Source organism: Bradyrhizobium archetypum (genome assembly GCF_013114835.1).
GTDB classification, from domain to species: domain Bacteria; phylum Pseudomonadota; class Alphaproteobacteria; order Rhizobiales; family Xanthobacteraceae; genus Bradyrhizobium; species Bradyrhizobium archetypum.
Genome location: NZ_JAAVLW010000004.1, coordinates 393,613 through 450,358, shown reverse-complemented (window position 1 = coordinate 450,358; position 56,746 = coordinate 393,613). Strand labels below are relative to the sequence as shown.

The 56,746-nt window shown below is 63.5% G+C and carries 53 protein-coding genes and 1 other RNA gene (1 of these 54 cut by a window edge); 24 read left to right on the top strand and 30 right to left on the bottom strand.

What is annotated here, in order from left to right; translation table 11 throughout:
* Positions 1-85 precede the first annotated feature (85 nt).
* Complete coding sequence (locus HCN50_RS14880; RefSeq protein WP_171710404.1) at positions 86-937, bottom strand: SDR family oxidoreductase; 852 nt, start codon at positions 935-937, stop codon at positions 86-88.
* A 455-nt stretch (positions 938-1,392) separates the two neighbouring features.
* Here HCN50_RS14880 and HCN50_RS14875 point away from each other — a divergent pair, with 455 nt between their 5' ends.
* A complete protein-coding gene (locus HCN50_RS14875) occupies positions 1,393-2,496 on the top strand; it encodes a DUF2336 domain-containing protein (RefSeq protein WP_171710403.1) in 1,104 nt (367 codons plus the stop codon).
* 481 nt (positions 2,497-2,977) lie between these two features.
* Here the strand turns inward: HCN50_RS14875 and HCN50_RS14865 are convergent, their stop codons facing one another.
* Positions 2,978-3,814 carry a LysR family transcriptional regulator gene (locus HCN50_RS14865; RefSeq protein ID WP_171710402.1) on the bottom strand — a complete coding sequence of 279 codons (837 nt, stop codon included), beginning with the start codon at positions 3,812-3,814 and terminating at the stop codon, positions 2,978-2,980.
* A gap of 100 nt (positions 3,815-3,914) precedes the next feature.
* Between HCN50_RS14865 and HCN50_RS14860 the strand changes: the two genes are divergently transcribed.
* Positions 3,915-4,364 (top strand): PaaI family thioesterase, encoded by a 450-nt coding sequence (locus tag HCN50_RS14860; protein WP_171710401.1) that lies wholly within the window; start codon positions 3,915-3,917, stop codon positions 4,362-4,364.
* Between the two features lie 529 nt (positions 4,365-4,893).
* On the opposite strand, the gene ilvC is transcribed toward HCN50_RS14860, so the two are convergent.
* From ilvC to miaA, 8 genes are all read right to left on the bottom strand, one after another.
* The gene (gene ilvC, locus HCN50_RS14855; RefSeq protein WP_171710400.1) at positions 4,894-5,913 is read right to left on the bottom strand and encodes a ketol-acid reductoisomerase; all 1,020 of its coding nucleotides are present in this window, start codon (positions 5,911-5,913) and stop codon (positions 4,894-4,896) included.
* A 146-nt stretch (positions 5,914-6,059) separates the two neighbouring features.
* Complete coding sequence (locus tag HCN50_RS14850) at positions 6,060-6,665, bottom strand: LysE family translocator (RefSeq protein ID WP_171710399.1); 606 nt, start codon at positions 6,663-6,665, stop codon at positions 6,060-6,062.
* Between the two features lie 7 nt (positions 6,666-6,672).
* The gene (locus tag HCN50_RS14845; protein WP_171710398.1) at positions 6,673-7,581 is read right to left on the bottom strand and encodes an EamA family transporter; all 909 of its coding nucleotides are present in this window, start codon (positions 7,579-7,581) and stop codon (positions 6,673-6,675) included.
* Between the two features lie 5 nt (positions 7,582-7,586).
* Entirely contained in the window at positions 7,587-8,282 is a 696-nt protein-coding gene (locus HCN50_RS14840; protein ID WP_171710397.1) for a class I SAM-dependent methyltransferase, read from the bottom strand.
* A gap of 2 nt (positions 8,283-8,284) precedes the next feature.
* Entirely contained in the window at positions 8,285-8,827 is a 543-nt protein-coding gene (ilvN, locus tag HCN50_RS14835) for an acetolactate synthase small subunit (protein ID WP_171710396.1), read from the bottom strand.
* Between the two features lie 154 nt (positions 8,828-8,981).
* Positions 8,982-9,965, bottom strand: a complete 984-nt coding sequence (locus HCN50_RS14830; protein ID WP_171710395.1) for a threonine dehydratase — start codon at positions 9,963-9,965, stop codon at positions 8,982-8,984.
* Between the two features lie 150 nt (positions 9,966-10,115).
* Positions 10,116-11,891 carry an acetolactate synthase 3 large subunit gene (locus HCN50_RS14825; RefSeq protein WP_171710394.1) on the bottom strand — a complete coding sequence of 592 codons (1,776 nt, stop codon included), beginning with the start codon at positions 11,889-11,891 and terminating at the stop codon, positions 10,116-10,118.
* A gap of 430 nt (positions 11,892-12,321) precedes the next feature.
* Positions 12,322-13,275 carry a tRNA (adenosine(37)-N6)-dimethylallyltransferase MiaA gene (gene miaA, locus HCN50_RS14820; RefSeq protein ID WP_171710393.1) on the bottom strand — a complete coding sequence of 318 codons (954 nt, stop codon included), beginning with the start codon at positions 13,273-13,275 and terminating at the stop codon, positions 12,322-12,324.
* On the opposite strand from miaA, the gene serB reads away from it, so the two are divergent.
* Positions 13,274-14,176, top strand: coding sequence for a phosphoserine phosphatase SerB (serB, locus tag HCN50_RS14815; RefSeq protein ID WP_171710392.1), 903 nt, complete (start codon positions 13,274-13,276; stop codon positions 14,174-14,176). The genes miaA and serB overlap by 2 nt on opposite strands.
* 124 nt (positions 14,177-14,300) lie before the next feature.
* On the opposite strand, the gene HCN50_RS14810 is transcribed toward serB, so the two are convergent.
* The 10 genes from HCN50_RS14810 to HCN50_RS14765 form a co-directional block, all read right to left on the bottom strand.
* Positions 14,301-15,803, bottom strand: a complete 1,503-nt coding sequence (locus HCN50_RS14810; protein WP_171710391.1) for a Do family serine endopeptidase — start codon at positions 15,801-15,803, stop codon at positions 14,301-14,303.
* Between the two features lie 202 nt (positions 15,804-16,005).
* A complete protein-coding gene (locus HCN50_RS14805) occupies positions 16,006-16,206 on the bottom strand; it encodes a DUF2065 domain-containing protein (protein WP_171710390.1) in 201 nt (66 codons plus the stop codon).
* A gap of 98 nt (positions 16,207-16,304) precedes the next feature.
* Positions 16,305-17,204: a protease modulator HflC gene (gene hflC / locus HCN50_RS14800; protein ID WP_171710389.1), complete on the bottom strand. Its 900-nt coding sequence runs from the start codon at positions 17,202-17,204 to the stop codon at positions 16,305-16,307.
* On the bottom strand, positions 17,201-18,337 hold the full coding sequence (gene hflK, locus HCN50_RS14795; protein ID WP_171710388.1) for an FtsH protease activity modulator HflK: 1,137 nt from the start codon (positions 18,335-18,337) through the stop codon (positions 17,201-17,203). The genes hflC and hflK overlap by 4 nt, the downstream gene beginning before the upstream one ends.
* Before the next feature lie 188 nt (positions 18,338-18,525).
* Positions 18,526-19,032, bottom strand: a complete 507-nt coding sequence (locus HCN50_RS14790) for a dihydrofolate reductase (RefSeq protein ID WP_171710387.1) — start codon at positions 19,030-19,032, stop codon at positions 18,526-18,528.
* The gene (locus HCN50_RS14785) at positions 19,032-19,517 is read right to left on the bottom strand and encodes a GNAT family N-acetyltransferase (RefSeq protein WP_171710386.1); all 486 of its coding nucleotides are present in this window, start codon (positions 19,515-19,517) and stop codon (positions 19,032-19,034) included. Before HCN50_RS14785 ends, HCN50_RS14790 begins: the two co-directional genes overlap by 1 nt.
* Positions 19,518-19,536: 19 nt before the next feature.
* Positions 19,537-20,331, bottom strand: coding sequence for a thymidylate synthase (locus HCN50_RS14780; protein WP_171710385.1), 795 nt, complete (start codon positions 20,329-20,331; stop codon positions 19,537-19,539).
* A gap of 173 nt (positions 20,332-20,504) precedes the next feature.
* Positions 20,505-21,488 carry a tripartite tricarboxylate transporter substrate binding protein BugD gene (locus tag HCN50_RS14775; RefSeq protein WP_171710384.1) on the bottom strand — a complete coding sequence of 328 codons (984 nt, stop codon included), beginning with the start codon at positions 21,486-21,488 and terminating at the stop codon, positions 20,505-20,507.
* A 112-nt stretch (positions 21,489-21,600) separates the two neighbouring features.
* Entirely contained in the window at positions 21,601-23,166 is a 1,566-nt protein-coding gene (locus HCN50_RS14770) for a tripartite tricarboxylate transporter permease (protein ID WP_171710383.1), read from the bottom strand.
* Positions 23,167-23,173: 7 nt separating this feature from the next.
* The gene (locus HCN50_RS14765; protein WP_171710382.1) at positions 23,174-23,674 is read right to left on the bottom strand and encodes a tripartite tricarboxylate transporter TctB family protein; all 501 of its coding nucleotides are present in this window, start codon (positions 23,672-23,674) and stop codon (positions 23,174-23,176) included.
* 373 nt (positions 23,675-24,047) lie between these two features.
* On the opposite strand from HCN50_RS14765, the gene ssrA reads away from it, so the two are divergent.
* From ssrA to HCN50_RS14740, 5 genes are all read left to right on the top strand, one after another.
* Positions 24,048-24,404, top strand: a transfer-messenger RNA (tmRNA) gene (ssrA, locus tag HCN50_RS14760).
* A 145-nt stretch (positions 24,405-24,549) separates the two neighbouring features.
* Complete coding sequence (locus tag HCN50_RS14755; protein ID WP_171710381.1) at positions 24,550-25,065, top strand: SspB family protein; 516 nt, start codon at positions 24,550-24,552, stop codon at positions 25,063-25,065.
* A gap of 71 nt (positions 25,066-25,136) precedes the next feature.
* Entirely contained in the window at positions 25,137-26,552 is a 1,416-nt protein-coding gene (fumC, locus tag HCN50_RS14750) for a class II fumarate hydratase (protein WP_171710380.1), read from the top strand.
* Between the two features lie 269 nt (positions 26,553-26,821).
* Positions 26,822-27,010 carry a DUF4169 family protein gene (locus HCN50_RS14745; protein WP_171710379.1) on the top strand — a complete coding sequence of 63 codons (189 nt, stop codon included), beginning with the start codon at positions 26,822-26,824 and terminating at the stop codon, positions 27,008-27,010.
* Complete coding sequence (locus HCN50_RS14740) at positions 27,007-27,267, top strand: ribbon-helix-helix domain-containing protein (RefSeq protein ID WP_171710378.1); 261 nt, start codon at positions 27,007-27,009, stop codon at positions 27,265-27,267. The genes HCN50_RS14745 and HCN50_RS14740 overlap by 4 nt, the downstream gene beginning before the upstream one ends.
* 55 nt (positions 27,268-27,322) lie before the next feature.
* Here the strand turns inward: HCN50_RS14740 and HCN50_RS14735 are convergent, their stop codons facing one another.
* A complete protein-coding gene (locus HCN50_RS14735) occupies positions 27,323-27,901 on the bottom strand; it encodes a tetratricopeptide repeat protein (protein WP_171710377.1) in 579 nt (192 codons plus the stop codon).
* A gap of 264 nt (positions 27,902-28,165) precedes the next feature.
* Here HCN50_RS14735 and HCN50_RS14730 point away from each other — a divergent pair, with 264 nt between their 5' ends.
* On the top strand, positions 28,166-29,758 hold the full coding sequence (locus HCN50_RS14730; protein ID WP_171710376.1) for an ABC-F family ATP-binding cassette domain-containing protein: 1,593 nt from the start codon (positions 28,166-28,168) through the stop codon (positions 29,756-29,758).
* A gap of 204 nt (positions 29,759-29,962) precedes the next feature.
* Complete coding sequence (locus HCN50_RS14725; protein WP_057842937.1) at positions 29,963-30,340, top strand: PRC-barrel domain-containing protein; 378 nt, start codon at positions 29,963-29,965, stop codon at positions 30,338-30,340.
* A 122-nt stretch (positions 30,341-30,462) separates the two neighbouring features.
* Here the strand turns inward: HCN50_RS14725 and HCN50_RS14720 are convergent, their stop codons facing one another.
* The gene (locus HCN50_RS14720) at positions 30,463-34,110 is read right to left on the bottom strand and encodes an AsmA family protein (protein WP_171710375.1); all 3,648 of its coding nucleotides are present in this window, start codon (positions 34,108-34,110) and stop codon (positions 30,463-30,465) included.
* A gap of 168 nt (positions 34,111-34,278) precedes the next feature.
* On the bottom strand, positions 34,279-35,511 hold the full coding sequence (locus HCN50_RS14715; RefSeq protein WP_171710374.1) for a cytochrome P450: 1,233 nt from the start codon (positions 35,509-35,511) through the stop codon (positions 34,279-34,281).
* 107 nt (positions 35,512-35,618) lie between these two features.
* Here HCN50_RS14715 and HCN50_RS14710 point away from each other — a divergent pair, with 107 nt between their 5' ends.
* Positions 35,619-36,230 carry a TetR/AcrR family transcriptional regulator gene (locus tag HCN50_RS14710; protein WP_171710373.1) on the top strand — a complete coding sequence of 204 codons (612 nt, stop codon included), beginning with the start codon at positions 35,619-35,621 and terminating at the stop codon, positions 36,228-36,230.
* Between the two features lie 81 nt (positions 36,231-36,311).
* Here HCN50_RS14710 and HCN50_RS14705 read toward each other — a convergent pair whose 3' ends face one another.
* From HCN50_RS14705 to HCN50_RS14695, 3 genes are all read right to left on the bottom strand, one after another.
* Entirely contained in the window at positions 36,312-37,607 is a 1,296-nt protein-coding gene (locus HCN50_RS14705) for an MFS transporter (protein ID WP_171710372.1), read from the bottom strand.
* Between the two features lie 80 nt (positions 37,608-37,687).
* Entirely contained in the window at positions 37,688-38,665 is a 978-nt protein-coding gene (locus HCN50_RS14700; RefSeq protein WP_171710371.1) for a hydroxyacid dehydrogenase, read from the bottom strand.
* A 96-nt stretch (positions 38,666-38,761) separates the two neighbouring features.
* Complete coding sequence (locus HCN50_RS14695; protein ID WP_171710370.1) at positions 38,762-40,807, bottom strand: adenylate/guanylate cyclase domain-containing protein; 2,046 nt, start codon at positions 40,805-40,807, stop codon at positions 38,762-38,764.
* A gap of 198 nt (positions 40,808-41,005) precedes the next feature.
* Here HCN50_RS14695 and HCN50_RS14690 point away from each other — a divergent pair, with 198 nt between their 5' ends.
* The 9 genes from HCN50_RS14690 to HCN50_RS14650 all read left to right on the top strand — a co-directional run bounded on the left by HCN50_RS14690 (position 41,006) and on the right by HCN50_RS14650 (position 48,913).
* Entirely contained in the window at positions 41,006-41,737 is a 732-nt protein-coding gene (locus HCN50_RS14690; RefSeq protein WP_171710369.1) for a cytochrome c biogenesis CcdA family protein, read from the top strand.
* Positions 41,738-41,880: 143 nt separating this feature from the next.
* Complete coding sequence (locus HCN50_RS14685) at positions 41,881-42,345, top strand: DoxX family protein (RefSeq protein ID WP_171710368.1); 465 nt, start codon at positions 41,881-41,883, stop codon at positions 42,343-42,345.
* 99 nt (positions 42,346-42,444) lie between these two features.
* Positions 42,445-44,238: a thioredoxin domain-containing protein gene (locus HCN50_RS14680; RefSeq protein ID WP_171710367.1), complete on the top strand. Its 1,794-nt coding sequence runs from the start codon at positions 42,445-42,447 to the stop codon at positions 44,236-44,238.
* A 368-nt stretch (positions 44,239-44,606) separates the two neighbouring features.
* Positions 44,607-44,870, top strand: a complete 264-nt coding sequence (bufA2, locus tag HCN50_RS14675; RefSeq protein ID WP_171710366.1) for a BufA2 family periplasmic bufferin-type metallophore — start codon at positions 44,607-44,609, stop codon at positions 44,868-44,870.
* A gap of 191 nt (positions 44,871-45,061) precedes the next feature.
* The gene (gene bufA2 / locus HCN50_RS14670; RefSeq protein ID WP_210264923.1) at positions 45,062-45,319 is read left to right on the top strand and encodes a BufA2 family periplasmic bufferin-type metallophore; all 258 of its coding nucleotides are present in this window, start codon (positions 45,062-45,064) and stop codon (positions 45,317-45,319) included.
* Positions 45,320-45,430: 111 nt separating this feature from the next.
* Positions 45,431-46,336: an MNIO family bufferin maturase gene (gene bufB, locus HCN50_RS14665; protein ID WP_171710364.1), complete on the top strand. Its 906-nt coding sequence runs from the start codon at positions 45,431-45,433 to the stop codon at positions 46,334-46,336.
* Complete coding sequence (locus HCN50_RS14660; protein ID WP_171710363.1) at positions 46,333-47,118, top strand: HvfC/BufC N-terminal domain-containing protein; 786 nt, start codon at positions 46,333-46,335, stop codon at positions 47,116-47,118. The genes bufB and HCN50_RS14660 overlap by 4 nt, the downstream gene beginning before the upstream one ends.
* A gap of 17 nt (positions 47,119-47,135) precedes the next feature.
* Positions 47,136-47,921 carry a creatininase family protein gene (locus HCN50_RS14655; RefSeq protein ID WP_171710362.1) on the top strand — a complete coding sequence of 262 codons (786 nt, stop codon included), beginning with the start codon at positions 47,136-47,138 and terminating at the stop codon, positions 47,919-47,921.
* Complete coding sequence (locus HCN50_RS14650; protein WP_235976973.1) at positions 47,921-48,913, top strand: M1 aminopeptidase family protein; 993 nt, start codon at positions 47,921-47,923, stop codon at positions 48,911-48,913. The genes HCN50_RS14655 and HCN50_RS14650 overlap by 1 nt, the downstream gene beginning before the upstream one ends.
* Positions 48,914-48,970: 57 nt before the next feature.
* Here the strand turns inward: HCN50_RS14650 and HCN50_RS14645 are convergent, their stop codons facing one another.
* Positions 48,971-50,350, bottom strand: a complete 1,380-nt coding sequence (locus HCN50_RS14645) for an MFS transporter (RefSeq protein ID WP_171710361.1) — start codon at positions 50,348-50,350, stop codon at positions 48,971-48,973.
* 36 nt (positions 50,351-50,386) lie between these two features.
* On the opposite strand from HCN50_RS14645, the gene HCN50_RS14640 reads away from it, so the two are divergent.
* Positions 50,387-51,376: a LysR substrate-binding domain-containing protein gene (locus tag HCN50_RS14640; protein WP_235976971.1), complete on the top strand. Its 990-nt coding sequence runs from the start codon at positions 50,387-50,389 to the stop codon at positions 51,374-51,376.
* A 32-nt stretch (positions 51,377-51,408) separates the two neighbouring features.
* Here the strand turns inward: HCN50_RS14640 and HCN50_RS14635 are convergent, their stop codons facing one another.
* Positions 51,409-52,827: an FAD-binding oxidoreductase gene (locus tag HCN50_RS14635; RefSeq protein ID WP_171710360.1), complete on the bottom strand. Its 1,419-nt coding sequence runs from the start codon at positions 52,825-52,827 to the stop codon at positions 51,409-51,411.
* 83 nt (positions 52,828-52,910) lie between these two features.
* Between HCN50_RS14635 and HCN50_RS14630 the strand changes: the two genes are divergently transcribed.
* The gene (locus tag HCN50_RS14630) at positions 52,911-53,435 is read left to right on the top strand and encodes a thioesterase family protein (protein ID WP_235976970.1); all 525 of its coding nucleotides are present in this window, start codon (positions 52,911-52,913) and stop codon (positions 53,433-53,435) included.
* Positions 53,436-53,443: 8 nt separating this feature from the next.
* Here HCN50_RS14630 and HCN50_RS14625 read toward each other — a convergent pair whose 3' ends face one another.
* On the bottom strand, positions 53,444-54,979 hold the full coding sequence (locus tag HCN50_RS14625; protein WP_171710359.1) for a helix-turn-helix domain-containing protein: 1,536 nt from the start codon (positions 54,977-54,979) through the stop codon (positions 53,444-53,446).
* Between the two features lie 159 nt (positions 54,980-55,138).
* Here HCN50_RS14625 and HCN50_RS14620 point away from each other — a divergent pair, with 159 nt between their 5' ends.
* Complete coding sequence (locus tag HCN50_RS14620; RefSeq protein ID WP_171710358.1) at positions 55,139-55,981, top strand: class I SAM-dependent methyltransferase; 843 nt, start codon at positions 55,139-55,141, stop codon at positions 55,979-55,981.
* 85 nt (positions 55,982-56,066) lie between these two features.
* Here the strand turns inward: HCN50_RS14620 and HCN50_RS14615 are convergent, their stop codons facing one another.
* A complete protein-coding gene (locus HCN50_RS14615) occupies positions 56,067-56,240 on the bottom strand; it encodes a DUF1328 domain-containing protein (RefSeq protein WP_065749588.1) in 174 nt (57 codons plus the stop codon).
* 288 nt (positions 56,241-56,528) lie between these two features.
* Between HCN50_RS14615 and HCN50_RS14610 the strand changes: the two genes are divergently transcribed.
* Positions 56,529-56,746: the 5' end (the start) of an ATP-dependent helicase gene (locus HCN50_RS14610; protein ID WP_171710357.1), read on the top strand. The gene runs 2,404 nt beyond the window's last position; only the first 218 of its 2,622 coding nucleotides appear in the window; its start codon is at positions 56,529-56,531; its stop codon lies off the right edge, out of view.

Below are 56,746 nucleotides of genomic sequence, written 5' to 3'. Positions count from 1 at the left end.
CGGTTGGCTGCGAAGCGCCGCGTCGGCGATTTGCGTCAGCTCGGTTCTGCTCTTTCCTGTTGTCACTGCTGGCCGATGCTTTTGCTCACGCCTGCGGCATCAGGCCGAGGCGCTTGGCGATGATCCGGTCGAGCATGCGCTTGGGCAAAATCGCCGCCATGAACTGCCGCATCGGATCGGGCGCGATCATGTAGCGGACCTGGGGATTCGGCAGCGTCAGGGCCTCGAACACCTTCTCGGCGATCATCGCGGGCGGCAATCCGGTCTCGCCAAGCTGCAGCATAAAGGCTCGGATTTTCTCCAGCGCCGGAAAATACGGCGAGTTCTTGTAGGCGGAAATATCGACCTCCTCGGCCTTGCTCCAGATCGGCGTCTTCACCGCGCCCGGCGCAATGATGATGACGTCGATTCCGAACAGCATCAATTCGCGGCGCAGGCTCTCCGACAGCCCCTCGATCGCGTGCTTGGAGGCGGAATAGGCCGAGGTCATCGGATTGCCGTTCCTGCCGGCGACCGAGGACATCATGACAATCCGCCCCCTCGGTCCCTTCAGGTGCGGATCGGAGCCGAGCAGCGGCCCGAACGCCTGGGTCGCGATAACAGGGCCGATGAAATTGACCTCCATCTGGCGGCGAAACTCGTCGGCCGCAAGCTCCAGCACCGGGCCCGAGACCGCAACTCCGGCATTGTTGACGAGGCCGGCTAGCGTTTCGCCATTGAGGGCGCCCCGGACCTCGCGCGCGGCGGCCAGCACCGCCGCCTCGTCGGTGACGTCGAACATCAATGGCGTGAAGTTCGCCCCGAACTCAGTTTTGAGACGCTCGGCATCGGCCTGCTTGCGCACGCTGCCGAACACGCGGAAGCCGCGGTCGAGCAAGAGCTTCGCACAGGCGAAGCCGATGCCAGTGGACGCGCCGGTGATGACAACAGATCTCATGACCCAAGCCCTTGTGAGAGGTTTAATGAAGTTCGTCGTGAAGGAATGCTTAAGCGCTAGCTCCGCGCGCTTCCTCCGCGGGTGTGCCCAGCCTTGACGGCATCTTGTTCGGCAGATTGCTTTTCGATTTGTTCCGGGAACGGTTTGGTGAGGATAGCAGCCGGACCGGGATACCGGAAGCGGCGGCAAACGGCCGATCCGGCTCGACATGGCGGATTTATCGCAAGAAATCGCGACATGCGCCGCCGGAGCGTTGGTAAAGCAATTCGGAACGCGGCGTATGTAATGCGCGGCGTGCTCTCACGCCGGCATCTCCGCAGCGTCCGCGGTGAGCTGGCTTGCCCGTTTCGGATGCAGCCGTTCTGTATCTCGACCGGCTCGCGCCTTTAACGCCGTGTAAGGCTCGGCTCGTCATTGTGCGCCCCACCCCTTCAACAACCAACAGGCTGCCCACAATGGTGCAACAGCCGGCGCACTCGATCATTGCCGAACTTGAAGACGCTGTCAGGGGCGGTTCATCCGCCAAGCGGGTGGAAACCCTGCGGCAGGTCACCGATCTCTTTCTCCACGACGGCGAACGCCTCAGCGACGACCAGGTCAAGGTCTTCGATGACGTGCTCTGCCTCCTGATCGCGCGCGTCGAAACGCGGGCCAAGGCCGAGCTGTCCAAGCGGCTGGCGCCGTTCGACTACGCGCCGTTCGAGGTGATCCAGCATCTCGCCTGGGACGACGAGATCGAGGTCGCCGGCAATGTGCTGACCCATTCCAGCCGGCTCGGGACCGACGTTCTGGTCGAGATCGCCAGCAGCAAGGGACAGGATCACCTGCTCGCGATTTCCGGCCGGGCCAGCCTGCCTGCCGCCTTGACAGATGTCATTGTCGATCGCGGCGAAGGCCCGGTGATCCGAAAGCTCGCCAACAATGCCGGCGCGCAGTTTTCCGAGGAGGGTTATTCCAACATCGTCGCCCGCGCCTCGGCCGACGACGAACTGGTTGAAATTCTCGGCCTGCGCAGCGATCTGCCGCCGAACTGCATGCGTGATCTCTTGCGCCGCGCCAAGCAGGCGGTCCGCGCCCGCCTGCTTGCCATCGCGCCGCCCGCGCTCCAGGAAGAGATCAAGCAGGTTCTCAACACGATCGCGCGCGAAACGCCGCCACCGAGCCGCAGCTTCGGCGTCGCCGAACAGCTGGTGAAGCTGATGAAGGGCTTGAACGAGCTGGACGACGCGGCGGTGTACAAGTTCGCGGAATCCAAGAAGTTCGACGAAGTGACCGTCGCGCTCGCGGTCCTCAACGATATGCCGGTCGAGATGACGGCCAAGCTGATGGAGGGCCCTCGCGCCGACCTGATCCTGATTCCCTGCCGCGCGGCGCGGCTGAACTGGCCAACGGTCGAGTCGATCCTGCGCAACCGGCCGGTGCATCCCATCAACGAGCAGACGCTGGAAATCGCGCAACGCGATTTCCGCAAGCTGTCGATGGAGACGGCGCAGCGCACCGTGCGCTTCTGGCAGTTGCACAACAAAATCGAGAAGGAGCCGATCATCCGGACGAACTGAGCGGCGCGGACTCATTAGCACGCAGCCAAATTCGGATTGATGCGAGCTTGATGAACGCCAGATAGTTGGCTGCGAGCTTGTCATATCGTGTCGCGATACGCCGACATTGCTTAATCTTGTTGAAGAACCGTAACGCATGATTCGAGGCTCCAGTTTCGGAGCTTGAGTCACGTGCCCGACCGTATCGCCAACCTGGCACGGCCGTAGCGGGCCGCTATGCTCTGAATTCACTTCCACTTTCAGCGGAATAACGGACATGGCCGGACCCGCTGCCGGCTTGGCCCGGTCGCGAATGTGCACGTAGCAGACATTCAGGCAGTGTCGGCTAATTACCCCGAGCGGAATTTGGATCTCAGCACTGAGCGTCGAAATATGATCAATAGAGAACGTTGCTCGACAACGAGCTTGCGCGCTTTTCCGCGCCGAGCATGCCAACGTTCAGCCTCTGTCCGGGTCGCCGATGAACCAGGCCGCCGGCCGATCACGCCGCGTCCAGCGCGCGATCCAACCAGCCGTCCCCGCCGCCTCTAACCCATTCAAAGCCGAGCCGCCGGGTCAGATCGACACCCTCGGGGCGGAGCATCCGCACGTCCGGGTGCTCGAAACTGTCCGGCATCAGACAGAATCCGATGCCAGCCGCCACCATCGCGAGCGCCCGCGCGTCGCTGTCGGTCTGTGCGACAACGCGCGGCCGCACCTTCCACGCGTCGAGAACCCGGGATGCCGACTGCAATTGCTCGCAGTGCACGCGCACGATCAAAGGTTGGCCCGCCAATATTTCCGGGGACACCGGCCCGCGGGGAAATGCGCGGGCGGAAACGGCCAGTGCCTGCCGGTCTGCCGCCAGCTCCAGTTGCCGGTGGCCGCGCGTCGCCAATCCCAGCGCGGTCAGGATGACATCGTAGCGGCCGTTGGCGAGCCGCTCTTGCAGTTTGGCAAGCGGCGCATCCTCGGTGCGCCATGACCGTCCAGGCTCCAGTGCTTGCAACCGACCGATGCATTGAGTCACGAAGGGCGGCGAAATCGTCGGCAGGAGTCCAAGCCGCAGCGGCCGGCCCGAGGGCTTGCCGCCGGACGCAGCCTTGAGCCGTTCGGCATGGCGCAAAATCGAGCGCGAGGTCTCCAGCACCTCTTCGCCCCTTGGGGTGAGTCTGACACCGCGCGCATGGCGCTCCAGCAAGGCGAAGCCCAGCTCGGCCTCGAGGGACGCGATCGCTGCCGACAGCGTCGGCTGCGTGACAAACGCCCGCCGCGCGCCGTCGCTGAAGCTGCCCGCTTCAGCGACGGCCACGAAATACCTGATCTGCTTGAGATCCATCCATACAAGATATCTATGGCTCGGTATCGGAGCAATCGGGATTGCCTAAGCCTCTGCCGAGCCCGAGCATGACGTTTCGTCAAGCTGCCGCGAGAGCCCGATGGATCATCCGAAACTGAAGACATCCGATGCGATCCGTGACCTTGTCGAACGGGTCACCTATGCCCCCGGCTATACCAAGGCCGTCGGCACGAAGGTCGAGAGTGCGGAAGCGGGCTATGTCGTGATGGCGCTCGTGAAGGACGACAATCTCCTGCAGGCCAACGGCTTCTTTCATGGCGGCGTCATCGCCGGGCTGGCGGACCATGCTGCCGGCGGCGCGGTGACCACGGCGATGCAGCCCGGCCGGTTTGCGGTAACGGTCAGCCTCAACGTCAGCTTCCTCGCCCCGGCGAAGGGAGAGAAGCTGATCGCCCGCGCCCGCGCAATCCAGGTCGGCGGAACGATCGGCGTGGCGCATGTCGACGTGGCGTCGCTCGCCGACGGGATGGAGACGCCATGCGCGGTGGCGATCGTGACGCTTCGCGGCGTCGATTTCCCGGCCAAATAAAAGCCACGCCAGGCTGGAGAGTGTGCTTTGCGCGGCGATGCGAGGCTTGGTGATCCGGCACATGAAGTGCTCGGAATGGCGAAGATCGATTGCTGGTCTGCTAGCTAGCGAATCTGGACCTCGTTTGAGGAACGAGAATGCACATTCAGCAACCGAGCTTTGACTCGGTAAATGCTCATCTTTCTGTCGCTAGTGTAATTGTTGAACTGCTTCGCACCCAAGATGTGCATGAAGCATCAGCCCTTCGTTTCGGCGCTGGCGCATTTCAATCGGCGGGCTGAAGAATGTGCTTGAAGCAGCAATCCTTCAAGGAAATGGCGAGACCGCTTGCGTGATCTCGCCGGATAGTGGCGGGCAAGACTTAAGATTTGGTGTTTCAATACCGGCCCCTCATTCTGAGGAGCGGCGTCTTTCGCCGCGCCTCGAAGGATGAAGGCCCGTCTGTGGCCTCATGGTTCGCCCGGCGATGCGGAGCATCGTCCGGAGACGGCGCTTGCGCGCCTGCTCACCATGCATGACGGCCCGACACTCAGTTCTTGCTCTTGTCGACCAGCGCGCCCTTCTTGATCCACGGCATCATGTCGCGAAGCTTGGCGCCGACTTCCTCGATCGGATGCTGGGCGAGCTTGGCGCGGGTCGCTTTGAACGAGGTCTGGTTGACCTTGTTCTCCAGCATCCAGTCGCGGGCGAACTTGCCGGACTGGATGTCGTTGAGCACCCGCTTCATCTCCTTCTTGGTCTCGTCGGTGACGATCCGCGGGCCGGTGACGTATTCGCCGTACTCGGCGGTGTTGGAGATCGAGTAGTTCATGTTGGCGATGCCGCCTTCGTAGATCAGGTCGACGATCAGTTTCACCTCATGCAGGCATTCGAAATAGGCCATCTCGGGAGCGTAGCCGGCTTCGACCAGCGTCTCGTAGCCGCCCTTGATCAGCTCGACCAGCCCGCCGCAGAGCACCACCTGCTCGCCGAACAGGTCGGTCTCGCACTCTTCCTTGAAGGTGGTCTCGATGATGCCGGCGCGGCCGCCGCCGATCGCGGAAGCGTAGGAGAGGCCGAGGTCGTGGGCGTTGCCGGAGACATCCTTGGCGATCGCGATCAGGCAGGGCACGCCGCCGCCGCGCTGGTATTCGGAACGGACGGTGTGGCCGGGGCCCTTCGGGGCGATCATCAGCACGTCGAGGTCGGCGCGCGGATCGAGCAGGTTGAAATGGACGTTGAGGCCGTGGGCGAACACCAGCGCCGCGCCGTTCTTCATGTTGTCGTGCAGGTGCTCGCGGTAGATGTCGCCCTGCAGCTCGTCGGGGGTGAGCATCATCACGAGGTCGGCCCATTTGGCGGCCTCGGCGACTTCCAGCACCTTGAAGCCGGCGGCTTCCGCCTTCTTGGCCGAGGCCGAACCCTTGCGCAGCGCAATCGCCACTTCCTTGACGCCGGAATCCTTCAGGTTCAGCGCATGGGCGTGGCCCTGGCTGCCGTAGCCGACGATGGCGACCTTCTTGCCCTTGATCAGGTTCAGGTCGGCATCACGATCGTAATAAACACGCATGGTCGTTTCCTCAATCGATGGCCAAAATAGGCCGGTTAATCAGGCATTTGGGGGAATAGGACCGCCGGTCGCCCGCGAATTTCCGGCGTTGTCTAGAGCATTTTCCGCGTCAAAGGAAACCCGTTTATGCATGGCCTGGTGCGGCATCATGCGTCCATGAAGACCGGGTAGAGCGAAGCCAGCAGGAGCACCGCCATGATGATGTTGAAGGCCCGCACGGCCCGTCGAGAGGTCAGGACCGGCCGCAGCGAGGTGCCGAACAGCGCCCAGGCGGTGCAGGACAGAATGCCCAGGACGAGGCTGAGCCCGACCTGGATCATGATGTTCCAGGGATAGGCCGCGATCGCCGCATAGGCGGTGATGGTGCCGATCACCATGACCCAGCCCTTGGCGTTGACCCATTGGAACATGGCCGCGCCCCAGAACGTCATGGGGCGGCCGCGGCTCTTGTCCTCCTCCGCAGATGGCGGTTCGGACATCGCAATCACCCAGGCCAGATAAATCAGGTAGGCCGCGCCGCCATATTTCAGGATGGTCTGCAGCACGGGATAGGCAATGAAAATAGTCCCGAGCCCAAAGCCGACCGCGCCGACCATGAAGGCAAACCCGACAGTGATCCCCATGATGTGGGGAATGGTCGGTCGAAAGCCGTAAGTGAGCCCCGACGACAGCAGCATGATGTTGTTCGGTCCCGGCGTGAAGAACATCACAGTGGCGAACATCACGAAGGCAATGAACAGCGATTGCGACATGGGGGCCTCATGCGATCCTTGGCAGAACTTGTTCTTCTGAAGCCTTTTGCTTTTCAGAATCTTCGGGACGCTTCGACAACAGCATGATGGCGATGCCGCCGACCACCGTGACCATGCCGGTCAGCCGAAGCGGCCCAAATGTCTCACCGAACACTACGCTGGAGGCCGCCGAGCCGACGAACGGTACCAGCAGTGCGAACGGCACCACCTGTGCCGCAGGATAATCCCGTAGCAACCTGCCCCACAACCAGTAGGCGATGCTGGTGGAGATGGCACCAAGGCCGATCATGCATATCAGGCCCGTCAGCGACATATGAGTCAGCGCATGCCAGGTCGGCTGCGGGCCGCTGCTGACGAGCGTCAGCGCGAATAATGGAACCGCCGCGACCAGGCACAGCCATGCGAACAGATCGAACATCGGCACGCCCTGCGCGCGCCGCAGCAACAGATTGCCGGCCGCGAAGCTGAGCGGCGAGATCATCAAGATCGCGAAGGCGCCGACGCTGAAGTCGTAGCCGACGGTGCCGCAGATCATCAGTAGGCCTGCCGTTGCGATCGCAATGCCGACGGTTTGTCCCGCGCTCGGCCGCTCGCGGAACAACAGCACAGCAAAGGCGATGGTGAACAGCGCCTGGCTCTGCACGATCACGCTGGAAAGGCCGACCGGAACGCCATAAGCAATGGCAAACGCCTGGGAGAGAAACTGGCCGAGGAACAGCGTGAAGCTGATCGAGACCAGGACCGACCATGAAATCTTCGGCCGCGCCACGAACAGGCAGGGCAAAGCGGCGATGGAAAAGCGCAGTGCCGTCATCAGTTCCGGCGAAAACTCGTTGAGCGCGATCCGGCTCGCGATAAAGGCAAGGCCCCAGATCACCGCCACCAGCACGGCGATGCAGACATCGGCCGGTTTCATTTTTTCTAGCTCTGTTGGCCCGGCTTTGGTTTGCGCAAGAGATAGGTGCCGTGGAGAGGGGCGTGATAGTCGACTGATTCCAGCGTGAAGCCGATATCGGTCAGCATGCGTTCGATCACCCAGCCGAAGGTCGAGTACTCGTCGCGCATATGGGCGACGACGCCTTCGCGCTGGAAATCGTGGTTCTTGATGGTGAACTCGGCCCATTGGTCGATGTCGCGCTCGATCCCGTCGGGCATGCTGACGAACACGATGTCGCGCAGGTAGAAATTCGCGCCAGGCTTGAGTGCGGCAAAGATCCGCGCCAGCGCCACCGCCTTCCAGAAATCGGGCAGATGATGCAGCGTGAATTCGCTGACGATCAGATCGTAGGAATTCGGCTCATACGCAAAGCTGAGCAGACCCGCGGGCTGGGTGCGGATCACAGCCTTTCGGTCGCGCGCGTAGATGTTGGCGAGCGCCAGCATCGCCGGCGAAATATCTATGGCGTCGACCTCCGCCCCCATCAGCGCCGCCTCGCAGGCCAGGACGCCATTGCCACAACCGATATCGGCGACGCGCCAGCCGCGCTGCACGCCGAGCATGGTCAGCGCCGCGCGTGCCCGCTCGTCGCTGTCGTCATGTCGGTCGTAGATCGAGGCGACCGCGGAATCGAGCCCGAGCCGCCGCCTTTGCGTGTAATACCAGTCCCGCGCCAGCATGTTCACATCCCCTCAGGCCCGCGCCCGATCGCCGCAACCCCGGTACGCGATACTTCGACGAGGCCGAGCGGGCGCATCAGGTCGATGAATTGACTGATCTTGGAAGAATTGCCTGTGATCTCGAACACAAAACTTTCCGTGGTGGCGTCGATCACGCGGGCACGGAACGCATCCGCCAGCCGCAGCGCCTCGACCCGGCTGTCGCCGCGGCCGCGCACCTTCACCATCGCGAGTTCCCGTTCGATGGAGCGGCCGGTAATCGTCATGTCGACGACGCGATAGACCGGGATCATGCGATCGAGCTGGTGCTTGATCTGCTCGATCACCATCGGCGTGCCGCTGGTGACAATGGTGATGCGCGAGAGATGTTTCTGGCTTTCGGTCTCCGACACGGTGAGGCTGTCGATGTTGTAGCCGCGCCCAGAAAACAGGCCGATCACGCGCGCGAGCACGCCGGGTTCGTTCTGCACCAGCACCGAGAGCGTGTGCGTCTCATTGGGATCGTGGCGATCTTCCAGGAAGTAGGCGGATGCGGGCTGGTTCATTGATGTCCCCTTGTCATTCTCCATTGTCATGCCCGCGCAGGCGGGCATCCCGTAACCACAGGCGGCGGAGATACACTCGCCGGCCGCAGCGTACTGGATCGTCCGGCCAAGCCGGACGATGACAGCAGTCTTTGTGGCGTACAGCTAGCCATCCTCATACCGGCATCCTTTCGGCGCCCGTGGCTTCCGGCATCACCCAGGTTCGAAACCGATCGAAATCGATATTGCCGCCGCTCAGAACCAGGCCGACGCGTTTGCCTTGAAGCCTGTTCCTTTCCTGCAGGGCGGCCGCCAGCGCGGCCGCGCCGGCGCCCTCTGCAAGATTGTGGGTATCGGTCCAGTAGGCCCGCATCGCTGCGGCGATCTCGTCATCCGTGACCTGCACCATGCGCGAAGCACCCTTGTGCATGATCGCGACCGCATCGGCATCGGGAATGCGCGTCGCCATGCCGTCCGCACGCGTGTTGCTGGTCTCAGTCGTCACGACCACGCCCGCCGCAAACGATAGCGCATAGGCCGGCGCCTCAGTCGATTGGACGCCGATGATTTCCGTCTTCAAACCCAGGAGATCGCGCGCCAGGATGCAGCCGCAGATGCCGGAGCCCTGCCCGATCGGCACATAGAGCACGTCGAGATCCGGCGCCTTTCGCAACAATTCGAGCGCATAGGTCGCCACACCCAGGACCAGATCGGGATGAAACGCTGGTACGATTTCAAGGCCGTTGCTCTCGGCACGGCGATAGGCTTCCTCGCGCGCGGCCTGAAAATCCTCGCCATGTTCGACGAGCTCGGCGCCGAACCCCCGTATGGCACGATTCTGCTCGACCGAATTACCGTGCGGGACGTAGATCGTCACCGGAAGCTTGTAACGGCTCGCCGCAAAAGCAAGGCTTTGACCGTGATTGCCTCGCGTCGCCGAGATCAGACCGGCGACGCCGGGCCGCTCGCGCTTCAGGCGGTTGAAATACACCAGCCCGCCGCGCACCTTGAACGCGGCTGTCGGGGTGTGGTTTTCATGCTTGACGATGACCGTCGTGCCGAGCCGCTCCGTCAGCAGCGGCCAGGCATGCGCCGGCGTCGGCGACACCGCCTGCCCCACGATTTCATGCGCGCGTTCGAGCTCGGTGAGGTCAAACACTTCTCGATCCTCCCGTATGCTCGTCATCCCCGCGAAGGCGGGAATCCAGTATTCCAGAGGCGTCCGAGCACAGCCGAGACGCCGCGGCGTACTGGATCGCCCGGTCAAGCCGGGCGATGACGGCGGAGTTTTGGTCTGGCGTCCTCACACTCACACCAGCGCCTTGCCGCCGGCAAATGCCGCGGCGGTGGCCTCATCGGTGGCTTCCACCGGCAACAGCATTTCATTGTGCGCCTTGCCGGACGGAATCATCGGGAAGCAGTTTTCCAGCGCGGCGACGCGGCAATCGAACAGCACCGGGCGCTTGATCTTGATCATCTCCTTGAGCGCGCCGTCGAGATCAGAGGGCTTGATCGCCTGCAGGCCGACGCAGCCGAACGCGTCCGCCAGCTTGACGAAATCCGGCAGCGCTTCCGAGTAAGAGTGCGACAGGCGGTTGCCATGCAGGAGCTGCTGCCACTGCCGCACCATGCCCATGTACTGGTTGTTGAGGATGAAGATCTTGATCGGCAATTCAAACTGAACCGCCGTCGACATCTCCTGCATCGTCATCTGCACCGAGGCATCGCCCGCGATGTCGATCACGAGGCTGTCGGGATGCGCGACCTGCACGCCGAGCGCCGCCGGCAGGCCATAGCCCATGGTGCCAAGGCCGCCCGACGTCATCCAGCGGTGCGGCTCCTCGAAGCCGAAGAACTGCGCCGCCCACATCTGATGCTGACCGACCTCCGTCGTGATGTAAGTGTCATGGCCGCGCGTCGCTTCGAACAGCTTCTGGATGGCGTATTGCGGCAGGATGATCTCGTTGCTCTTTTTATAGGACAACGAGTTGCGGGCGCGCCATTTGGCGATCTCCTGCCACCACGCCTTGATATCGGGCTTCTTCGCCTCGGCCTTGAACACCTGCAGGAGATCGCCGAGCACATTGGCGGCGTCGCCGATGATCGGCACGTCGACGCGGATGTTCTTGTTGATCGAGGACGGGTCGATGTCGATGTGGATCTTCTTCGAGCCCGGCGAGAATGCATCGGTCCGGCCGGTGATGCGGTCGTCGAACCGCGCGCCGACGCACAGCATGACGTCGCAATCATGCATCGTCATGTTGGCCTCGTAGGTGCCGTGCATGCCGAGCATGCCGAGCCAGTTCTTGCCGGATGCCGGATAGGCGCCGAGGCCCATCAAGGTCGAGGTGATCGGAAAGCCGGTGACTTCGACCAGCTCGCGCAACAGCTTCGACGCTTCGAGCCCGGAATTGATGACGCCGCCGCCGGAATAGATCACCGGCCGCTTGGCCGACGCCAGCAGCGCTACCGCTTTACGGATCTGCTGCGCATCGCCCTTCACCCGCGGCGTATAGGAGACGTGCACGTCATCCTTGCGCGGCGGATGATAGGTGCCGACCGCGAACTGCACGTCCTTCGGGACATCGACCACGACCGGGCCGGGACGGCCCGTGGTCGCGACGTAGAACGCCTCGTGCAGCACCTTCGCCAGATCATTGACGTCGCGCACCAGCCAATTGTGCTTGGTGCAGGGACGCGTGATGCCGACGGTGTCGCATTCCTGGAACGCGTCATTGCCGATCAAGTGAGTTGGGACTTGTCCGGTAATGCAGACCAGCGGAATCGAATCCATCAGCGCATCGGTCAGCGCCGTCACCATGTTGGTGGCGCCGGGGCCTGACGTCACCAGCACCACGCCGGGCTTGCCGGTCGAGCGCGCATAGCCTTCCGCGGCGTGACCGGCGCCCTGCTCGTGCCGCACCAGGATGTGCTCGACCTCGCTCTGCTGGAAAATCTCGTCATAGATCGGAAGCACCGCACCGCCGGGATAGCCGAAGATGTGCTGGACGCCATGATCGATGAGCGCGCGCACGATCATCGCGGCACCTGTCATCTGATTGGGGTCGTTGCTCTTGTCGGTCATGGTCTGCTCCGGATGCGCTGTTGCCAGCGGCTTGGTGTCTGTTTCGGGAAATAAAAAAGGGCCCGAGAGGCCCATGCACACCGCCTGAATTTGGATGGCCTTCAGCCACCCCCGGCGGTGCGCTTGGGTACGACTACGATAAGGAGGAGTTTGGTAATAATATTACGCATTTTGCGGCCCGGACTTCCCAAAGGTTGCGCGGGTTATACCGTCCAGTCCCCGGAAGTCAAGGGAAGGGCGCCATTCGCGCGGTTTGATGAGTGTAACTGCGTTCCGGGAATTCGGCGAGGGGGAATTTTATGCGTGCAGGCATGCGAGAAGCCGCCCCGTCGTCCTTGCAAGCCAACAGGTCGGGCGAATGCGCGCCCGATGACAGGCTCCAAGAAGCAATCAATGCCGCCGCGAGCTGAGGAATGGATTGCTTCGTCGCTTACTCTCCTCGCAATGACGGCGGAGGCCCGGACACGGTCGCCACCCACCCCCTCGCCGCCTCCGGCGCTACCCACTCGAATTCCGGCAACTGATGCCTGAACCAGGTGAACTGCCGCTTGGCGTAATGCCGGGTATCCGCGCGGCCGATTTCGGCGGCCTGATCGCGCGTGATCTCGCCGCGCAAATGGCGGATCAGCGCCGGCACGCCATGGGCTTTCATGGCCGGCAGCAACGGATCGAGCTTTCGCGCGGCAAGCGCTGCGACTTCCTCCAGCGCACCCGCGGCCAGCATCGCGTCGAACCGCGCATCGATCCGCGCATAAAGCTGGTCGCGGTCGGGCGCGAGGAACAGCGCCGAGAATTCGCCTGGAGGCAGCAGCGGCGGCAGGCCCTCGCGATGCCAACTGGGCAGCGTACGGCCGGTGGCTTCGACGACCTCCAATGCACGGGCAATCCGGGTGCGGTCGCGCGGCTTCAGCCGTTCGGCGGAGACCGGATCGCGCCGCGCCAGCTCCGCGTGTAACGCCTCGACGCCATCGCGCTCCAGGCGGGCGCGAACGGCTTCGCGCACCTCAGCCGGGATCGGCGGCACCGCGGACAGGCCGCGCGTGAGCGCTTTAAAGTAGAGGCCGGAGCCGCCGATGAAGACGACTAGGCGCTTTGCCGCGCGCGCCTCGGCCAGCACTTTTTCGGCATCCGCCACCCAGGCGCCCGCCGAGAAATTGATGGAGGCATCGACATGGCCGTAGAGCCGGTGCGGCACCCGCGCCTCCTCCTCCACGGTCGGTCGCGCCGTGATGATACGCAGATCGCGGTAGACCTGCATGGAATCGGTATTGATGACGATTCCGCCGGTTTTTTGCGCCAGTTCGAGCGCCAGGGCCGACTTGCCGCTGGCGGTCGGCCCTGCGATAAGCACGGCCTTGCTCAAATCCAGCCGATACACCTGCATGTCCCTAGTCGCCACCCTGATCTGCAACCCGGCCAATCCTGCGCTCGACAGTACCATTGTCGACGGCGCGCTGGCCGTCCTCCCCTCGCCCGGCATGGCGCAATGGCTGTTCGACGAGGTCGCAGTCGACATTCCCTTTGAGAGCCCGGTCAAGGGCCCGGACGACATCAAGGCGATTGAAACCCGCCTGCAACGGGCACGCGGCGATCTGCCGATCGACATTGTCGTGCAGCCTGCCGCTTTCAGGCGCAAGAAGCTTTTTCTCGCTGACATGGATTCCACCATGATCGGCCAGGAGTGCATCGACGAGCTGGCCGATTTCGCCGGGCTCAAGGCGCATGTCTCGGCTATCACCGAGCGGGCGATGCGCGGCGAGATCGAGTTCGAGCCGGCGCTGCGCGAGCGCGTCGCGCTTCTCAAGGACATGCCGGTCGGCGTGGTCGACGAGGTGCTGGCCAAGCACATCACGCCGACGCCGGGCGGCCGCGAGCTGGTCATGACGATGCGCGCCAACGGCGCCTACACCTGCCTAATCTCGGGCGGCTTCACACTGTTCACCCGTGCGGTCGCGGCAAAAATCGGTTTCCAGGAAAACCGCGCCAACGCGTTGAAGGTCCGCGACGGCAAGTTCACCGGCGAAGTCGCCGAGCCGATCCTCGGCCGCGCTGCCAAGCTCGCCACCCTGATCGAGCTGCGCGAATCCTTCGATCTCGACGAGATCGATACGCTGGTGACCGGCGACGGCGCCAACGACCTCGGCATGATCCAGGCGGCGGGCCTCGGCGTCGCCTATCACGCCAAGCCCGCGGTTGCGGCCGCGGCCGCCGCACGGATCGACTACGGCGACCTCACCGCGCTGTTGTACGCGCAGGGCTATCGGCGCGAGGAGTTTGTCGGCTAATCTTTCACCAGACTCAATCGTCATGGCCGGGCTTGACCCGGCCATCCATCAACCTTGAGAGAGTCTTGCGAAGAAGATGGATTGCCGGGTCAAGCCTGGCAATGAGACCGTGGATGCGGCCGCGTCACTGCACACTCAGCGCCACGAACCGCAATTCGCCCTCGCCGTTCGACACCAATAGCAGCACCGACTTCTTGCCGTCTTTCTTGAGCTGGTCGACGCGCTTCTTGATGTCGGCCGCGTTGGTGACCGCTTCCTGCGCCACCTCGACGATGACGTCGCCGGCCGAGAGCCGCTTTTCGGCGGCGTCGGAGGCGCCGTCGACGCCGGTGATGATGACGCCTTTCACGCTCTCCTTGATCTTGTACTTCGTGCGCAGGTCCTTGCTCAGCGCGGCGAGATCGAGGCCGAGCGCCTTTTGCGTCACCGGCTTTTCGACGGGGTCTTCCTTGGTCTTGGCAGCGGCCTGCTGCACCCTTTCAGTATCCTCCAGGCGGCCGAGCGTGACCTTGCGGCTTTCCTCCTTGCCCTTGCGGATGATGATCACATCGACTTCCTTGCCGACCGCGGTATCGGCGACGACGCGCGAGAGATCCTTCGGGTCCTTGACGTCCTTGCCGTCGAACTTGACCACGACGTCGCCGGGCTCGATGCCGGCGGGCTTGGCCGGTCCCTTGTCATCGACGCCGGCCACCAGCGCACCGCGGGCCGGCTTGATGCTGAGGCTTTCGGCGATCTCGTCGGTGACCTGCTGGATCCGCACGCCGAGCCAGCCGCGGCGCAGCTCGCCGAACTGCCGAAGCTGTTCGACGACGCCCGCCACGGTCTTCGACGGCACCGCAAACCCGAGGCCGATCGAACCGCCGGTCGGCGAGATGATCAGCGTGTTGACGCCGACCACTTCGCCTTCGAGGTTGAACAACGGTCCCCCGGAATTGCCGCGGTTGATGGAGGCGTCGGTCTGGATGTAGTTGTCATACGGTCCCTGGCTGATGTCGCGGTTGCGCGCCGAGACGATGCCGGCCGTGACCGAGCCGCCGAGGCTGAACGGATTGCCGATCGCAATCACCCATTCGCCGAGCCGCAGCTTGTCGGAATCGCCGAACTGCACCGCGACCAGCGGCTTCACCGGCTTGAACTTGAGGACCGCGATGTCGGTCTTCTTGTCGACGCCGACCAGCTCGGCCTTGATCTTGGTCCCGTCGTTCATGATCACGTTGATTTCGTCGGCATCCGCGATGACGTGATTGTTGGTGACGACGACGCCCGACGCATCGATAATGAAGCCGGAGCCGAGCGAATTGGTCTTGCGCGGCGGCTGCATTTCGCTCTTCTCACCGCCCTTGGGGTTTCCGCCACGCCGGTTCTTGAAGAAATCGTCGAAGAATTCCTCAAATGGCGAGCCCGGCGGCAATTGCGGCATCGCATCCCGGCCACCCTTGGCCTCCACGCTTTGCGAGGTCGAGATATTGACGACGGAGTCGATCACCTTCTCGGCAATGTCGGCGATGCCGTCCGGTCCGCGCGCGCTGGCCGGCAACGGAGCCAGCATGCTGACGGCACTGAGCGAGATCGCGATCCCCATCAAGCGCAGGCGGCTCGTCAAGGCGGGTCTGGCACCAGTCATGTCGGCTTGTCTCCAAAGGGTCAAATTTGGGTCCACAGTGCGCCCGAACGGGCCCGAGGCGCAAGCATCTGCGGTTGATATTCCGGCGAAAAACTGGCCGTCGGCGACTCACGATTTCGTTGACGCCACTGCCGTTGGCGGCCGTTGATTACCGTCATTCCGGATTCACGCTTTGCGTGCCCGGGAACGACAGTTGCTGGAACTACCGCCGCACAAACCAGATCAGGAGCAGGCCGACGACCGCCGAGATAATGCCGACGATACGCAGGATATTGTCCGGCGTCGCCAGCGCGCTCTTCATCGCCCGGCGCATCCAGGCCGGGCTGGCGGCGAACATCAGGCCTTCGAGCACAAAGAGGATGCCCACACCGATGAGGAAGTCGGCGAACGCTATGGACCTCATCGCTCGGCATCCCCCCAGTCAATCAAGCGCTTTTTGCTTTTATGCCGGCGAAGCGGCCCCCGCTTCGCCGTAACGCGCGTATATCCCCGGTCCGACGTTTACTGCTTCGGCGCCGGCGCCGCCGGCGGCTGGCCGGACGGATTGGCAAAGAAGCGGAAGAATTCGGAATCAGGCCGCAGCAGGAAACGGGTATCGTTGGCGCGAAGCCCGGTCTCGTAGGCCGACATCGAGCGATAGAAGGCAAAGAAATCAGGATCGCGGCCATAAGCCTCGGCGAACAGGCGGTTTCGCTCGGCATCACCCGCGCCGCGCGTCTGCTCGGCAGTCGAATTGGCTTCGGCTACGATGACGGTCGCCTCGCGGTCGGCCTTGGAGCGGATCTCCTGCGCCTTCTGGCCGCCTTGCGCACGGAACTCCGCGGCCTCGCGCTGACGTTCCGTCTGCATGCGCTGATAGACCGCCTGGCTGTTGGCCTCCGGCAGATCGGCGCGGCGGATACGCACGTCGACCACCTGGATGCCATACTGATCGGCCTCCCGGTCGAGCTGGTTGCGGATCCGCGTCATCAGGCCCTCGCGTTCGTCGCGCACCACAGTGATGAAGGTGACCTCGCCCAGCACGCGGCGCAGCGCCGCGTTCAACAGCGTGGTGAGCTGGATGTTGGCGGCCTGGATCGAGCCGATGCTCTGATAGAAGCGCAGCGGGTTCTTGATCCGGTAGCGCGCGAAGGCGTCGACGACGAGCCGCTTCTGGTCGGAAGCGATGACTTCCTGCGACGGATTTTCCAGATCGAGGATGCGCTTGTCGATGCTGATGACGGTGTCGATGAACGGCGCCTTGAAGTTCAGGCCCGGCTCGGAGATGACGTCAACCGGCCGGCCGAGCCGGACCACGAGCGCCTGTTCGGTCTGCGACACCGTGAAGATCGAGCTGTAGCCCACGATCACCACGACGAACAGCAGGATCAGGGTGATAATACCTGCAACCGGAGACCTCATCGTGTGCCTCCGCTCTGCTGCTGACTGGCCGTCGGCGGACGGCGCGGCGTCAACTCACTGAGCGGCAGGTACGGCACGATGCTCTGTGCCGAGTTGCCGCCGTCATAGACCAGCTTCTCGGACCCGCCGAGAATCCGCTCCATAGTCTCCAGATAAATTCGCTGCCGCGTCACGTCTTTGGCCTTGTTGTATTCCTCGTATACTTTTGTGAAGCGCGCGCTTTGGCCCTTGGCTTCGGCGACCGCCTGTTCCTTGTAGCCTTCCGCGACCTGCAGGATCTGCGCGGCGCGGCCGCGCGCGTCGGGGACGACGCGATTGGCATAGGTCTGCGCCTCGTTCTGCAGCCGCTCGAAATCGGCGCGCGCGGCCTGCACGTCGCGGAACGCGTCGATCACCTGTGCGGGCGGATCGACCTTCTGCATCTGCACCTGCGTGATCTGGACGCCGGAGCCGTAATTATCCAGCGTCTTCTGCATCAGTTCGTGAACGGCCTGCTCGGTCGTGTTGCGAGCGCCGGTAAGAATGGGCTGGATCTGCGAACGCCCGATCACCTCGCGCATCGCGCTTTCGGCCACCGCCTTCACGGTGCCTTCGGGATTCTGGATGTTGAAGAGAAAATCGCCGGTGCCGTTCGGCTTGATCCGCCACAGCACGGTGAAGTCGACGTCGACGATGTTTTCGTCGCCGGTCAGCATCAGGCTCTCTTCCGGCACGTCGCGCATGGTGCGGCCCCGCCGCGCCGGATCGTCGATCAGCGTCATGCCGATCGAGATCGTGGACACGCGCAGCGCCTTCGCCAGTTGCACGGTTTCGATCGGATAGGGCAGATGATAGTTCAGGCCGGGATCCACCGTGCGCACGTGCTTGCCGAAGCGCAGCACGGCGCCGAGTTCTTCCGACTGCACGCGGAAGAATCCGGACAATCCCCAGATCACCAGTGCGCCGGCCAGGACCAGCGCGATACCCATGCCGCTGAAATGACCGCCCGGCAGAAGCTGCTGCAGCTTGTCCTGGCCGCGCCGCAGGAGATCCTCAAGATCCGGCGGCCTTGGCCCGGCCGATTGCGGTCCGCCACCCCACGGTCCCTTGGGACCCTGGCCCCATGGTCCCCCGCCTTGATTCTTCCACGGCATATAAACTCTCCTCTGCGGGGACCCGGGTCCGCGCCTGTCGGGCGGAGGCTCAGCCTCGCATATCCGCCCGGCTTTATAGGGGACCGCTAGGTCCCTTACAACGCAAGCTTACCTCTCGAAGCAGCTATGCTTGAGGCCATAATTGTCAATGCAAACATTGGTTGGCGAGGTTAACGCGACCGTTGGGGCTATTTGCGCCGACGATATGTCACATAGGAAAAATCAGCACTGTCGTCAGGACCGGCCGGATTCCGCAGGCGCGCCAGCTCTTCCCAGGCGGCCAAATCGATTGCCGGGAATTGCGTGTCACCGTCGGGCCGGGCATGCACCTCGGTAATCTCCAGGCGATCGGCGCTGTTCATCCACTGCGCGTAGATTTCCGCACCGCCGATCACGGCAATCTCAGTGGCGAAACGTCGCAGCGCGTCACCGATGGCGATCGCCCTTGCATCAGTGAAGGAATGGGTAACCACCACACCGTCGGCGCGAAAGCCGGCGTCGCGGGTGACGACGATATTGGTCCGCCCCTGGAGCGGCCGGCCGATCGAGACGAAGGTCTTGCGCCCCATCACCACGGGCTTGCCCAATGTCAGCGCCTTGAAGCGCGCCATGTCGGATTTCAGCCGCCACGGGATGGCGCCGCCTGCTCCGATCACGCCGTTCTCCGCGACCGCGACGATGAGAACGATTTCCATCACCGTGCGCCCTGTGCCAGCGCCTTAAGCGCCGGACCGCCGACCCGGCAGATCGTCCATTGGTCCATCAGCTCGGCGCCGAGCGATTTGTAGAATGCGATCGACGGCGTGTTCCAGTCGAGCACGGCCCATTGCAACCGCGACCAGCCGTTGGCCACGCATTCCCTGGCGAGATGCACCAATAGCGCCTTGCCGATTCCCTTGCCCCGCAGCGCCGGGCGGACGAACAGATCTTCCAGATAAATTCCGGAGCGGCCGCTGAAGGTCGAGAAATTGACGAACCAGACCGCGAAGCCGGCCGGCTCGCCCTCCCACTCGGCGATGTCGCAGAACAAGCGCGGGGTGGCGCCGAACAGGGCCGCGGCGATACCGGCCTCGGTCGCCTCCATTTCGTGAAGCAGCTTTTCGTATTCGGCGAGCTCGCGAACGAAGGACAGCACAAGCCCCGCTTCGCCCGGCCGCGCGCGGCGGATCAGAAGGGACATCAGATGCTCACACCGCTAATCATACCGCGACTTCGGCCTTGATATGCGGGTGCGGATCGTAGCCCTCGAGCGCGAAATCCTCGTAGCGGAAAGCGAAGATGTCCTTGACGTCGGGATTGATCTTCATGACCGGCAATGGCCGCGGCGGCCGCGTCAGTTGCAGCCGCGCCTGTTCGAGATGGTTGGAGTACAAATGCGCATCGCCGAGCGAATGCACGAAATCGCCCGCCTTCAATCCTGTCACCTGCGCGACCATCATGGTCAGCAGCGAATAGGACGCGATGTTGAAGGGCACGCCGAGGAACACGTCGGCGGAGCGCTGATAAAGCTGGCAGGAGAGCTTGCCGTTGGCGACGTAGAACTGGAACAGGCAGTGACAGGGCGGCAGCGCCATCTTGTCGACGTCGGCCGGATTCCACGCAGTGACAATCAGCCGTCGCGAATCCGGGTTCCGCCTGATCATGTCGATGACGTTGGAAATCTGGTCGATGCTGCGCCCGTCCGGCGCCGGCCAGGAGCGCCACTGCGATCCGTAGACCGGGCCCAGATCGCCGTTGGCGTCGGCCCATTCATCCCAGATCGAAACGCCGTTGTCCCTGAGATATTTGATGTTGGTATCGCCGGCCAGGAACCACAGCAGCTCGTGCACGATCGCCTTCAGCGGCAACCGCTTGGTGGTCAGCATCGGAAAGCCGGCCGACAGGTTGAACCGCATCTGATGGCCGAAGATCGACAGCGTGCCGGTGCCGGTGCGGTCGTGCTTCTCCGCGCCGTCGCTGAGGATCCGTTCAAGGAGGTCGTGATACTGGTTCATGGCTGGTGCTTCGGGCCTTTCGGGACGGCGAATTTAGCGGCCGGGACTGCCGATCGACACGCCGATTCGGCGTCAAACACCGATTATACCCGGAAAAATGATCATCACCGGGACAAACGACAAGGGGCGGAACCCGCGTCCCGCCCCTCGCCTATTCGCTGATTAATCAGAGATCAATTGACTGGCTTGAGCACCGGCGTCCACTTGGCGATTTCGTTCTTCACCAGGGTTCCCAGCGCGGCCGGCGTCCGGTCCGCCGACGCCGGAATGACGCTGCCAAGTTCGAGCAGGCGCTTGCGCACGGCCTCGTCGTCCAATGCCTTGATCACCGCGGCATTCAATTTGGCGACGACATCCGGCGGCGTTCCCTTCGGCGCAAAGATCGCGTTCCAGGCCTGGGCCTGGAAAGCCGGCAACCCGGCCTCGGTGGTGGTGGGAACATCGGGCAGCGACGGGTTACGCTCGGCCGTCGCCACGGCATAGGCCTTGATGGTGCCGCCGTTGATCTGCGGCACGGCATTGACGATCTGGTCGCACATGTAATCGACCTGACCGGCCACCAGCGCGTTCATCGCCGGACCCGTGCCGTTGAAGGGAACGCCGATCGGCTTCACGCCGAGCACCGAATTCAAGAGTTCGCACGAGACGTTGGAGACCGAGCCGACGCCGGCATGGGCCGCATTGACCTTGGTCTCGTTCGCCTTGACGTAGGCGATGAATTCCTTGAGGTCCTTTGGCGGCAGGTCCTTGCGCGCCAGGATCAGGATCGGCGTGCCGGCAAGCAGCCCGACCGGCTCGAAATCCTTTTCCGGATGATAGGCGAGCTTGGGATAAAGCGGCACGGAAGCGGCATGCGTGCCCATATGCCCCGTGATCAGCGTATAGCCGTCATTGGCGGCTCGCGCGGCGCGGGTGGTGGCGGTAGTGCCGCCGGCGCCGACCACGTTTTCGATGATGATGGTTTGACCGAGCGTCTGCGCCATGTGGCCGGTGACGATCCGCGCGATGACGTCGGTCGGTCCGCCTGCCGCAAACGGCACGATCATGGTGATGTTGCGCGTCGGATAGGTCTGAGCCTGCGCCGGCGCAGAGAGCAATGCGAGCCCGGCAATCGCAGCCAGACACCCGCCCGCAAGGGAGCGTCCATACCAGTTCATGTTGAAATCCTTCAGCCCTTAAACAAATGCCGGCTCTCCCAAGCCGGCATTTGCATCTCTATCAGTTCACGCGAAGTCGACCAGACTTCAACCTGCGGCGCACCGCCGCAGGTCAGTTCTCGGATTCGACGAATACCTCGTCGCGCTTCTTGCGAAGCGTTGGCAGTACCGTCAGGACCAGCAGTCCAGCGGCAATCGCCATCAACACCGCCGACAACGGACGCGTCAGGAACACCGACCAATCGCCGCGCGAGATCAGAAGCGCCCGCCGCAGGTTCTCCTCCATCAGCGGTCCGAGCACCATGCCCAGCAGCAGGGGCGCCGGCTCGAAATCGTGCTTGATCAGCCAATAGCCGACCAACCCGAATACGCCTGCAATGATGACATCGGTCGGCGCGTTGTTCACCGAGTAGATGCCGATGGAGCAGAAGATCACGATCGACGGGAACATCAGGCGATACGGTACCCGCAAGAGCCGCACCCAGATGCCGACCAGCGGCAGGTTGATGACGAGCAGCATCAGGTTGCCGACCCACATCGACGCGATCATGCCCCAGACCAGGTCGGGCTGCTTCTGCATCACCTGAGGACCCGGCACGATGCCGTGAATGGTCATCGCACCGACCATCAGCGCCATCACCGCGTTCGGCGGAATGCCGAGCGTCAATAGCGGGATGAACGAGGTCTGCGCAGCGGCGTTGTTGGCGCTTTCGGGCGCCGCAACACCCTGGATCGCGCCGCGGCCGAACTTCTGCGGCGTTTTCGAGATCTTCTTCTCGAGCGTATAGGCCGCGAACGACGCAATGACGGCGCCGCCACCTGGCAGAATGCCCAGGATCGATCCGAGCACGGTGCCGCGCCCGACCGCAGGCGCCGAATCCCTGAGATCCCTTGCGGTTGGCATCAGGCCCGAGACCTTTTGCTGAACCAATTGACGATCGCTTTCGCCACCGGCATCGAGATTACGGATGATCTCCGCAAAACCGAACAGGCCCATCGCCAGCGTGGCGAAACCGAGACCGTCAGCCAGCTCGGGAATGTTGAAGGCCATGCGCGAGGCGCCGGTTTCGATGTCGGAGCCCACCATCGAGAGCAGCAGACCCAACACGATCATCGCGATCGCCTTGAGCACCGAACCCTTGGCGAGCACGACGGCGAAGATCAGGCCGAGCACCATTAGCGAGAAATACTCGGCAGGCCCGAACGCCAAGGCGAGCTTGGTGAGCGGCGCGCCCAGAATGGCAATAAGCACTGTCGCAACACAGCCGGCAAAGAACGATCCGATCGCCGCGATGGCCAGCGCCGGGCCGGCGCGGCCCTGTTTGGCCATCTGGAAACCGTCGAGCGCGGTGACTACGGATCCGGCCTCGCCGGGAATGTTGACCAGGATCGACGTGGTCGAGCCGCCATACTGCGCACCGTAATAGATGCCGGCCAGCATGATCAGGGCGCCCACCGGCGGCAGGCCGAAGGTGATCGGAAGCAGCATCGCCACGGTGGCGATGGTGCCGATGCCCGGCAGCACGCCGACCAGGGTGCCGACCAGCGCACCGATCAGGCAGAGCAGAATGTTGACAGGAATCGGAATGGAAGTCCCGCCGAGGAATGCGGGCGTCCACTGCACGAACTGGAAAACGACGCCGAAGCCGAGTGAAAGATTTGAGAAAATATCACCCATCTCGTCCTCACCGGATCATGAAAGTCGGCAGGAGCTGCAGAGGCAGGCCGAGTGCATAGGGAAACAGCAGGGCGCAAAACGCCGTCAGGCAGACGCCGACGATGACCGTTTCCATCCATCGCGTCTCCGGCGATCCGCATGCCGCGATCAGGAAGCTCGTCAGGGCTGAGAAGATCATGCCCATTGAACGGATCGTAAGGGCAAACGACACGATCGAGAGCGTTACGAACAACGGACCCCGCCAGTGATATTTGGCAAGGTGCTGGCCTTCGGTGAGAACGCCGACGGCGGTGATGGCGGCGCCGAGTCCCAGCAGCAGGGTTGCGAACATCCGTGGCGCCGTACCAGCGCCAAACGAAAAGCCGCGCATGCCCTGCAGGTCGCTCGACGCCCACAGGGCGAACACGGCGATCCCCATCATGGCTATTCCGCCGACGAAGTCCTGCGGATTCCGAACCCACTTCGGCATAATAGATTTGACCGGCGCTTGGCCCGGCGTCGCGTTCATCGATACTCCTCCCCCAAAGGCGGCTACGCCCGCTTGTTTGGATAACCTGGAAGCTTGTCCCGGAAACTTGCTAGCGACTTTCGTCGGACAACGCCAGCAAAACCAAAAACGCTTTTGGGTCGAACGGCAAATGACGCCTTAAGAGCCACCCCGGGGCAGCCGATTGCAACCTTGCGATTGCAGAGCGGCAACTTCTCTTGCATCCGGACCGTCGGCGTTGCGATCCGCATCGGCGCGCCAAAACTCGTTCAGGCGGGCCGATCCGAGGGGGCGTCCTGCACTTCGGGAGCGGTCGAGTCCGTGGCGAAACCGCAACTCGGCGAGCGCAAACCGAAAGCTCGGGGCCGTGTTCCCCTGCCGTTCAGGCCTTCAGGCTCTGTTTTTCTCCGGCCTTGCATCCTATATTGGGGATGCCGGTTCGCCGGCTATGGAAATAAATGACCGTCGCAATAAACCATTCGGACCCGGGGGCAGTACCCGGCGCCTCCACCCAAGCCCATCCTCCCCGGGTGGGTTTCGGCGGGGGCGAACCAGGATCGACGAGGGCGTAAAGGACGTGTTTTTTCCCGGTATTGTTCCGCCGTTATCGGGCTATGCAATAGTTGCAAACGACAACTATGCTCCGGTTGCTCAGGCTGCGTAACGCAGTTTGAAAGACCAATCTAAAGTCCTAGCGGGTTAAGCTCCGCTAGGCGGGGTCCGGAGGCACCTGGCAACAGAAGCCTCCACTTATTCTTTTTCATTTCCGGCCGACGGAGCCGCGCTGCCGCAAATTCGTTCCGTCGCGCCTGCTGACCTGCGGCCCCCGCCGGGGTAGCATGAGGGCAAAGGGGCGAGTCGGGAGACCGGCGGCCATCCAACGTAACAGGACGACCATGGCGACCGATCACATCCGTTATGACGTGCTGGCGCGCGACGCGCTGCGCGGGGTGCTGCGCCGCGTGCTGGCGGACGCCGCCGAACACGGCCTGCCCGGTGAGCATCATTTTTTCATCACCTTCCTGTCCACCGCCGACGGCGTAAAGCTGTCGCCGCGGCTCTTGGCGCAATATCCGGAAGAGATGACGATTATCCTGCAGCACCAGTTCTGGGACCTGGTGGTGACGGAGGATCGTTTCGAAGTCGGCCTGTCGTTCGGCGGCATCCCCGAGCGGCTGGTGGTGCCGTTCGCGGCGATAAAGAGCTTCCTTGACCCCTCGGTGCAGTTCGGCCTGCAATTCGAGCCGTCGGAAGGCGCCGCAGAGGCGCCGGGCGCGAAGCTGCCGGCTGTTCCGACCCCGTCCGCCCTACCCGTCGCGGCGGCGGAGCCTGCCGCGGAAAGCAAGGACGAGCCGGCGAAGACGAGCGACGGCGCCGAAGTGGTCCGGCTGGATCGTTTCCGCAAGAAATAACCGCGCGCGAGAAACGCCGCGACGCTGTACTGTGCGCATTCCGCCACTTTACGGCGCAACGGACGTTACTCATGGACCGCACAGAAACATCTACAAACAAATCCACCCGCAGGGAGACTGACAGCTTCGGTCCGATCGACGTTGCCGCCGATCGCTACTGGGGTGCGCAGACCGAGCGCTCGCGCCAGAACTTCAAGATCGGCCAGGACCGCATGCCGATGGCGATCGTCCACGCGCTTGGTATCGTCAAGCTCGCCGCCGCCCAAACCAACCGGGAACTCGGACTGCTCGACGCGCGCAGAGCCGGCGCCATCATCCGCGCCGCGCGCGAGGTGATTGAAGGCAAGCTCGACGATCACTTTCCGCTGGTCGTCTGGCAGACCGGCTCCGGCACCCAGACCAACATGAACCTGAACGAGGTGATCGCCAACCGCGCCAACGAGTTGCTGGGCGGTGAACTCGGCGCCAAGAAGCCGGTGCATCCCAACGATCACGTCAATATGAGCCAGTCGTCGAACGATTCATTTCCGACGGCAATGCATATCGCTGCCGCCGGACGCATCACCGCCGATCTGATTCCGGCGCTCGACGAACTGCATCGCGAATTGCGAAGCAAGGAAAAGGCGTTCGCAAAAATCGTCAAGATCGGGCGAACCCATACCCAGGACGCAACGCCGCTGACGCTGGGACAGGAATTTTCGGGCTACGCCGCGCAGGTCGAGAGCGGGATCGCGCGGCTGCGAACCGCGGTGAAGGAATTATTCCCGCTGGCGCAAGGCGGCACGGCGGTCGGAACCGGCCTCAATTCGAAGCCGAGATTTGCCAGGCTGTTTGCTAAGCACGTTGCCGAAATTACCAAGCTGCCCTTCACCAGCGCGCCGAACAAATTCGAGGCGCTGGCCTCCAACGACGCCTACGTCATGGCGCATGGCGCAATCAATTCGGTGGCGACCGGGCTGTTCAAGATCGCCAATGACATTCGACTGTTGGGCTCCGGCCCGCGCTCCGGTCTCGGAGAATTGATCCTGCCGGAAAACGAACCGGGTTCGTCGATTATGCCCGGCAAGGTCAACCCGACCCAGTGCGAAGCGATGACCATGGTCTGCTGTCAGGTGTTCGGCAATCAGACAGCGGTCACCGTCGCCGGAAGCCAGGGACATTTCGAATTGAATGTTTACAAACCCGTATTGGCATATTGTATGATGCATTCCATTCAATTGCTGTCGGACGCGGCGCGCTCGTTCACCGAACATTGCGTGGTGGGCATACGCGCCGACGAAAAGCGAATTCGCGAATTGATGGAGCGTTCGCTGATGCTGGTCACCGCGCTTGCTCCCAAGATCGGATACGACAACGCGGCGAAGGTCGCCAAATCGGCACACGCGCGCGGCACGACATTGAAGGAAGAAGCTGTACGTCTCGGCTTTGTGAACGCCGCCGAATTCGAACGCCTTGTGCAGCCGGACAAAATGACACACCCGGGCTGATGGCCGCGGTCGAACCCGGGAAACTACGGATGAGACGTATAAATTATGGATCGTTCGCAGAGAATGAGGTTGATCATCTATCGCCGGCGCGCTGACGCGTGGTAGAGCAGGAATTATTCGGTTTTCGCAGAGCGAAACAATTTTTTGATGCTATCAAAGAGCGCTACACGGGGATTCCGAATGACCATTCAATTTGCGTGCATGCCACTCGACATTTTCCCAGTTAGTGAATCATCATGCCTTCGAGTCGCCGGATGATGGAGGCGAACATGGCAGACGTAATCAACCTGAGGCGATTCAAGAAGCGCAACGAACGGGAACAATCGGCAAGGCAGGCCGAAGCCAACCGCGCGCGGTCTGGCCGGACCAAAGCTGAACGTGCGCTCGATGAACGTCGCAAGGATCGCGCCGGCGATTTTTTGGACCAGCACAAGCTCGATGACGGAGAGGCGTCATGAAGTCACCCGTCGTCAAACGCTCGATCGTGGTCGCCGGCCACAAGACCAGCGTCAGCCTCGAAGAGGCGTTCTGGAACGGCATGAAGGAAATTTCGGGACTGCGGAACATGACCCTATCGGAACTGGTCGGCGAGATCGACAGCAATCGCCAGCAGGGCAATCTATCCTCGGCGATCCGCCTTTTCGTGCTCGATTATTTCCGCACCCGCGCCATGCCCGCCGCGGCGGCGCCCGACGCCCCGCGGCCGCAGGCTTAGCTCAAGATTTGGACGAGCGCGCCGTCAGCGCGCCCGCCCTGTTCCCTTGCAGCGCTCAATAAACGAGTCCGGTGCCGGGCGGCTTTTCGAGCGCGGCGGCCAGCGACCGGTATTCCTCGCAGCCCGTGCCGCAGATCGCCGCGATCCGGGTCAGATGATACGATGCCTGGTCGCGATTGCCCTGCTCGATCTGCCACAGGCCGTAATACTGCCAGGTCAGCACGTGGTTCGGGTCCGCCTTCAGTGCGCGCTCGTACCAGGTCTGCGACAGCCTGTAGTCGCCGAGCTTGCGATAGGAATAGCCGATCAGGTTGGCGACATCCGCGTTGTCGTCGCGGCCGAGCGCCTTGAGCTGCGCGATGGCGCCGGCATAATCGTTGCGCTGATAGATTGTCGCATGCGCGGCTCGGTACGCCTGCCGGAACGCATCGTCGTTCACGCTCGACTGTTTTGGGGCCTTCTTTTTGGCCTTGGTCGATTTGGGCGCGGACCGGGTGTCCGTTGGCGGCGGCGGTGTGGCCGAAGGCGGATCGCTGCCGCCTCCCGCGGCAAAGGCCGGAACAAACGGGGGCGGCGCGACCAGCGCCATCGAGAACAGGGCGAGCGTTGCGAGCTTGAGTGCCGATTTCGTCATGCCAATCTCCGGTTTTCCAAAATGAGCAAGGTCCAGCCGGAGATAGAGACCCCGCCGTGCCCGCACTATTCCCGCGGGCCTTTCGAGACGCCCGCGCGGCACGCTGGACGCGAGCGAGGGCAATCCGTATCTAATTGGCTGCCGTCGCCGCCGACCGGCGGAACCTGACCAGAAGACCGCTCCGAGACAATCCCTGGAGAGAGACATGGACATCGCAAAGCTGACCACGCGCCGCGACCTCAGTCCATTTTCGGAAGTCTCTCCATGCCTGCCTTTCTCGTTCTGGATTCCATCTCTCTTGCCACGCCTGACGGACGCCCGCTGTTCGATGGACTGACGCTCGCAATTGGAGGCGAGCGCACTGGCCTTGTCGGCCGCAACGGCTGCGGCAAATCCACATTGCTGCGGCTGATCGCGGGCGAGATCGAACCGGCCGGCGGTTCGTTGCAACGCATCGGCTCGATCGGGATGCTCGCGCAACTGACCGACGAACGGCTGACGGTCGACGAAGCGCTCGGCGTCGCCGGCGATCGTGCCCGGCTGCGCCGGCTCGAGCGCGGCGAAGGCTCGCTTGATGACGCGACAGAAGCGGACTGGACGCTGGAAACGAGGATACAGGCGGCACTGACTGACGCCGGACTGCCGTCGCTGTCGCTGGATCGCCCGATCGCTTCGTTAAGTGGTGGCGAGCGAACGCGGGTGGCGCTGGCGCGCCTTTTGATCGGGGCGCCGGATCTGCTGCTACTGGACGAACCAACCAACAATCTCGACGCGGACGGCAGGAAGGCGGTGGCCGAATTACTCGAACACTGGCAGGGCGGGGTCCTCGTCGCCAGCCACGACCGCGCGCTGCTCGAGCGCGTCGACCGCATCGTCGAACTGACCCCGGTCGGCATCACGATCTTCGGCGGTTCCTGGCCCGCCTTTGCCGAAGCGCGCGAGGCCGCCCGCGCCCGCGCCGCCGATGACCTCGATCGCGCCGCGGACGCCCTGCGCAATACCGAGCGCGCACTGCAGAAGGGGCGCGAGAAGAAGGCGCGTCGCGACAAGGCCGGCCGCGCCTGGCGCGCCAAGGGCATCGAGGACAAGATGTTCATGGACCGCGAGAAGGAGCGCGCCGAGAACAGCGCCGCGCGCGACAGCCATTTCGCCCACCGCCTGCTGGGCGAGCGCGCCCAGGCACTGGAAGCCGCCAAGGCCCATGTCGAGATCCTGACGCCGCTCTCGATCGATCTGCCGCGCACCAATCTGCCCGGCGGCCGCGAACTCATCGCCTTCAAGGACGTGGTGATGGCCTTCGGAGAGCGCCGCCTGTTCGGGCCGCTGTCCTTCGAGGTTCGCGGACCCGAAAGGATCGCCATCCGCGGCGCCAACGGCTCCGGCAAGACGACGTTGTTCCGCCTGCTCACCGGCGAACTCACCCCCGCAGGCGGCGACATCAGTCGCCTCACCGACCGCATGGCTGTGCTCGATCAGCATATCGGGCTGCTCGATCCCGAGTTAAGCATCCTCGACAATCTGCGCCGTCTGAATCCGGAGCTCACGGCCAACCAGGCCCATGCCGCCCTGGCACGCTTTGCCTTCCGCAATCGCACGGCGCTGCAGATCGCGGGCACGCTCAGCGGCGGCGAGCGGCTGCGCGCCGGCCTCGCCTGCGTCTTCGCGCGCCCGCAGCCGCCATTCCTGTTGCTGCTGGATGAGCCGACCAACCATCTCGATCTCGCCGCGATCGAGGAACTGGAAAGCGCGCTGAAGAGCTTCGACGGCGCATTGATCGTGGTCAGCCACGACAAGGCGTTTTTGCGGGCGATCGGGATTGAAAGGGAGATCGTGCTCGGCCAGGCCGTCCATTCGTAAATCTATCCTTCAACGCGGGTTACCGCACGGCCGCGAAATGACCCGACCGCCTTGGGCTGATAACCGACATATGGGTCGGACGCCCAGACTCCCTGCGCCGCAACAAGGCCCTTCGCCGCGCTGTGAAATGTTCTCGGCCGCCAGGAACGACGCCCGTAGCGGCCGAGTTAATTCGACAAACCCACTTCTGAAGGAGTCGAAGCCATGGCCCGCGCAACAGCCCATCCGGATCATCAATGCATCTCGAGCGAAGACATTCACGGAACCGAGGTTTATGGAGCAGATGGAAAGAATATCGGTGAGATTGATCACCTCATCATCGACAAGGTGTCAGGTCGTGTGGCGTATGCCGTCATGAGCTTTGGCGGATTTGTCGGGTTGGGCCACAGTCATTATCCCATCCCGTGGAGCGCCCTGACCTACGATACGTCGCTTGGTGGTTTTCGAACCAATATCACTGAGCAACAGCTAAAGGATGCGCCTGAGTTCAGTGATGACTCGTGGCAGGATCGAGATTGGGAAACGCGAACCCACCGGCACTACGGAATACCTACGTACTGGGAAGGACGAGGTGGTTTGTAACGGGAGCCAGCATCTGAAACTTCTCAATCGTTAGCGCCACCTGAATCATTGAGCTGTTCGACCGGCCCCTGCGGCGTGAGTGGTCATCTCACGCCGCAGGGGCCAACCTCTGAGTCCAAGCCCTAGTTGGAGCGCGGCGGCGGATTGGCGACCTGAGGCGTCAGCGCCAATGGCGGGCGCGGTTTCGGCCTGGCGGCGCCCGGCGCAGGTCGCACGTCGATCGGCGGCGGCAGCGGCGCCACTTGCGGCGCGCCAGCGACGGGCGCAGGCGGCGCATTGACGGTCGGGGGACGCGGCGCTGTCGCCTTCTTCGCCGGAGGCCGCCGCGGGTCGCGGGCGCCCTTCTGGCCTGCCGGCGCCGGCGGCGTTACATCCGGTATAGGTAATTGTCCATCCGCGGGCAGCACGATCGGCGGCGGCGCTGCGGGTGGCGGCTCGCCGCGCTCGATGGCATCGAGCCGTTTCGTTTCGTGATCGATCGCGCGCACCGCCAGCCATGAGGACAAGGGGGCGATGTCGACGCTGCGGCTGAGTGTGTCGGGCGTGCCCGCCGCAATCAGTTGAATCTCCGGACGCCCGGCCGTCATGGTCAGGGAAAGCGCGGCGCGGATGTCCGCCTGATCGGCGGCAATATCGTATCCGCCGGAGACAATGGCCCGCACGCCATTGCCGTCCAGCGTCGTCGCGCCCACGCGAAGCCGGCCGTCCCGGACGGTGAACGGGATCTGCGCCGAAGGAACCGCGAGCGCACCGGCTGGCAACGCGGCTTCGACGATCTGCTTCAATCTGACGTCATCCTTGGCCTGCCCGCTGTCATTGGCGCGAACCGCCACTTCAAAGGCGCGCGGATCGAGGCCCGATATCCTTGCCGCCTCCAGCGTCAGCGTGCCGCTGCCGGACAGCGCGCCTGCCAGCGCCGAGGCGCTGCGGCCCTGACTTGTCAGCGTCATCTGCATCGATGCACGGCCGGCAGGCATCGCAAGATTGCGATAGCGCAGCGCTGTGCCGTCCACGCCGGAGAGCTGGAGGCTCGCATTCAATGCAATTCCGGTCGCGCCGGACTTCGCATCGACACTGGCGGCGAGATCTCCGCCGCCGATCTTGCCTGCGATGGAATCGAAGGTCAGCGACTGGCCATCGCTCTTGACCACCCCGCTCACCGGCTGCAATTCGCTGCCACCCGGAAGCAAGCCGCGCAGCGCCTGAAATGCGATCTTGCCACGCCAGCCCTTCGCGAGCCCCGGGCCCAGCGGTTCGGCCGCATCGTGCCCGGCCGCGCCAAGCGCCAGGGCAAAGGCCGGCGCCAGCGCGAGCTGCTCGGCGCCAATTTCACCCTCGATCTCCTTCTCTTCGCCGAGCGTCACCGCCACGCGGCCTCGCAGCCGCGAACCACTAATGCTGCTGTCGAGATCGTCGAACGTCAGCCTGTTGCCGGTGAGCTGCACACGCGACGACAGGCCGATGTTCTGCGCCAGCGTATCCGCCGGCTTGAGATCGAGCAGCGGGGCGAAATTGGCACTCCGGACCTTCAGGCCAAGATTTGCCGACGCCTCCTGCGCCCATGGTTCGGCAGAGCCTTCCGCCTCGGCATCAAGGCCCTTTCCCGAGATCTTTGCCTTGAGCCGCAACGGCGCGCCCCACGCGCCTGTCGCGGTGCCCTCGAATTGCGCCGGGCCGTCGCCCGCCGTGATGACGCGATCCAGGCCGAGCAAGGCGAGCAGCGTGTGACCTTGGTCGGACGATAATTTTGAATCGACCCAGACTTCACTGCGCCGGAGCGTGGCCAGATCGAGCCCCTGGATTGCCGCGACGGCCGGCCGGCCGGTGATGGTGGTGACACCCTTGAGCAACGGCGAGTCGAGATCGGCCGTGGCGCGCGCCAGGACCCGATCGGATGGCCCGGCATTCCTGGTGAGGTCGAGCGCCAGTTTCAGGCGCGCCGCACCCGGGTTCGTCGCCATTGCATTGAGCCGTGCGGCCAGCGCCGGAGAAATAGGAACGATCAGGCTGGTCAACTTGGCGAGCGAGGCGGCACTCGAATTGAGCGCGAACCATCCAGTCGCATTGACGCGGTCGAAAGTGCCCGCGCCATCCAGCGCGACGCTTTCAAGCTGGCCGATCTTCAACTGCTCGATCGATATCTTGGCCGGCGAGTAGGCCACTCTGGCAAGCAGCGGACTGAGTTCCTGGCCGCTGGAGCTGGCACGGCCGATATCGAGCGAAAGCTTTCCTTCCTCCGGCCACTCGCCTTGCGGCCCTGCGAGCGACCGCGCGAACGCGGTGGCGGCATCGAGATCGAGACGCTCCGCCTTCAACTCCGCATCGATCCGTGAGCCGCGATCCGCCCGTCCGTGCGATACCGCCACCCGCCCTTCCACCGTGCCGCCATCGATGTCGGCTTTCATGGTCTCGACGGCAAAACCATCAGGTGCCACGGTCAAGTCGCCGCGCAGCCGAAGCGGCTTCTGGCTGCGATAGGTGATCTCGCTGCGCCCCTGCAGCCAGATCAGCAGCGCCTCGGGATCGGAAGACTCGATGCTGAGCGCAGCCTTGAACCGGTCCGGTGCAACACGCTTCGCGTCGGTCTCGCTGAGCGAAACCTTGGTCGCGCCGGGCGCACGGAATTCCAGCCTGTGCACCCGCCACGATTTGGTATCGCCTTGCAGATCGGCAGCGATGTCCTGCAACGGGCGTCCGCCCAGTATGACCTGCTCGGATGCGATTTCGATTTGCGCGGGGATCGGCAGATGCGAAACGACCGACGTGAGCGCCTGCAGCGCCGGTAACGGGCGTGCCGGCTCAGTAGAACTGTCCTTCGAGTTTTCCTTGGTGACGAACCTGTCGGCATCGAGCTGGCGTGCCGACAGCGCCGCGCGCAACAAGGGCGACGCGCCAAAGCGAATGTCGCCGCTGCCGGCGAGCTTCAGCGCGCGCTCCTCGACGCCGTACGTTACCTCGATCTGTTCCAGCCGCGCCGCCGAGTAGTCGGTCTTGATCTTCGCCGCCATACGCCATGGCGGATCGTTGTCCTTACCCTTCTGCGCGGGAGGAACACCAAGCGTTATCGCGCCTTCGAAGCGCGGCGCGCGGGAATCGAAGTTCAGCAGGCCATCGAGGTCCGCCATCAGCGCGCGCTGGCCCGGATCAATGTTGAGATGAACGCGGGTGCCGTTGCCGTCGGGGCCCTGCCCCGACGAGATCCGGAACGGATAGCGCGTGCCCGAGAACATGAAATTGCCGTCACCGCGGATCGAGCCGGCGAGCGAACGCACGTCGCCGCTGAAGGCGATATCGTTTAGTTCGAGCGTGGAGCGGCTCGCGGTGTCATGCAGCGCGATGCGGCCGGTGAGATTGAGCCGGTCAATCGCCAGCGCGCCCAGATTGACGGTTCCGGTCGTCGCCGGCCAGTCGATCCGCCCTCTGGAATCGAGACCGAGATCGAGCGACATGCCGTTGATCGTCAGTTCGGTGGCGCGTACCTCGCCGCGCATCAGCGAACCAAGGCTGAATTCCACGTCGAGCTTGTCCGCACGGACCTTGCCGAGATCGTTGGCGCCGCCGACCACCACCGAACGCAGTTGCAGCGACGGCGCCGGCAACAGGCGCGCTTCGAGCTTGCCGCCGACACGAACGGGCGTGCCGATGATCCGCGTCGCTTCGGCCTCGAACTGCGGCCGAAACTGGTTCCAGTCGATGAAATACGGCCCAACCAGCGCAGCAATCAGCGCAACGATGAAGGCGATTGCCAGGCCGAGCAGCGTCGTCTGCACGGTGCTTCCCCTTAAACCGCCCCGGCGCTGGCCGCGCCATGCCGGACCTGGCCCCCCGGAGCAGCCCGGAATATAGAGAGAAGTGTGGCGAAGTCACAGCGGCATACTGACAGGAGCCCCGCCCGGCTCCCGCCACCGCAGCTGGGGGCTGAAGCTGCCGCCGCGACTTTACCAGCTTGCCAGCAGCCGCTTCAGGCCGCGCAGCACGAAGGTCGGCCGCCATTCCGCGTTGACAGCGTCATCGAGCCGCAGGTCCGGGATCCGTCGCAGCAGGGTCGAGATTGCGACCTCAGCCTCGATCCGCGCCAGTTGGGCGCCAAGGCAAAAGTGGATGCCGCCCCCGAACGACAGCGGCTTCACGTTGGGCCGGGTGATATCGAGCCGCTCCGGGCTATCAGGATAGACCGCCTGATCGTGGTTGGCCGAGCCGAGCAGACAGAGCACGCTCTCCCCTTTCGGTATGCGCTTTCCGCCGAGATCGTCGATATCTTCCAGCGCCACCCGACCGGTCAACTGCACCGACGAATCGTAACGCAGGAACTCCTCGATGGCATTGGTGATGAGTTCAGGCCTCGCCTTGAGCAGCGCGAGCTGATCGGGATTGCGATAGAGCGCCAGCAGGCCGTTGCCGATCAGGTTCACGGTGGTCTCGTGACCCGCGCCGAACAGCAGGATGATATTGGCGGTCAGTTCCTCGTTCGAAAGCTTGCTGCCGTCTTCCTCGGCCTGCACCAGTTGCGTGGTCAGGTCATCGCCGGGGTTCTTGCGCCTGAGCTCGAACAGTTGTTGGAAATACATCGCCGCCATCGCATTGCCGGCGTTGCCCTGCTTGATCTCCTCGGGCGACAGCGGCACCGGATCAAGCAGCCGTCCGCCGTCGCGCGAACCGGCATAAAACGCCTCGCGATGCTCCTCGGGAATTCCGAGCATATCGCAGATGATGGTGACCGGCAGTCGGAAGGCGAAATCCTCGATCAGATCCATTTTTCCCTGCGGGATGATGTGGTCGAGCGTCTGGTCGACGACCTGCTGGATGCGCGGGCGCATATCCTCGACCCGGCGCGCGGTGAACGCCTTCACCACCAGGCCGCGCAGGCGGGTATGGTCCGGCGGATCCTGCTGCAGCATCCAGTGGCTCATGCTGCGGAACACCGGCTCGTCCATGATTTTGGGGCCGTAGCGGCGGATGGTGCGCTCGACATAATTCTTGCCGAACCGCCTGTCGCGCAGCACGAGGCTGACTTCGGCATGGCGGCTGCAGACATACATGCCGAGCGGCGTCAGGTGCACCGGATCGGTAGCGCGCATCCGCTCGTAATGCGGATAGGGATTGCGGATGAATTCGGGGGCCAGCGGGTTGAACAACGGCGCGCTACCGGCAGTCTGAACATGCTCGTTCATGGTGACCTCATGCTGCTGTGCGCTGTTCAGCGCTTTCCCCCATGGCCCGATCGAACGAAACTCGATACATTATTGTATTGAGTTGCATTCTCGCCTAAACTGGGCAGATGTCAAGAGTTCGAACGAGACCCACAAGGGATGACACCCGCGAAAAGCTGTTCGAGGCGGCGGCGCGCGTGTTCGAGGAACAGGGGATCGGCGGCGCCAGCATCGAGGCGATCGCGGCGGCGGCCGGCTTCACGCGCGGGGCGTTCTATTCGAACTTCAAGAGCAAGGACGAACTGATCATCGCCATGCTCGAGGACCACGTCGAGCAATCGATCGGACGCATCCGCGATCTGCTCGACAGGCACAAGAGCCTTGCAGATTTCATCGACGCCCTGAAGAGCATGAACCGCAGCGCGCAGGATCCGCTCGGCCGCTCCCCCCTGCTGCACATGGAAATGATCCTGTTCGTGGCGCGCGCCGAAAAGCGCCGTCCCGAACTTGCCAAGCGGCTGCGCGCCCGGCGCAAACTGGTCACCGACATCATCGAGACCACCGCGAGAAACAGCGGCCGGACGACCATTCTCAATCCGGCCTGGGCCGGCGCCCTGGTGCTGGCGCTGGAGGACGGTTTTCGCCTGCACCGCCTGATCGATCCGGAGACCACGCCGCCCGATAGCTTTTTCCGCGCCATCGGCGACCTGCAGCGGACAATGGGAATTTCATCGGCGTGACGCGGAACGAACGTTCGATACATTCTGCGCGCCAAGCTAGTCTTTACTGCGTTATGGCCCCGCTGGTGAGGAATTGATGAGCTAGTCGCGCCCGGCTTGCGCCTTGTGCATTTGTCCCGCGACCGCCCTCACCTTGCGCGGTGATGCCTGCCAGATCGCGACCGCCGACAGTATGCTGACGGCAATGCCGATCGCAAATGCTGACGTGTAGCTGCCTGAGAGATCGAACAGCCAGCCGGTCGCCCAAGGCCCTGCCGCGCCGCCGGCCAATGCGGCCAGCATGATGGTGCCAAAAATGCCGCCATATTGCTTGCCCTGGAAGATTTCCAGCACCACCGCACCCATGATCGACGTCAGGCCATAGCCGAGCGCGCCTTGCGTGAAGATCATGAGATAGACCAAAGGCAGCACGGGCGCGAACTTCAGGGCGATCAGCGCGGCGAAGCAGACCGCAAAGCCGGCGCAACTGATCGCCCAGATCCATTCGCGCCCGATCCGGTCGGAGAGATGCCCGAGCCAGATCTGGCCGGGAATGCCGAGCAGGCTGACGACGCCGAGCGCCCATACCGCCACGTTCGCGCTGAAGCCGACATCGAGGAGGAACTTGGTCTGGTGCACCTGCACCGCGTACCAGACATAGAGGCCGCAGAAATAACCAAGCGCGATCCACCAGAATCGGGCGGTACGCAGCGCGCGGCGCAGCGTCCAGTCGGTCGCGGCCCATGCCGGATCGACCACGTTCGAAACTGGCGGGGCCGATGTCGCCGACGGAGCTGCGTCGCCATCCGGCAACAGCCCGATGTCCTCGGGCCGCTTCCGCAGCAAAAGGTTGATCGGTGCGAGCACGGCGAACACCAGAACGCCCATCGCGGTGCAGGCGGTGCGCCAGCCGGTCTGCTCGATCATGTGCTGCACCCAGGGCAGCAGGGTCATCGAGCCGATGCCGACGCCGGCAAAGGCCAGCCCCATGGCGAGCCCGCGGCGGCGGATGAACCAGTTCGGCAGAAACAACGATTGGCCGGAATAGCCGAGGCACACGCTTCCCGCCCCGACCAGTACGCCGATCGTGAGATAGAGATGCCAGGGCTGCGTCGTCAGCGGCGCGAGCAAGAGGCCGCCGCCCATCAGCGCCACGCCAAGCTCCATCACCGCGCGCGGCCCGAGGCGATCCATCATGCGGCCGATCAGCGGAGAGACAGCGCCGGAAACCACGAAGCCGAACGAAAACGCGCCCGCGGTGACGCCGCGGTCCCAGCCGAATTCGCCGATGATCGGCGGAAAGAACAGCGAGAACGCCGTCCGCGCATTGACGCCGATCGCCATGGTGACGAACGTGACCACGACGATCAGCCAGCCGTAGAAGAAGGGAAGATGCATCACCGCCATTCCATATTGTTTTTTGCCGCGTTGGTGCTGATCATGGTATGAACATCGCGATGACACCCGCCCTTCGGCGGTCAAGGACGGCGCGTCCAGTTGTCGGCGTTGACGGCGCCAAGGGGAACCTCGCCGGCGACGATCTTCTCGACCTGCCGCACCGTTTCCAGCGATTGGTATTCGATCGCCGGCGGCGTCAGGCCGCCGATGTGTGGAGTGGCGATCACGTTCGGCAGGCTGGCGAGCTCCGGCGAGGGCATCTGGTCGAGCGCGCGGCCGACATCCATGGCGGCGCCGGCGATGCGGTTTTCGCGCAGTGCCGCTGATAACGCCTGTTCGTCGACGAGATTGCCGCGCGAGAGGTTGATGAAGAAGGCATCGGGCTGCATGCGCGCCAGCGCTGCCTGCCCGATCAGATTTTCGGTCTCTTCATTGGCGACGGCGAGACAGACCACGTAATCGGCGCGCGCCAGGAGATCGTTGAGCGCTACGTGCTGAATGCCGGCGTTGCTCACGGTCGCATAGGGATCGGCGACCAGAATCTCCATGCCCAGCACCTTGGCGATTCCAGCGAGGTAGCGGCCGATGCTGCCGTAGCCGATGATGCCGAGGCGGCTGCCAGACAGTTGCCGGCCCATGATGACCTCAGGCTTGCGCGCGGCATGATACTCGGCGGTCGCGCGTGACACGCCGCGCGACAGGTCGACCATGAAGCCGAGCGCCAGTTCGGCGACCGATTGGACGAAGCCGGGTCCCGCCCGCGTGACCAATACGCCGGCCGCGGACGCCGCCTCGACATCGATGTTGCGGATATCAACGGCGCAGCGCACCAAGGCGCGCAAGTTCGGCAGCGCCGGAAAGATCTCGCCGGGACCCGCGGTGAGCCGGTCGGCCACGATGATATCGACATCGCGGGCGGCATCGATCAGGCCGGCGGCGTCGAGCGCATCGTTCGCTTGATGCAGCTTCACCTCTGCAATGGCTTGCAGCCCCTTGAGGCTACGCTCGCCGTAATACTGGGCGCGGGACTGCGGCGTATAGGTCAACAGAACTTTCAACGCTGGAGGCCTCCCCGTAAGGCCGGCACGTTTGGCGTGGCGGCGTCACATCTATGGCCAAGCGGCTTCCGCATGCAAGGCGGCCAGCGCCCAATCTTACTTCGTCCGTGCGATCGTCGTGCCGTCCCAGTCTTCGCCGCTGGGATTTTCGAGCTGCTGGCGGCAGCGTTCGATCATCGCCGATGACGCCGCATCTTCTTTGCGGATTTCCCGCGCCTGCTCGAAGGCGCCGAGCGCCGTCGTGAAATCACGCGCACGCCATGCGGCAAGCCCGGCCTCATACGAAGCCACCCAGTCAGGCGTGCCGTCGCCCTCGCCGGCCATATCAAGCAATTCATAAATCTGCAGTCCGCCAGCGCGGCCATAGACTGCCAGACGGTCGAGCTCGCGGACCACGACGCGGTCGCCGGCAAGCCGTCGCGTTTCGGGGCCGATGATGATCGTGGAGCCGTAGGCCTTGTTGGTGCTCTCCAGCCGGCTCGCAATGTTCACGGCATCGCCGATCACCGTGTAGTTCAGCCGCACTTCCGATCCGATATTGCCGACCAGCATGTCGCCGGAGTTGATGCCGATGCGGATCCTGACCGGCTGGCCATGGTCATCGACGAGATCAGCCTGTTCCATGGCGCGCCGACACGCCAAGGCCGCCCGGCAGCAATCGACGGCATGATCGGGGTTGGGCGACGGCGCGCCCCAGAACGCCATCACGGCGTCGCCGATGAATTTGTCGATGGTGCCGTTGTGGCTCTGGATCTGCAGCGAGACACAGTCGAAATAGCGCGACAGCAGCGGGATGATGCGGTCGCCCAGCCGCTCCGACATGCCGGTGAAGCCGGCGAGATCGATGAACATGACGCTCATCGGCCGCACGGCGCCGCCAAGGCGTGCGCCATTGCCATCGCTGATCAGCCGCTTGACGAGGTCGGCGGGGATGTATTTGCGGAATGCCGCAAGCCCCTGGGCCATATCGCCGATCGCGCCGGAAAGATTCCCAATCTCGGCCAGCCGCGACGGATGCCGCTGCACCTTGTCGAGATCGAAACGCTCGACATGCCTGATCTCGTTGACCACCTTGAGCAGCGGCGTGGCGATCAGACGCTGGGCAAGCCATGCCGACAATAACCCGGCAAAGACGATCAAGACCGCAAGGCCGATCAAGAGATTCCGGATCGTCATCTGGACCGGGCCGAGAAATTCCGATTCCGGCACCACCGTGACCAGCGACCAGCCCGGAAACGAGATCGGGGTGATCCCGGCCTGATAGGCCTTGCCGTCCCGCGTCAACGTCGTATTGAACGGCTGCCCTTCGCCGGGTTCGTAGGCGCTGCCGGCATTGCGGATCGCGTCGACCGCGACCGGCAACAGCGGATGATCGGTCTTCAGCGCCACCAGCTCGCTGGCGTCGGGGTCGGGCGAGGCTACCACCTTGCCGTCCCGCTCGAGAATGAAGGCGCCGGCGGATTTGCCGACCGTGAGCTGCGACAGAAAATTCGAGACACGGGTCAGCTCGATGATGATGGCGAGGACGCCGGCCGGTTTCTGATCGATCTCGAGCGGGGCCGAAAAGGCCGCCGCCAGCCGTTCGCCGCGCGGATGCGCCGTCAGCGTCGACCAATATTCGTCGTTGGTCTCTTTCGCGACCCGAAACCATTCCTGCTCGGTCACGGAATAGTCGGTTTCCTCGAACCAGCTCGCCTTGAGCTTGAGATCGTTGCCGACGAATTCGTAGCGATTGATGCGCAAGTTGCGGTCGGGCGTGATCTCGAGCATCTCGATCACGCTGTTGCCGAGCTTGTGCCCGGCAAAGAACGATCCGTCCGGCCATCCGAACGCCACCCAGGAGATGGTCGGCTGCGACAACAACTGCGACCGAAACGCGATTTCGCGTTTTCTGGCGTCGTGCGGGTCGAACACTTTTTCAGCCAGCAGCGTTCGCACCGCCATCATCGACGAGCGCGCCTCCGACGTGACCGACTGCAATTCGTCGCCGACCGCGGAAACGATCTGGTCGTTGATGGTGTTGGCGAGCGTCTGGCTGACCTGCTGGGCGGTGCGCCACCACAACAGATGCACGCCGACGGCGCTGACGACGATGGATGTCAGCACAAGGGCGGAAATGGCGGTGCGGATGCCGAGGCGCATGCAAGGGTCCGTTGACGGTCTGATTACCGCTATACGGGACCATAGCAGCGTCTGTTTCGCCCGCGAGGCCAATTTCGGCCGCCCGGACACGGCCCTGTGACCGAAGTTGAGCCGCAATGGCGACGAAACTTATCGATTGCCCGTTCCGTACATGCCAAGACGGCGCTATGCCTTGCGGCAATTCTCGAAGGTCATGCAATGCACGATGTTTCCATCCCGGCGGCGCTGATTGCCGGTCTCGTCAGTTTCCTTTCCCCCTGCGTGCTGCCCCTGGTGCCGCCCTATCTGATCTATCTTACCGGCGCGACTATCGAACATGTCGCCAACGACGAGAACACGCAGGCTTCCAGGCGCGCGGTGATGGCATCGGCGCTGATGTTCGTGCTTGGGTTCTCCACCGTCTTCGTGGCGCTCGGCGCCAGCGCCTCCCTGATCGGGGGCCTGATCCGGGCCTGGTCGGCCGAGCTCTCGATCGTCGCCGGCATCGTGATCATCATCATGGGCCTGCATTTCCTCGGCCTGACTCGGATCGGCCTATTGATGCGCGAAGGCCGGATGCCGATGCCGAAGCCGGTCGGTCTGTGGGGCGCCTATGCCATGGGACTCGCCTTCGCCTTCGGCTGGACCCCCTGCATCGGTCCCATTCTGGCGGCGATCCTGTCGATCGCAGCCGCCGAGGCTACCGTCACCAAGGGAGCCGGCCTGCTCGCGGTCTATTCCGCCGGGCTCGGAATTCCGTTCCTGCTGGCAGCCTTCATGATCGAGCAGTTCTCCGCGCTGTTTGCGCGCATGAAGCGGCACCTAGGCAAGGTCGAGCAGGCCATGGGCGTCCTGATGGTGATCACCGGCATCGGCTTCCTGACCGGCGCCGTCTCCAACATCAGCATCTGGCTGTTGGAGACTTTTCCCGCGCTGCAAAATTTCGGTTGAGCCCGTAACAAGCGGGCCGGTCATTGCGAATTTCTAGTCAGGACCAGATCGCCGCGGTCGCGGCCGCGGCTTTTTGCGCGCACCGATTGGACGAAGCAGCAAGCTGCGGTCTCGCGACGCCAAAATATTTAGAGGGGATTCGCATGTATTTCATCGTCAATCTGCTCATCCTGCTGCCCGCGCAAATCGCATCATATTTTTCCTGGGCCGGCCCGCTGATCATGCGGCTCATCGTCGGTTACACCTTCATGCTGACCGGCTGGGGCAAGCTTAACAATCTGGCGCAGGTGACCGAGAATTTCGTCGGTTGGGGCATCCCGTTTCCGAACATCCTCACCCCCTTCGTCGCAGGCGTCGAATTCTTCGGCGGCGCCATGCTGATCCTTGGCCTGTTCACGCGAATTCCGGCGGCGATGCTGGCGGTGGTCATGCTCGTAGCCATCAGGTCGGCAAAATGGGGCGATGTCGATTCGCTGGAAACGCTGCTCGGGTTCGAGGAAGCGACCTACTTTGCCGCTTTCATGTGGCTTGCGATTGCCGGGCCCGGCGTTGCCTCGCTGGACCGCCTGCTGGTGAACGCGGCCGGCCATCGCGAGAAATCGACCTGATCTCACAATCCCGTGACGTTGTCGAAAAGCTGAGCCAAAGCTGAGCCCTGGGTTCGCCGCGTGCGTAGCTCGCGAAACGCCAACCTTTCCGGAGCCGCCATGAACCTCGTCCGCATAGCCGCCTGGGTCCTCGCCGCACTTGCGGCAGCCCCGTCATCTGCTTCGGATGGGCCCAGATGGAACGATTGGAGCGACGACCTGTTCGCCCGCGCGCAGGCTGAGCAGCGCTTCGTTATTCTCGATCTGGAGGCGATGTGGTGCCACTGGTGCCACGTCATGGAGAAGACGACCTACGCCAATCCCGAGGTCAAGAAGTTGCTGGCGGAAAAATATCTGCCGGTTCGCGTCGACCAGGATGCCAACCCCGATCTGTCGAGCCGCTATGGCGACTGGGGCTGGCCAGCGACCATCGTGTTCGGCCCCGACGGCACCGAGATCGCCAAGATCAGGGGATATATCGAGCCGGAGCGGATGCAGTCACTGCTCAAGGCGATCATCGACGATCCGTCGCCGGGGCCGTCGGTCGGCGAAGCCTTTGAAGTAAAACCGTCGCCGTCAGCCTTTCTCAGCAAGGAACAGCGCGCGGCACTGACGAAGAACATCGACGAATCCTACCAGGAAGAGCTCGGCGGCTGGGGCGCGAACCAGAAATATATCGACACCGACAGCATGGATCTGGCGATCTCCCGCGCCGAGGCTGGCGACTCCACCGCGATCAAGCGCGCACGGCAGACGCTGGACGCCGCGATTGCGCTGATCGATCCGGTCTGGGGCGGCGTCTATCAATATTCGGAAAGCGGATCCTGGACGCATCCGCATTTCGAAAAGATCATGTCGTTCCAGGCGCAATATCTCCGCCAATACAGCCAGGCCTATGGGCTGTGGAAGGATCCGAAATATCTGGCCGCGGCGCGCAACATCGAACGCTATCTCGCGGAATTTCTGACGAGCCCCGACGGCGCGTTCTTTGTCAGCCAGGACGCCGATCTCGACCACGACACCGAGGGACCCACATACTACGCGCTATCGGACGCCGAGCGCCGCAAGCTCGGCATGCCGCGCATCGACAAGAACCTGTATGCGCGCGAAAATGGCTGGGCGATCTCCGGGCTTGTGGCCTATTACAACGTCACCAACGATCCCAAGGTGCTGGCGATCGCAGAGCGCGCCGCGAAATGGGTGATCGACAACCGCACGCTACCGGAGGGCGGCTTCCGTCACGGCGAGAAGGATCGCGGTGGCCCGTTCCTCGGCGACACGCTGGCGATGGGTCAGGCCTTCCTCGATCTCTATGCCGCCACGGGAAATCGCGACTGGCTTACCAGGGCCGCGAAGGCCGGCGATTTCGTCGCGAGGTTCCGGGATGAAGCCGGCGGCTTCGTGACCTCGAAGACCGCGGAAGGCAAGACCGGCGTGCTCGCCAAGCCCGCCAAGCTGATCGATGACCAGGTGCTGGTTACAAGATTCATGAACCTGCTCAACCGGTACTTCGGCAATGAGGCCTATCGCGAGCACGCCGCGCACGCGATGCGCTATCTCGCCAGCGCCGCGGCCGGGATGATGCGTCCGCTGCCCGGCGTGCTGCTCGCCGATGAAGAGCTCGCGGTCGAGCCCACCCACATCACCATCGTTGGACATAAGGACGACGCCCGTGCGAAAGCCCTGCACGCGCTGGGCCGCGCGCTGCCGGCCCGCTACAAGCGCCTCGAATGGCTCGACCTGCGCGAGGGCAAGTTGCCCAACCCCGACGTCGAATATCCAGATCTCGGCGAACCTGCGGCGTTCGCCTGCAGCAACCGCATCTGCTCGTTTCCGACTTTCAACGCTGAGGAGTTGCGGGCAACGGTAGCGCAGATGGCGAGGCTGAAGCCGACACGTGAACACCGGGGGTAGAGCTTCATTGCAATGCAACTGATGCCGGACATCCAGCTAATCCATTGAAACGACGCGCTTTCCATGCGGCGCGCGCTCGTGGAGGTCGCCATGGCGCAACGAATACTCTGGAGCCGCCGGGTTAGACATCGACGGGATGTCCGACCGCAAGAAAAGAAAATTTTCTTTTGAAACTCTGTAACCAAATCGACCGATGCCCCGTAGCTGGCTCTGGATGAGCACTCGGTCACGGAGACCTGACGTTTCCGGCAGGCCCCCGCGACCCGGTTGCCATCCGTCACATCGCTTGCGTTGTGGGGATCCGTGATCGAACGATCATCGGATGCGCGCGGCGTCTTGCCTTCAAAACACTCATCGAGGAGATCGTGATGAAATTGAATTCCAAATCCGGTGCGACGCTCGCCGCCGCTGCCGCTACCCTGTTCCTCGCCGGCTCGGTGGTGTCGACGGTGTCGACATCCGCGAACGCCGCGCAGGGCAAGTGCATGGCCGGCAATGCCTGCAAGGGCCAGAGCGCATGCAAGGGCGGCGCGAATGCCTGCAAGGGCCAGAACGCCTGCAAGGGCACCGGCTTCTCGATGACGTCCGAGAAGGCATGCGCCGCCATGGGAGCCAAGTTCGTCAAGGGCTGATCGGCGGGTCAGATGCAGAGGGCCCGGCCCCAACCGGGCCTCATTGTTTCGCACTGACAGCTAAAATAAAGTTGGCCTTACCTGTAACCAAGTCCGAACCCACTGCGTAACTTTCTCCGGGTGCCGTTTGTCGGCTTGATTTGTCGCTGCTTGCGGGCGATGCACCCTCACACTTCTTTTGGAGGATGACCATGAAGATGACTTCCAAATCCGGCGCCGCGCTGGCCGCCGCCGCTGCTACCCTGTTCCTGGCCGGCACCACCGTGTCGACCGTGACCTACGCCGCCGGCGAGGGTAAGTGCATCGGCGCCAATGCATGCAAGGGCCAGAGCGCGTGCAAGGGCGGTGCCAATGCCTGTAAGGGCCAGAACGCCTGCAAGGGTCAGGGCTTCTCGGCCATGACCAAGGAGAAGTGCGACGCCGCCAAGGGCAAGTTCCAGCCGTCCTAGCTGCGGGTTTGATCGGGGCCCGGTGTAGGCCGGGCCTCGCATCCATGTTAGGTTGACGGTGCAGTTTGGAAGACGCGCCTCGTTTCACGGCGCCGTTCGAGCGGAGACGAGATGAACGTCGCAAGCAGATTGCCAGACACTTCGGCGGCGGCGCTTGCAGAGCGGCTGACGGCGTCGGCCAGGCCGCCCTTCCTCGGCTTCGGTCTCGGCCTGCGACACCAGCACTACGACGAAATCCTGGGTGGCACTCCGCCGATCGATTGGTTCGAGGTCATCAGCGAGAACTATATGCTGCCCGGCGGCCGACCGCTGCGCACGCTCGATCGCGTCCGCGAGCGCTATCCGGTGGTGATGCACGGCGTATCGATGTCGATCGCCTCTACGGCACCCCCGAATTTCGAATACCTGCAAGCCTTGAAGGACCTCGCCCGACGGGTCGAGCCGAAATGGGTATCAGACCATCTGTGCTGGACCGGCGTGCACGGCAAGAACCTGCATGATCTCCTGCCGATTCCCTACACAGAGGAAGCGCTCGATCACGTCGTCAGCCGTGTGCAGCTCGTGCAGGATTTTCTGGGCCGCGCCATCGTGCTCGAGAACGTCTCGACCTATGTCCAGTTCGCCAACTCCGAAATGACGGAATGGGAATTCCTGGCTGAGCTGTCGCGCCGCTCCGGATGCTGGCTCTTGTTCGACGTCAACAACGTCTATGTCAGCGCCTTCAACCACGGCTACGATCCCATCACTTTCCTCAATGGTATTCCGGCGGATCGCGTGGTGCAGTTTCACATCGCCGGCCACAGCCATATGGGCACGCACATCGTCGACACCCACGACCACCCGGTATGCGAGGATGTCTGGGATCTCTATGCCGCGGCGCTGAGGCGCTTCGGCCGGGTCTCGACCATGATCGAGCGCGACGACAATATTCCGCCGGTCGACGAGCTTCTGCTCGAGGTGGCCAGGACCCGCGAGATGGCCGAGAAAATCCTGCCAACGGGCAAGCAGACGGGATGAGCGACTTCGCGCGACAGCAGGCGGAATTCCAGCGCGGCATCCTCGACGGCGACGATACGGTGCTGGCTGAAATTCTCGACAGCCCGCGGGAGAAACGCGAGACGCTGTTCGGGGTCTATCGCTATGCCTACGGCTCGCGGCTGGTGGAAGCTGTTCGTAACGACCATGAACTGCTGCATCTTTATCTCGGCGACGAGATGTTCGACGAGATGGGGCACGCTTACGTCAAGGCGCGGCCCTCCGGGCATCCAAATCTGCGCTGGTTCTCGCAAGGCCTGCCGGAATTTCTGAAATCGACCGCGCCTTACGCCGAGCACCCCGTGCTATCCGAGCTCGCAGCGCTGGAGAAGGCGCTCAACGATGCGTTCGACGCCGCTGAAGGCAAAGTTGTCGAACTGGCCGACATGGCGGGCTTTGCGCCCGAAGCATGGTCGGGTCTCCGATTTCAGCCGCATCCTAGCGCATCCAGGCTCGAGTTGGCGACCAATGCGGCTGCGATCTGGCTTGCGCTCAAGAACGGTGAAACACCGCCGGCTACGACCGAACTGCAGCAGCCCGTGCATCTGTTGATCTGGCGACAGGACGTCACGCCGATGTTCCGCGAACTTTCTGCGGAAGAGGCGATGATGTGGGATGAGGCCGCGAGCGGCATTCCGTTCGGCGTGCTCTGCGAAATGCTCGCGACCTATGACGACCCCGACAGCGCGGCGGGCCGCGGCGCAGGCTATCTGCACGGCTGGATCACGGCAGGGCTTTTGACGGATGTTTCCGTCGGCCCATGAAGGGGAGCGCTCGGCGAATGGGAAGTGACACCGATCGCCATTTCATCGAGCGCATGCATTGGGACCAGGTCGCGCGGCGCATCGGTGATGGCGCGGTGGCGATCCTGCCGATCGGCGCCGCGTCCAAGCAGCACGGCTTTCACCTCCCGCTCAACACCGACCGCATTCAGGCCGAATGGCTCGCGGGCAGGATGGCGGAAAGGATCGATGCGCTGATCTGGCCGACGCTGACCTACGGCCATTATCCCGCCTTCGTCGAATATGCCGGCAGCAACAGCCTGTCGATTTCGACCTTCGAGGCGCTGGTGCGCGAGATTGCCGGGCAGATTCTCGGCGGCGGCTGCCGCAAGCTGCTCGTGCTCAACACCGGAATCAGCACCCTGGCTCCGGTCGATCGCGCGCTGGCGCGCCTCGACAGCACGCGAATCAGGCATTTGTGGATCCATGAAGGCCCGCGCTATCCGCGCATCGCCAGGCAATTGGCCGAGCAGAGCCATGGCAGCCATGCCGACGAACTGGAAACGTCGCTGATGCTGGCGCTGGCGCCGCATCTGGTAGATATGACGCGCGCCGAAGCGAGCCCCACTTTGGAGCAGGAGACGCCGGGCGCATTGACGCCGTCGGATCCGCATTCCCCGAACTACAGCCGGTCCGGCAGCTACGGCGATCCGATGCGGGCGACAGCGGCCAAGGGCGAAGCCTTGCTGGCCGCCATGCTCGAGGATCTCCAGGAGCAGGCTGCCGCGTTCATCGCGCAAGACCCCAGCGAGCATCGGCCGGCCGCGGTCCAAAGCGTGCTGTGATGAAAGCCGCCAGTGTCGTCCGCTGGATCGTTGCCGTTGCCGCCATCGCCGCCATGCTGGCAAGCGCGATATCGTTCCGCGCCGGCGCACAGTCGGAATATATGCAGGGCGGCCGCATGCCCTATGATGCGTTCGACCGGTTGGCCCGGACCGATCTTGAAGTACCCGGCGGCACTATCCGTGTCGCGTTCGCCCCCGGCGACATCGCGCTATCAAAGGAAAAATTGCTCGACTGGATCAAAATGTCAGCCCGGGCCGTCACGACCTATTACGGACGGTTTCCCGTCAAGTCGCTGCGGCTGCTGTTGGTGCCCGTCGACGGCGCGCGCATCCGCGGCGGCACGACTTGGGGCTATCGCGGCGCCGCCATTCGGATTCCCTTCGGCCGCGATTCCACCGAGGACGTCCTGCGGCGCGACTGGGTGATGGTGCACGAGATGGTGCATACCGCCCTGCCCGACATGCCCGATCGCTACGCGTGGTTGTCGGAGGGACTGGCCGTCTATATCGAGCCGGTCGCTCGGGTGCAGGCCGGCGACCTCGCGGCGCGCGAAATCTGGCAGGCCATGATGCGCGACATGCCGAAGGGGCTGCCGCTGGCGGGCGACCAGGGCCTCGACAACACCGCCACATGGGGACGGAAATATTGGGGCGGCGCGCTGTTCTGCCTGCTCGCCGATATCGAAATCCGCAAAGCTACCGACAATCGCCTCGGCCTGCAGGACGCGATGCGCGGCGTGCTCGCCGCCGGTGGCAATCACGAGCAGGACTGGCCGATCGAGCGCATTCTAGCAACGGCCGACAAGGCCGTCGGCGTCGACGTGCTGACCCGGCTTCACGACGAGATGGGACCGAAGCCGGTGACGCCGGATCTCGCCGCGCTATGGCGCGACCTCGGATTGAAGCGCGCCGGCGAAGATATCGAGTTCGATGACACCGCGCCGCTGGCGGCGATCCGCAAGGCGATCACCGAGCCGCGGTCAAACGACTAAGCGCGAGATTTTCGATCGGAGCGATTCGTCGCGTCAATTCCGTCTCTGGCGTTGCTATTATCTTGATCCGGCCGCTGGTGCGGGCAGCAGGACGAGCGCCGCGGCCAGTCCCGCCGCTGATGCTATTGCGGCTGCTGAGAACAGCCAGATGTAGCTGATCGCCGATTCCGGGGTATGAAGCAGCGCGCCGAGAACTGCAATGCCGACCGCGAAGCCGGCTTGGCGCATGACGATTGTCACGGCGGATGCCAGGCCAGCAAGATCCGGCGGCACAAGCGACACGGCCGCGCCGGACAGTTGCGGGTGAGCCAAAGCGACGCCGACCCCAATGGCGACAATCCCGCAGAAGGTCGGAACTAGCGGCGGCGCTGAACCATCCGAGATCAGCGCAATCACTACCGTGGCATTGCCGGCTGCCAAGATCGTGAGCGCCAAGGCGAAGTGGCGCCGCCATCCCAGACGATCGACAAGCCGGCCACCCAATGGCGGCAGGAACAGCATCGGCAGCGTGGCCGTCAGCAGCGCGATACCGGTTACTTCCGAGGGCCAGTCAAAAGCAGCAGCAAAGAAGAGGGGCAAGTAGACAAGCATCGCCCAGTAGCCGATCGACACGGCGCACAGCAGGATCGCAATTCCGATCATGGCCCGCTGAACGAACATGCCGGGATCGAGGATCGGGTTGTCGCGACTTCTCTGCTGTATGCCGAATAGCACCAGAAACACCGCACTCAGCGCGAGACCCGACACCATATGTGACGTCGACGTGCGGCCATGCAACAGTGCCTCGACAAGCGCCGTAAGCGCGGCGGTGAACAATACGACGCCGAGGATGTCGAGCGGCCGGGGCACCGCCTCGCGTGCTTCCGCGACCAGCCGCGGTATGCCCCACGCGACCAACGCGCAGGCTGGCAAGTTGATGATGAAAATCCAGCGCCAGCCGATCCAAGAGGAGACAAGTCCGCCAATCGTCGGACCAAATGCCATGGCGACGCCGGACATGACCCCAAACAAAGCAAACGCGGCCGTGCGCGCCCTTGCTTGCACATAGACATTGGCGATCAGCGCAATGCCGCCAGTCACGATGAATGCAGCCCCGATCCCCTGCAGTGCGCGAGCGCCCCATAGCGTCGGTCCGTCCCAGGCGATCCCACACGCCAAGGATGCAAGAGCAAAAATGCCATTGCCAACAAGCATCGCCCGCCGTCGCCCATACCGATCCGCCAATGCCCCCGCAAACAGCAAGCAGGCCGTGAAGGCCAAACTGTAGGCATCCATGACCCAGGCATATCCGGCAGCGTCGAACCCGAGTTCGCGCGCGAGGGTCGGCAACGCGATGACCACCGCAGTCACGTCAAAATTGGCGAGGAAGGGCGCCATACCCAAGAGCAGGGCCGGCATCATGGATTGTGCAGACCGACCGGAGTAGCGGTCGGACATGTTTATTGGCTGTGTCATCGTGCGGCTACTCGTGTCTTGAATGGCCGCTTTTTGCCAACGCCAATTGTTCACATCGCCATGAATATGCTTCATAGTGCTGGCGTGCGTGCTCTTCCCCCTTTTGATGGCCTGATTGCGTTCGACGCGGCGTTGCGTCATCGCAGCATGACGCTCGCAGCCGGTGAATTGGGGCTCACACAGAGCGCGATCAGCCATCGACTGAAGAAACTCGAGAGCTTTGTCGGCGCGCGGTTGCTTGATCGTACCGGAGGCGGCCTGTTGCCTACCGCGGCTGGCGTCACCCTAGCCGAGGGACTCGGGCGGATACTTGACGAGATGGCCGAGCTGCGCGCCCGCTCGCGTGCGTCGGTGCGGCCCCAGACACTCAAGATCGGACTGGGCTCCGCGCTTGCGAACTACTGGCTGGCGCGGCGTCTGACGGCGTTTGCGTCCGCATATCCCGATATTGCGATCGAACTGTGCATCATTGAAAGCGATGTTCAAGCGCGCGCCCTCGATCTCGACGTGCAGATCCGATGGATTCCGAAAGCTGGCGCGCGCGCCACGTCGACCCAGCGCTTGCTGTTCGACGAGATGGTTTTCCCGGTCGCGATCCCGTCGCTGCTGCCGCGCGGGCGGCCATTGCGAGAACCGCATGTGCTCGGCACCTTACCAATACTGCACAAGGGCCTTGTTGGCCGGAACGACGGCGCGGAATGGTCGTGGCCGGTGTGGTTCGAACGACTGGGCGTCATGGCTCCCGTTCGGGGCGGGCTTCGCTTCGATAATCTCGGTACGGCACTCGCTGCCGCCTTGCAGGGTAGCGGCGTCGTTCTAGCCAGGTCTTTGCTCGTTCATGATGCCCTCGCGGAAAAGCAACTTTGCCGCGTCGTGGCGTCAAACTGGGATATGACGTCGAGCAAGACGCACGTCATCCGCTGGCCTGCCGCGCTCGCAAATGACAGGCGTGTCGCACTGTTTGTTGATTGGGTTGTCAAGGAAGCGGCAACAACGTCCCTTCAATGAAGGCGCGTCGCCGCCGACGTCGCTCCGATCCTCTACCCCACCGGCACGATCTTGCCGGGATTGAAAATGTTCTGCGGATCGAGCGCCTGCTTCAGCGCACGCATGGCGTCGATTGCCTCGACGCCAAGCTCGGCCTCGAGGTATTTCTGCTTGCCCTGCCCGATGCCGTGCTCGCCGGTACAGGTGCCGCCCATCGCCTGCGCCCGCTCGACCAGGCGATGCATGAATTCCTCGCCGCGCGCCATTTCTTCCTTGTTGTCGACATCGCAGACCAGCGAGCAATGGAAATTGCCGTCGCCGACATGGCCGACGATCGGCGACAGCAGATTGAGCTGTTTCAGATCGTCCTCGGTCTCGGTGACGCAATCCGCGAGCCTTGAGATCGGCACGCAGACGTCGGTCGCCACCACGCCCGCGCCGGGGCGCAGCGCCTTGACCGACCAATAGGCGTCGTGCCGCGCCTGCCACAGCTTGGTGCGGTCCTCCGGCTTGGTGGTCCAGGTGAAATCGCCGCCGCCGCATTCCCTGGCGATCTCGCCGAAATTCTTCGACTGCTCGGCCACCTCGATCTCGCTGCCGTGGAATTCCAGAAGCAATAGCGGCGTCTCCGGCAACGTCAGCTTCGAATAGGCGTTGCAGGCACGCACCTGTTCGGCATTGAGCAGTTCGATCCGCGCCAGCGGAATGCCGGTCTGGATGGCCAGGATCGTGGCCTGGCAGGCGCCGCGCACAGTCTCGAACGAGCAGGCCGCGGCCGCGATCGTCTCGGGAATGCCGCGCAGCTTGATGGTAAGTTCGGAGATAATGCCGAGCGTGCCCTCGGCGCCGACAAACAGATGCGTCAGGTCGTAGCCAGCAGCGGATTTCTTCGCCCGCGTGCCGGTGGTGATGATCTCGCCGTCGCCGCGCACCACTTTGAGCGCCAGCACGTTCTCGCGCATGGTGCCATAGCGCACCGCATTGGTGCCGGAGGCCCGCGTCGAGGTCATGCCGCCGAGCGAGGCATCGGCGCCAGGATCGATCGGGAAGAACAATCCCTGGTCGCGAAGATGCTCGTTCAGCGCCTTGCGGGTGACGCCGGGCTGGATCACGCAATCCAGGTCCTCGGCATGGACTTCGAGAACCTGGTTCATGTCGCGCAGGTCGATGCAGACGCCGCCGGCCGGGGCGTTGACCTGGCCCTCCAGCGAGGTGCCGGTGCCGAAGGCAATCACGGGAACGCCGTGCCTGGCGCAAATCCGCACCACGTCCTGGATGTCGGCGGTTTCCTGCGCCATCACCACGGCATCCGGCGGCTGCGTCGGCAGCCAAGTGGTGGTATGGGCGTGCTGCTCGCGCACCGCCTGCGAGGTGATCAGCCGGTTGCCAAATCGCGCTGCCAGCGCCTCGACCGCGCTGGCCAGAGCCTGCGGTTCCGGCCGCCTCACACTACCCGATATCGTCGTCGCCACGCCAAATTCCTCCTGAATTTGAGCGGACCGTGGCAAAGGTTATAAAGGGGGTCAAGAGCACTAAAACAACCACGGGATCAATGATGACGACCGCTGCTGCCGCCGGGGAAAACCTGAAGAAAATGCCGCTGCCGCCGGCCCCGTTCATATCCTCGGTGATGCAGATCGAGCCGCAATGGATCGACTATAACGGCCACCTCAACATGGCCTATTACAACGTGATGATGGACCGCGCGATCGACGAAATGTGGCTGCAGCTCGGCATCGGGCCGGCCTACATGAAGGCGCGCCACTGCTCGACCTTCACCGCCGAAGCCCATGTGCGCTATCTGCGCGAGATTCATCTCGGCGATCCCGTTCAGATCGCGGTTTATCTGTTAGGTAACGATGAGAAGCGGCTGCATACGTTCGAGGAACTGCGCCACGCGACCGAGGGATGGCTCTCCGCCACTTCGGAAAACATGACACTGCACATGGACATGAAGGCGCGGAAGGTTGCGCCCTTCCCGCCGGACATTCGCGCGCGCATCGAGCAGGTGACAGCTTCCCACGCAGCGGTGCCGCGGCCCGTGGGAATCGGCCGCAAGGTCGCGATGCCCCAGAAATAGCGAGGCAATCAGACCGGCAGCCCGGCCTCCTGCAGCGCACCGACCACCAGGTTGCATTGGCTTGGCGGTAGCGGCGGCATGCCGCGCTCGACTTCCGACACGGTGAGATCGGGATAGTGCTGGCGCAGCGCGCCGAGGCTGCGGCGCGCCTGCGGCCCTTTTCCGGCAAGAACATAGGCCGGGCACAGCGTGCGATGGACCCAGCTCGCCGACGGATGCTCGGTGAGCGCGCGCTCCTGCCAATGCGCACCTTCGGCGTACTGGCCGGCGGTGAAAAGCGCACAGCCGATCCCGACCATGCTGTTGAAGGCCAATGGATCATGCGGCGCGAGATCAAGCGCGATCTTGAAACGCTCGATCGCGGATTGCGGATCACCCTTGTAGACGTCGATCCATCCGCTGCGGCTCCACGCCCAGGCCGATCCGCCATCCATCGCCAGCGCCTTGCGGGTGACGAGATCGGCGGTATCGAACTCGTTGAGCAGCGACAGCGCGTTGCCGAGAACCGCCAGCACGGTGGCGTCGCCGCGCAGCGCCCTTGCCTTGTGGGCGAGTTCGAGGCTGCGGGCGCGCTCTTCCTGCGGCGTGTGGGTGAAATGATAGACCACGCGCTGGATATGCGCCCAGGCGGCCAACGCGGTGGCGAGCGGATGGTCCGGGTCATGATCCAGCGCGCGCTCCAGCAATTCCAGCGCACGCGCATTGCCGCATGCATCGAGCGAGAGAACGCCCGGCATCGCCCGGAGCGCCAGATCCTGCGCGCCGAGACAGCTCGCCGGCATTCGCAGCGCGCGGTCGATCTCCGCCAGTCGCAGGCAGGGCTGCAGCGCCGCCGCGATCCTGGCCGCCAGATGTTCCGCCGTTGCAGCATCATCGCGCCGCACGCCGTCAGCGCGATAGGCCCAGAGCTGGCCGCCCGTTTCGGTGTCGATCAGCCGAATGGTCAGGTGCGTTTGCGCACCCGCTCCCCGGATCGCCCCGCCCAGATGGTATCGCGCCGCCATCGACCGGGTGGCGACCGCGATTCCGGCGCGGGTGAGTACGGTAACGAGATCGTCGGCAATATCAGCCGCAAGCGCCAGATTTTCCGTTGCGGCCTCGATCGGCCCGAACGCAATCGTCAGCCGCTCTCGCGCCGGCACAAACAGCGAAGGCATCGCGCCGAGCGCGTCTGTAAGGGCCGCCTGCCGCTTCAACGTCTGCGACGGGGTTTCGCCATAGCGGCGGCGGTACGCGGCCGAGAACCGTCCGAAATGCGGAAAGCCGCAGCGCAGCGCCACGTCCATGATCTTGATGGCCGGGCAGCCCTGCAACAGTTCGCGGCGGGCGCATTCGAGCCCGATCTCGCGAAGCATCGTGCGCGGGGTCTTGCCGACAAAACTAAGAAACTGGCGTTGCAGGGTGCGGGCGGAAACGCCGGCAATAGCAGCGAGCTCAGTCAGGCGCCAATTGTGGCCGACATTGGCACGCATCGCATCCAACGCACGCCTGACACCGCGGGGCAGCGCCGACGACGCCGATGAAACGTTCTGGCCAGCAATCATCCGCAACTCCGAAGGCCCCTGGTGATGTGTCCTGGGAACAGCGGAAAGGTTCACGTTCCGGATAGGCGTGTCGCGAACTGGATAGGCATCCGGCGGGCCTAGCGACTAAGCCCGCAGCACGCTGAAATCGGCAAATTCACCCGCTCAAAGGAGTAGAACATGGCCACATCCGCCGCCGCTCAAACCCTGCAACCCGGCCAGATCGACCTTTCCGCCCTGAAAACCAAGCAGCACGGCGCCTGGTCGTCCGGCGACTATGCTGTCGTCGGCACCACGCTCCAGATCGTCGGCGAAGAACTGTGCGAGGCGCTCGACCTCCGGGCCGGCCAGAAGGTGCTCGATGTCGCCGCCGGCAACGGCAATGCCACGCTGGCCGCCGCACGCCGCTGGTGCGAGGTGATCTCGACCGACTATGTGCCGAGCCTGCTCGACCGCGGTCGGGCGCGCGCTACAGCGGAGGGCCTGTCGGTCCAGTTCAAGGAAGCGGACGCAGAGGCGCTCGATTTCGGCGACGCCACTTTTGATGCTGTGCTCTCGACCTTCGGCGTGATGTTCACGCCGGATCAGGATCGTGCGGCTTCCGAACTTTTGCGGGTGTGCAAGAGCGGCGGCAAGATCGGGCTGGCCAACTGGACACCGGAAGGCTTTATCGGGCAGTTGTTCAAGACGCTCGGCAAGTATCTGCCGCCGCCCGCAGGCGCGAAATCGCCCGCGCTGTGGGGAACGCAGGCGCGTATCACGGAGATGTTCGGAACGTCGGCAGCCTCGATCAAGGCCGAGCGGCGACACTTCATGTTCCGCTACCGCTCGCCGTTGCACTTTCTCGACGTGTTCAGGAACTACTACGGCCCCATGCTGAAAGCCTTTGCCGCGCTTGACGAAACCAACCAGCGCCGGCTCGCCGACGATCTCCTGAAGCTGATCGCCTCGATGAACCGCGCCGAGGACGGCACCATGGTGCTGCCGAGCGAATATCTGGAAATTGTCATCAACAAACGCTGACGAAAATCCAACGAACTTTGGCGGCGACAGCCCATGACAGGCCGTCGCCGCCACTCCTTATGCCTTGTGCGCTAGCCGCCCCCGGCTAGACGTTACTACGTCCGCGCACCAATCCCACGACGGCCGAGACCAGAAACAGGATCACGGCGATAAAGAAGATCGCCTTCGCGATTTCGACGGAGGCACCGGCGATACCGCCGAAGCCCAGAACACCCGCGATCAACGCGATAATCAGGAACGTAAGCACCCAGCTCAGCATGACACGACCTCGATTGTCTGTTGCTCTTTCGATGGCGGCGGCTGTCGCGTCGCGCATCGACTGCAGGACCAATCCAGGCCGGTAATGTTGGTTCCGGACGGCGGAATCGCGAAATTTGACGGTTTCAGCGGAACAAAATCACCATCCACGCACGAAATCAGGCCGGCAAAGGCGCCGGGATAAACCTGTCAAAATGGCCGAACAGGCCCTATATGCCCCTCAATCCCTGCTATGAAGGCTCCCCTTTACGGCCTCACGGTGCCATCGTGGGGACAAGACGATTCGACGATGACCGAGCCGAGCAAACTGTCCCCTCACAGCGTTCCCGAGCACCAGCCTGCGGCCGGCGGCATCGCCGCGCGTGCGCGGGCGGCTGCCGGCCCGCAATATCTCAACGGGCTCAATCCCGAGCAGCGCGAGGCGGTCGAGACGCTGGATGGGCCCGTTCTGGTGCTGGCGGGCGCCGGCACCGGCAAGACCCGCGTGCTGACCACACGCATCGCCCA

Bases quoted from the DNA above. Each gene is read 5' to 3' on its own strand.
- serB (WP_171710392.1), top strand. From the start codon at position 13,274: ATGTCCCTAGTCGCCACCCTGATCTGCAACCCGGCCAATCCTGCGCTC.
- HCN50_RS14865 (WP_171710402.1), bottom strand. From the start codon at position 3,814: ATGGATCTCAAGCAGATCAGGTATTTCGTGGCCGTCGCTGAAGCGGGC.
- HCN50_RS14650 (WP_235976973.1), top strand. From the start codon at position 47,921: ATGAAAGCCGCCAGTGTCGTCCGCTGGATCGTTGCCGTTGCCGCCATC.
- HCN50_RS14775 (WP_171710384.1), bottom strand. From the start codon at position 21,488: ATGAACTGGTATGGACGCTCCCTTGCGGGCGGGTGTCTGGCTGCGATT.
- HCN50_RS14730 (WP_171710376.1), top strand. From the start codon at position 28,166: ATGCCTGCCTTTCTCGTTCTGGATTCCATCTCTCTTGCCACGCCTGAC.
- HCN50_RS14825 (WP_171710394.1), bottom strand. From the start codon at position 11,891: ATGACCGACAAGAGCAACGACCCCAATCAGATGACAGGTGCCGCGATG.
- HCN50_RS14625 (WP_171710359.1), bottom strand. From the start codon at position 54,979: ATGATTGCTGGCCAGAACGTTTCATCGGCGTCGTCGGCGCTGCCCCGC.
- HCN50_RS14780 (WP_171710385.1), bottom strand. From the start codon at position 20,331: ATGAACCAGTATCACGACCTCCTTGAACGGATCCTCAGCGACGGCGCG.
- HCN50_RS14735 (WP_171710377.1), bottom strand. From the start codon at position 27,901: ATGACGAAATCGGCACTCAAGCTCGCAACGCTCGCCCTGTTCTCGATG.
- bufA2 (WP_171710366.1), top strand. From the start codon at position 44,607: ATGAAATTGAATTCCAAATCCGGTGCGACGCTCGCCGCCGCTGCCGCT.
- HCN50_RS14715 (WP_171710374.1), bottom strand. From the start codon at position 35,511: ATGAACGAGCATGTTCAGACTGCCGGTAGCGCGCCGTTGTTCAACCCG.
- ilvN (WP_171710396.1), bottom strand. From the start codon at position 8,827: ATGAACCAGCCCGCATCCGCCTACTTCCTGGAAGATCGCCACGATCCC.
- HCN50_RS14845 (WP_171710398.1), bottom strand. From the start codon at position 7,581: ATGAAACCGGCCGATGTCTGCATCGCCGTGCTGGTGGCGGTGATCTGG.
- HCN50_RS14740 (WP_171710378.1), top strand. From the start codon at position 27,007: ATGAAGTCACCCGTCGTCAAACGCTCGATCGTGGTCGCCGGCCACAAG.
- HCN50_RS14655 (WP_171710362.1), top strand. From the start codon at position 47,136: ATGGGAAGTGACACCGATCGCCATTTCATCGAGCGCATGCATTGGGAC.
- HCN50_RS14880 (WP_171710404.1), bottom strand. From the start codon at position 937: ATGAGATCTGTTGTCATCACCGGCGCGTCCACTGGCATCGGCTTCGCC.
- HCN50_RS14875 (WP_171710403.1), top strand. From the start codon at position 1,393: ATGGTGCAACAGCCGGCGCACTCGATCATTGCCGAACTTGAAGACGCT.
- HCN50_RS14770 (WP_171710383.1), bottom strand. From the start codon at position 23,166: ATGGGTGATATTTTCTCAAATCTTTCACTCGGCTTCGGCGTCGTTTTC.
- fumC (WP_171710380.1), top strand. From the start codon at position 25,137: ATGGACCGCACAGAAACATCTACAAACAAATCCACCCGCAGGGAGACT.
- HCN50_RS14615 (WP_065749588.1), bottom strand. From the start codon at position 56,240: ATGCTGAGCTGGGTGCTTACGTTCCTGATTATCGCGTTGATCGCGGGT.
- HCN50_RS14705 (WP_171710372.1), bottom strand. From the start codon at position 37,607: ATGCATCTTCCCTTCTTCTACGGCTGGCTGATCGTCGTGGTCACGTTC.
- HCN50_RS14810 (WP_171710391.1), bottom strand. From the start codon at position 15,803: ATGACTGGTGCCAGACCCGCCTTGACGAGCCGCCTGCGCTTGATGGGG.
- HCN50_RS14725 (WP_057842937.1), top strand. From the start codon at position 29,963: ATGGCCCGCGCAACAGCCCATCCGGATCATCAATGCATCTCGAGCGAA.
- HCN50_RS14745 (WP_171710379.1), top strand. From the start codon at position 26,822: ATGGCAGACGTAATCAACCTGAGGCGATTCAAGAAGCGCAACGAACGG.
- ilvC (WP_171710400.1), bottom strand. From the start codon at position 5,913: ATGCGTGTTTATTACGATCGTGATGCCGACCTGAACCTGATCAAGGGC.
- HCN50_RS14840 (WP_171710397.1), bottom strand. From the start codon at position 8,282: ATGCTGGCGCGGGACTGGTATTACACGCAAAGGCGGCGGCTCGGGCTC.
- HCN50_RS14630 (WP_235976970.1), top strand. From the start codon at position 52,911: ATGACGACCGCTGCTGCCGCCGGGGAAAACCTGAAGAAAATGCCGCTG.
- HCN50_RS14785 (WP_171710386.1), bottom strand. From the start codon at position 19,517: ATGTCCCTTCTGATCCGCCGCGCGCGGCCGGGCGAAGCGGGGCTTGTG.
- HCN50_RS14690 (WP_171710369.1), top strand. From the start codon at position 41,006: ATGCACGATGTTTCCATCCCGGCGGCGCTGATTGCCGGTCTCGTCAGT.
- HCN50_RS14645 (WP_171710361.1), bottom strand. From the start codon at position 50,350: ATGTCCGACCGCTACTCCGGTCGGTCTGCACAATCCATGATGCCGGCC.
- HCN50_RS14685 (WP_171710368.1), top strand. From the start codon at position 41,881: ATGTATTTCATCGTCAATCTGCTCATCCTGCTGCCCGCGCAAATCGCA.
- HCN50_RS14620 (WP_171710358.1), top strand. From the start codon at position 55,139: ATGGCCACATCCGCCGCCGCTCAAACCCTGCAACCCGGCCAGATCGAC.
- miaA (WP_171710393.1), bottom strand. From the start codon at position 13,275: ATGCAGGTGTATCGGCTGGATTTGAGCAAGGCCGTGCTTATCGCAGGG.
- hflC (WP_171710389.1), bottom strand. From the start codon at position 17,204: ATGAGGTCTCCGGTTGCAGGTATTATCACCCTGATCCTGCTGTTCGTC.
- HCN50_RS14790 (WP_171710387.1), bottom strand. From the start codon at position 19,032: ATGGAAATCGTTCTCATCGTCGCGGTCGCGGAGAACGGCGTGATCGGA.
- HCN50_RS14755 (WP_171710381.1), top strand. From the start codon at position 24,550: ATGGCGACCGATCACATCCGTTATGACGTGCTGGCGCGCGACGCGCTG.
- hflK (WP_171710388.1), bottom strand. From the start codon at position 18,337: ATGCCGTGGAAGAATCAAGGCGGGGGACCATGGGGCCAGGGTCCCAAG.
- HCN50_RS14680 (WP_171710367.1), top strand. From the start codon at position 42,445: ATGAACCTCGTCCGCATAGCCGCCTGGGTCCTCGCCGCACTTGCGGCA.
- HCN50_RS14850 (WP_171710399.1), bottom strand. From the start codon at position 6,665: ATGTCGCAATCGCTGTTCATTGCCTTCGTGATGTTCGCCACTGTGATG.
- HCN50_RS14695 (WP_171710370.1), bottom strand. From the start codon at position 40,807: ATGCGCCTCGGCATCCGCACCGCCATTTCCGCCCTTGTGCTGACATCC.
- bufB (WP_171710364.1), top strand. From the start codon at position 45,431: ATGAACGTCGCAAGCAGATTGCCAGACACTTCGGCGGCGGCGCTTGCA.
- HCN50_RS14710 (WP_171710373.1), top strand. From the start codon at position 35,619: ATGTCAAGAGTTCGAACGAGACCCACAAGGGATGACACCCGCGAAAAG.
- bufA2 (WP_210264923.1), top strand. From the start codon at position 45,062: ATGAAGATGACTTCCAAATCCGGCGCCGCGCTGGCCGCCGCCGCTGCT.
- HCN50_RS14805 (WP_171710390.1), bottom strand. From the start codon at position 16,206: ATGAGGTCCATAGCGTTCGCCGACTTCCTCATCGGTGTGGGCATCCTC.
- HCN50_RS14660 (WP_171710363.1), top strand. From the start codon at position 46,333: ATGAGCGACTTCGCGCGACAGCAGGCGGAATTCCAGCGCGGCATCCTC.
- HCN50_RS14765 (WP_171710382.1), bottom strand. From the start codon at position 23,674: ATGAACGCGACGCCGGGCCAAGCGCCGGTCAAATCTATTATGCCGAAG.
- HCN50_RS14860 (WP_171710401.1), top strand. From the start codon at position 3,915: ATGGATCATCCGAAACTGAAGACATCCGATGCGATCCGTGACCTTGTC.